Source organism: Mesorhizobium sp. M7A.F.Ca.CA.001.04.2.1 (assembly GCF_003998485.1).
GTDB lineage: Bacteria > Pseudomonadota > Alphaproteobacteria > Rhizobiales > Rhizobiaceae > Mesorhizobium > Mesorhizobium ciceri.
The window spans coordinates 1-57128 of the sequence record NZ_RZQT01000025.1; the positions used below are offsets into that span (position 1 = coordinate 1).

Here is a 57128-nt window from a genome sequence, read left to right on the forward strand (position 1 = left end):
GTCTGGATCAAGAAGCACTTTGCCTACTGGGACGACATCGCCGTCATTCATGACGGCGTGCGCACGGTCTCGTCAGGGCACGGTTTCTGCGGCATCGGCCGCAAGCGGCTGCTGGTCCTGCTGCAGCGCCGGGCGCGTGAACTCGGCGTCAAGCTGATGTTCGAGACCGACATTGCAGATCCCAAGCCCTACATGGCGACGCACGATCTGGTCGTCGCTGCCGACGGCCTGAACTCAAGGGCGCGCAACAGCTTCGTCGACATCTTCAAGCCCGACATCGACACCCGCAAATGCAAGTTCGTCTGGCTCGGCACCAACCAGAAATTCGACGACGCCTTCACCTTCATCTTCGAGAAAACCGAGCATGGCTGGGTGTGGGCCCACGCCTACCAGTTCGACAGCGACACCGCGACCTTCATCGTCGAGTGCAGCGAGCAGACCTGGGCTGCCTTCGGCTTCGGTGCGATGTCGCAGCAGGAATCGATCGCCGTTTGTGAGCGGATCTTCGAAAAACATCTCGGCGGCCACGCCTTGATGACGAATGCCAACCATATCCGCGGTTCGGCCTGGATCAATTTCCCGCGCGTGCTGTGCGAGCGCTGGTCTTACAAGAATCTCGCGCTGATGGGCGATGCAGCGGCATCGGCGCATTTCTCGATCGGCTCCGGCACCAAGCTGGCACTGGAAAGTGCTGTGGCGCTGGCCGAATATGTCGAAACCGAGCCGGACTTGGATGCCGCCTTCCGCAGATATGAGGATGCCCGCCGCACCGAGGTGCTCAAGCTGCAATCGGCGGCGCGCAATTCGCTGGAATGGTTCGAGGAGGTCGAGCGCTATCTCGGCCTCGATCCGGTGCAGTTCAACTATTCGCTTTTGACCCGCTCGCAGCGTATCAGCCACGAGAATCTGCGACTGCGCGATGCCGAATGGCTTGAAAGCGCGGAAGAATGGTTCCAGCGCCAGGCGGGCGCCGGCGGCAACAGCCTGCGCCGCGCGCCGATGTTCGCGCCGTTCAAGCTGCGCGACATGAGGCTGCAGAACCGCGTCGTCGTTTCGCCGATGGCGCAGTACAAGGCTGTCGACGGCTGTCCGACCGACTGGCATTTCACCCACTACGCCGAGCGCGCCAAGGGCGGCGCCGGCCTCATCTATATCGAGATGACCTGCGTCAGCCCGGAAGGGCGCATCACGCCCGGCTGTCCCGGCTTCTACGCGCCCGAGCATGAGGTGGCGTGGAAGCGGCTGGTCGATTTCGTCCACACCGAGACCGAGGCCAAGATCTGCGCCCAGATCGGCCACTCCGGCGCCAAGGGCTCGACCCGGCTCGGCTGGGAGGGCACTGACGTGCCGTTGGTCTCAGGCAACTGGCCGGTGATGGCGGCTTCGGCCGTTGCGTGGTCGCCGCAGAATCAGGTTCCGAAGGCGATGAACCGCGCCGACATGGACCGCGTGCGCGACGAATTCGTGGCGTCCACCGAGATGGCCGATCGTTGCGGCTTCGACATGCTCGAAATCCACGCCGCGCATGGCTATCTCTTGTCGTCCTTCATCACGCCGGTCACCAACCGGCGCACGGATGAATATGGCGGTTCGCTGGACAATCGCATGCGCTATCCCCTCGAAATCTTCCGCGCGGTGCGCGCCGCCTGGCCGGCGGAGAAGCCGATCTCGATGCGCATTTCGGCCAATGACTGGGTCGGCATCGAGGGCGTGACGCCGGCCGACGCGGTCGAGATCGCGCGGCTGCTGCATGAGGCCGGCGTCGACATCTGCGATGTCTCGGCAGGCCAGACCTCGGCACTGGCCAAGCCTGTCTATGGCCGCATGTTCCAGACGCCGTTTTCCGACCGCATCCGCAACGAGGTCGGCATGGCGACGATGGCGGTCGGCAACATCTACGAGCCGGACCATGTCAATTCGATCCTGATGGCCGGCCGCGCCGACCTGGTGGCGCTGGCGCGGCCGCATCTCGCCGATCCCTACTGGACGCTGCATGCCGCCGTCACGCTCGGCGACCGCGGTGTCAAATGGCCTGATCCCTATCTGCCCGGACGCGACCAGCTCTACCGTCTGGCCGAGCGCGACGCCGCAGCGGGGCTGAAAGTATGACGGCCGCCGCGACGATACCCGGCAAGCATGCGCTGGTCACTGGCGGCGGCTCCGGCGTCGGGCGGGCCATCGCGCTGGCGCTGGCTGCTGCCGGCATCGGCGTCACCATCTGCGGCCGCCGGGAAGCAGAGCTCGCCGAGGTGGCCGGCGAAAACGACCGCATCTCTGGCATCGCCGCCGATGTCACCGACGAGGCGGCAATGGCGGCGCTCTACGAGAGGGCGCAAGCCGCGCGCGGCCCGTTCGACATCGTCGTCGCCAATGCCGGCATGGCCGGCAGCGCGCCGGCGCACAAAACCGCGCTCAGCGACTGGCAGCGGACGCTCGACGTCAATCTGACCGGCGCCTTCCTGACGGTGAAGCCCGCGCTGGCCGGCATGGCCGCGCGGAAAACGGGACGAATTGTTTTCATCGCCTCGACCGCCGGCCTGAAAGGCTACGCCTATGTCGCGTCTTACGTCGCCGCCAAGCATGGCGTCATCGGCCTGATGCGGGCGCTTGCCGCCGAAACAGTGAAATCCGGCGTCACCGTCAACGCGGTGTGCCCAGGCTTTGTGGAAACCGAAATGCTGGAAGAGTCCATCCGGCGCATCATCGAGAAGACCGGCCGCTCGGTCGAGCAAGCGCGGTCAAGCCTCGCCTCGACCAACCCGCAAGGCCGCTTCATCCAGCCGGATGAGGTCGCCGCCGCCGTGCTGTGGCTGTGCGGCGACGCCGCCCAATCGATCACCGGACAGGCGATTTCCATCTCAGGAGGCGAAACATGGTAGCCGGCCCCCTGCCCGCGCCGTCGGGACCCGGCAAGGACCGCTTGCGTCTGTGGATCAGGCTGCTGCGCGCCTCGCGCACGATCGAGGCCGAGCTGCGCGAGCGGCTGAAGAAGGACTTCAACACCACGCTGCCGCGCTTCGACGTGATGGCAGCGCTTTATCGCGCGCCGGAAGGCATGCTGATGAGCGACCTGTCGCGTTTCCTGCTGGTCTCTAACGGCAATGTCACGGGCATCGTCGACCGGCTGGTTTCGGAAGGACTTGTCGCCCGCGCGCGGCGCAATGGCGACCGCCGCACCTCGATGGTGCGGCTGACCGAGGAAGGCACGCAGGCCTTTGCCGCGATCGCCGCGGCGCATGAAGGCTGGATCGGCGAATTGCTGGGCAAGGTCAGTGAGGACGACGCGCGCCGGCTGACCGGCATGCTGACCTCGTTCCGCAGCAACTGGGAGGGACGCGAATGACCGCAATGGCCGGGCGCAAGCCGAAGCATTTCCTCTGGGAGGTCGAGGGCAGGATCGCCAAGGTCCGGCTCGATCGGCCGGAGCGCAAGAACCCGCTGACCTTCGACAGCTATGCGGAACTCCGCGACACGTTCCGCGACCTCGTCTATGCCGACGATGTCGACGCCGTGGTGTTCCTTTCCAATGGCGGCAATTTCTGCTCCGGCGGCGATGTCCACGACATTATCGGCCCGCTGGTCAAAATGGACATGAAGGAGCTCCTGGTCTTCACCCGCATGACCGGCGATTTCGTCAAGGCGATGCTGAATTGCGGCAAGCCGATCATTGCGGCGGTCGACGGCGTCGCGGTCGGCGCCGGCGCCATCATTGCGATGAGCTCCGACATCCGCATCGCCACGCCGGAAGCCAAGACCGCGTTCCTGTTCACCCGCGTCGGCCTCGCCGGCTGCGACATGGGCGCCTGCGCGATCCTGCCGCGCATCATCGGCCAGGGCCGCGCCGCCGAACTGCTCTACACCGGCCGCACCATGACGGCTGATGAAGGCGAACGCTGGGGTTTCTACAACCGGCTGGTCGATGCCGCCGCGCTTGAAGCCGACGCGCTCGACATGGCGGCGCGCATCGTCTCCGGCCCGACCTTCGCGCACGGCATCACCAAGACCCAGCTCAACCAGGAATGGTCGATGGGCCTCGACCAGGCGATCGAGGCGGAAGCGCAGGCGCAAGCGATCTGCATGCAGACCCGCGACTTCGAACGCGCCTACAAGGCGTTCGTGGCCAAGGAAAAGCCGGTGTTCGAGGGGGATTGAGGATGATGCTTTGCGTGGAGACGTTGGCGGGAGGGGGGCGCCGTAGTGCGCAAGGCCTCAATAGCGGGGCCACCAATGCCTGATCGTTCCTTCCTCTCCTGGCCGTTCTTCGAAGACCGCCATCGCGAACTAGCCGAGCACCTCGAGGCATGGTGCACGACCAACCTCCCAGTCGATCATCATGATGTCGACGCGGCCTGCCGCGAGCTGGTGACCAAGCTTGGCCAAGACGGCTGGCTGAAGCCGACGGCGCTCGACACCGACAATCCGGGGCCACTCGACGTGCGCACTTTGTGCATCACGCGCGAGACGCTCGCTCGCCATGACGGGTTGGCCGACTTCGCCTTCGCCATGCAGGGGCTGGGCACCGGCGCGCTCAGCCTGTTCGGCACGCCGGAGCAGCAGGAATGGCTTTCGAGGACACGCGCCGGCAAAGCGATTTCGGCCTTCGCCCTGTCGGAGCCGCGCTCTGGCTCGGACGTCGCCAACACCGAGATGACGGCGACCCGCGATGGCGACAGCTTCGTTCTTACAGGCGAAAAAACCTGGATTTCCAATGGCGGCATCGCCGACCTCTATGTCGTCTTTGCCCGCACCGGCGAGGCGCCGGGCGCCAAGGGGCTCTCGGCCTTCCTCGTGCCTGGCGACGCCAAGGGCCTTGGCATCGCCGAACGGCTCGAAGTGATCGCGCCGCATCCGCTGGCGCGGCTGTCTTTCGAGCGGGTCCGCCTGCCGGCCACCGCACTGATCGGCAGGCCAGGCGACGGCTTCCGCATCGCCATGTCGGTGCTCGATGTGTTCCGCTCGACCGTCGGTGCGGCGGCACTCGGCTTTGCCCGCCGCGCACTGGATGAAAGCATCAAACGCGTGGCCGAGCGCAAACTGTTCGGCGCGCCGATGGCCGAATTGCAAATGGTGCAGGGGCACATCGCCGACATGGCGCTCGATGTCGATGCGGCGGCGCTGCTGGTCTACCGTGCCGCCTGGACCAAGGACATGGGCGCTGCCCGCGTCACCCGCGAGGCGGCGATGGCCAAGCTGTTTGCCACCGACAAGGCGCAAGAGGTGATCGACAAGGCCGTGCAACTGCACGGCGGCGACGGCGTCCGCAAAGGCCACATCGTCGAAAGCCTGTATCGCGAGATCCGCGCGCTGCGCATCTATGAGGGTGCCTCCGACGTGCAGAAAGTGGTGATTGCGCGGCAAGTGATGGGCGCGGCCTGACGGCGGCAAATTGACGAGCGTTCGATTTTGAAAATTGGGTTTTGGAATACCGGGAGGTTTTGAATGCACACGATTCTGCAGCCGGAAGGCTGGGCAAAACCTGTCGGCTACGCCAATGGCGTCGCGGCGCGCGGGCAGCTCGTCTTCGTCGGCGGACAGGTCGGCTGGAACGGGCAATGCCAGTTCGAGACCGACGATTTTGTTGGCCAGGTGCGGCAAACGCTTCAGAACATCGTCGCGGTGCTGGCGGAAGCCGGCGCGGGGCCGCAGCACATCACCTCGATGACCTGGTACTTCACCGACAAGGCCGAATACCTTGCCAATCTCAGGGGTATCGGCGAGGCCTATCGCGAGGTCATCGGCCGGCATTTTCCGGCGATGGCCGCCATGCAGGTGGTGGCGCTGGTAGAGGACCGGGCCAAGGTGGAGATCCAGGCTACGGCAGTTATTCCGGAATAAATTATTGGCTGCCTCAGGAATAAATTATTCGCGAAGCCCCGCCTGCCTCAAGATCGGCAGCACGTGATCGCAGAAATAGGGCAGTTCTTGCGTGTAGTTGACGAAGGACAGCGCGATGCCCTGATAGCCGTGCCCGGCAATGGCGACCATGTCGGCGGCGATCGTTTCCGGCGTTCCGATCAGCGGGTAGGTGCCGGCGCCGCCGGCGAAACGCTGCCGGTAGCGGTCATAGGCGTGCGGGTCGTGCGATTGCGAGAATTCCTTCTTGCCGGCCATGTGGGCATCGACGGCGTCATGGTCGGCCATATCGACGGCGTAGCGCGTGTAGTAGGCCTGCGCCTCTTCCATCGTCGGGCGGCAGACGACATGCGCCACGGTGTAGACGCCGACATCGCGGCCTGCCTTATCGGCCCGCTCGCTGATGTCGGCGACATGCTTGCCGGCATCGCTCATTTCCGAAAATGTCGTGAACAGATAATCGCACCGGGCGGCAGCGAAATCGCGGCCCGGCCCGCCGAAGGCGGCGTTCATGGTCACGGGGCGCGGAACCTGCAGACTGGCCGGCCGGCTGACAGCCTCCTTGAGGCGATAATAAGTGCCTTCGTAATCGAGCGGTTCGGCCGAGGCATAAAGCTTTTCCAGGATCTCGATCCATTCCGCCGCCTGGTCATAGCCCTTCTCGACCAGCGGCGTGCCGAACATGCCGAATTCCTTCGGGTTCCAGCCGCAGACGATGTTCAAGCCCGCGCGGCCCTGGCTGATATGGTCGACCGTCGCCAGCGCCTTGGCGGCATAGAGCGGATGCACCAGCGGCACATGCACGGTCATGAACAGGCCGATCTGCTCGGTGGCCATGGCGAGTGCCGCCGCCCAGGTGAAGGTCTCGAACGACCATTCGCGCACCTTGTTGCGGCCGCCGAAGCCGCGCCAACGCGCGATCGGCAGCATGAACTCCAGCCCGGCGCGGTCGGCGATCTGGGCTGCGGTCACATTGTCCTGCCAGCTCGCCGCCCAGCGCTCCGGCACATCGGTGATGGCAAGCCCGCCATCGGCATTGGTCGAAAAGACGCCAAGCTTCAGTCTGTTCGGGCCGTGCAAAGGGTGTGGTTTGTTCACGTCGCTGCCTCCCGGCGAAGATCGCACGCTAGGCCCGCGCAGAAATATTTCAAGCCTGAAATAGCTTGGCGTCACCATCGCTCGCGGGTATCGGTTCCAGCGGGCCGCACCATGTCCACCACGCAACGGACACCGCAGCTTTTTAAGCTTAAAACTTTCGCCTTGAAAAGCGCCGCACTTTGGATAAGCATTCCGGAGTCGATGGCGATTGCCGTGCCGGACGGGCTTGCCGGCCAGTCCATCGAGCAGACCAGTCCATCGTGCCGGCCAGTCCATCGTGGGTGCTCCGGGTGGGAGTCTCAGTTCTTGTCGTTCATACTGCCCCAGTCATCATCCAACACGCGCCATGCCTTCGATGACGTGCGCGCGGATTCGCGGTCTGCAACACACAACATCGCCATCCGTGACCGCATGGTCGCTGCCATGAATTGACGCCCTGCGTGAAGCGGGGCGGCAAAAAACCGTGCGGGAGCAACCCGCCCGATCAACAACAGAGGGAACAAAAATGAGCTTCACGCGTCGCAAATTGCTTCTTCTCGCCGCCGCCATCGGCATCGCCGCCGGCCCCGCCACCGCTTATGCCGCGGATGTGCTGAATGTCGGCGCCTACCCGACCAACCCGCCCTTCGAATTTAAGAACGAGAGCGGCACTTTCGAAGGCTTCGAGGTCGACATCGTCAACGAAGCCGCCAAGCGCATCGGCATGACGACCGACATCGCCGATCTCGGTTTCCAGGCGCTGTTTGCCGCCACCACCTCGAAGCGCATCGACGTCGCCATCTCGTCGATCACCATCACGGCGGAGCGGCTGAAGTCACAGTCGTTCACGCAGCCCTATTATGATTCCGATATGGGCATCGCCACCAAGGCCGACAGCCCGATCAAGGCCGAGGCCGACCTCAAGGGCAAGATCATCGGCGTGCTGTCCGGTTCGACCGGCGAAACCTGGGTCAAGGCGCATCAGGAAGCCGACGGCTTCAGCGACGTGAAGGGCTACGACACGCAGCAGAACCTGCTGCTCGACCTCAGCGCCGGCCGCGTCGATGCGGCAGTCAGCGACATTCCGGGCATGGAATATTCCTTCACCAAGATGAAGGACCTGGTGGTCAAGGAGCGCATCAAGACCGGTGAGCAATACGGCCTGATGATGACCAAGGACCACCCGCTGCTCGGCAAGCTGAACGATGCGCTGAGCGCGATGAAGAAGGACGGCACGCTGGCCGCCATCCACAAGAAGTGGTTCGGCAGCGACGCGCCCGCCGACTCTTCGACCATGAAGGAAATGCCGCTGCCGAAGGCCTGAGCTGAAAGCTGCGGTAACATCGTGCCGGCTTTCCAGGCCGGCACGATTCTTTCACGCCTGGCCGCCGGCTTCTGCCGCAGATCTCCTGCCCTCGGCGGGGCCAATCGATTTTAACGTGAGCATTCTTTGCTCTGGGGTTCGGGAACGCTCCCATGTCGCTGATCGACACCTTCTTCAACCCCGACGTCATTATGTCCAGCCTGCCGGCGCTGCTGCGCGGCTTCCTGAACACGCTGCTGCTCGGCATTTTGAGCATCGGCATCGGCATCCCCATCGGCCTGGGGATCAGCCTGGTGCGGCTCTATGCGCCGAAGCCGCTGCGCTGGCTCGCGGTCGGCTACACCGACATCTTCCGCGCCCTGCCGGTGCTGGTCGTGCTGATCCTGATCTACTATGCGCTGCCCTTCCTCGGCATACGCCTGTCGTCCTGGGCATCGGCGGTGACGGCCTTCGCCTTCATCATGTCGGCCTACTCGGCCGAGGTGTTCCGCTCCGGCATCGAGAGCATTCCGCGTGGCCAGTTCGAGGCGTCGCAGGCGCTTGGCCTGCCGTTCCTCCTGACCTTGCGCAAGGTGGTGCTGCCGCAAGCGATCCGCGTCGTCATCCCGCCGATGACCAGCAACTGCGTCTCGATGTTCAAGGACACCTCGCTCGCCTCCACCGTGGCGCTGCCGGAACTCTTGAAGGAAGCGACCAACGCGCAGTCGCTCTACGCCAACCCATCGCCGCTGATCGGCGCCGCCCTTGTCTATCTCATCTTCCTCTGGCCGATGGTCCGCCTCGTCAGCCTGCTTGAAGAGCGCTTCAAGACCGAAAAGAAGCGCTGACCTCGCCAACCGATCCCACCCCGTCCAAGCCCTCCGCAGGAGCCTACCCGTGAATAAGCATCAAACCGACAATGCGAATGCCAGCGCGTTCCCCGTCGACACCATCCGCGCCATGTTTCCAGCCTTGCAGCGGGCCGGCGATTTCATCTTTTTGGACAACGCCGCCGGCGCGCAGATCCCGCAGAGCGTGCTCGACGCGGTGACCAATCATCTGGTTTCGCACAATGTGCAGCGTGGCGGCCGCTATGGCCGCAGCGTCACCGTCGACCAATCGGTCGCCGATGCCCGGACAAGCGTCGCTCTGCTCATCAACGCCTACAGCCCGGCGGAAATCTGCTTCGGCATGAATGCCACCTCGTTCATCCGCCTGGTCAGCCTCGGCATCGGCCAGATGCTGCAAGAGCGCGACGAGATCGTCGTCACCGACATGGACCATGACGCCAACATCGCGACTTGGCTGGCGCTGGAGTCGGCCGGTGCGAAATTCAAATGGTGGCGGATGCGTGAGGACGGCAATCTGCATGTCGACGATCTGCGTCCGCTGGCTTCGGACCGCACCCGCCTGATCGCCTGCACGGTCACGGCGCACTCGATCGGCTCGATCGTCGATGTCGCTTCGGTGGCTGAGATCGCGCATTCGGCCGGCGCCGAAGTGTTCCTCGACTGCGTGCATTACGGGCCGCATGGACTGATCGACGTGCAGGCCTGGGACTGCGACTATCTCGTCTGCTCCGGCTACAAGAATTTCTCGCCGCATATGGGCTTCCTGTGGGGCCGTTTCGAGACGCTGAAGCGGCTGCCGACCTTCCGCGAGGATTTCATCCCCGACGAGCCGCCCTACAAGGTCGAGGCCGGCACCTTCATCTACGAGAACGTCTCCGGCATGGATGCCGCCGTGCAATACCTGGAACTGATAGGCCGCAATCTGGCGCCGTCCAACAACCGTTCGCGGCGCGACAACATTGTTGCCGGCATGGGCGCCATCCGCGACTACGAGCTGGTGCTGGCGCGTGAGATGCTGGCCGTGCTGAAAGGTTGCGGCGCGACCATCTACGGCGTCGCCGACGAGGCCCGCATCACCGAGCGCGTGCCGACCTTCTGCTTCAACATCGGCAAACTATCGCCGCAGCGGGTCGTCGAGGAAATGGCCGAGATGCAGATCGGCATCCGCGACGGCCACATGTACGCGCCACGGCTGATGAAGCGTCTCAACCTCTCGATGGACAGCGGCGCCATCCGTGCCTCGCTGGTCCACTACAACACGGTCGAGGAAGTCCGGCGCTTCGGCGAGGCGCTGCGCGCCATCATCGCCAAGCTGTCGTGAGAGGCTAGCGACACAGTGCAGACCCGAGGATGACGAAGAGACGTTAAGCCGCTTTCTTCTTCGCCAGCCTCGCCTTGATCGACGCGACGTCGGCGCGCGGTGTCGCCGCGAACAGCGTCCGGGTGTAGCTGTGCTTGGGATCGGCAAAGACCTCGTCGCGCGAGCCGTATTCGACCGCTTCGCCGAAATACATCACCATCACATCGTCGGCGATGTAACGCACCACGGACAGATCGTGGCTGATGAAGACATAGGTCAGCTGGAACTCATCCTGCAGGTCGGCAAGCAGGTTGAGCACCTGCGCCTGCACCGACAGATCGAGCGCCGAGACCGGCTCGTCGAGCACCAGCAGGCTCGGGTTCAGCATCAGCGCGCGGGCAATGGCGATGCGCTGACGCTGGCCGCCGGAAAACATATGCGGATAGCGATTGTAGTGCTCGTGGCCGAGGCCAACCTTCTTCAGCATCTTCATCGCAAGGTCGCGCCGCTCGGACGCCGGCTTGTCGGTGTTGATCAAAAGCGGCTCGCCCAGCACGTCGCCGATCTTCTGGCGCGGATTGAGCGATCCGTAGGGGTTCTGGAAGACGATCTGCACCTTGCGGCGCATCTCCTTGGTCAATCCGCCCTTGGCGATGTCGACCTTGTTGCCGTCGATGAACAATTCGCCCGATGTCGCCGGATCGATCAGCGTGATGATGCGGGCAAGCGTTGACTTGCCGCAGCCGCTTTCGCCGACAATGGCCAGCGTCTTGCCCTTGTCGACCTTGAACGAGACGCCCTTGACCGCGTGCACGGTGCGCGGCCCGGTGAACAGGCCGCCGCCGATGTGGTAGTCGCGGACGATGTTCTTGCCTTCGAGAACCGTGGTGCTCATCAGGTGGCTCCCGCAGCAGAAGGCGCCGGCTCGAACATCATGTCGGAAACGGTCGGCAGCCGGTCGCCGACGGCGTTTTCCGGCAAGGCCGACAACAGCGCCCGCGTGTAATTGCTCTTTGGCGATTCAAACAGCGACAGCACGTCGGCCTCTTCCATCTTGCGGCCCTTGTACTGGACGATGACGCGGTCAGCGGTCTCGGCCACCACGCCCATATTGTGGGTGATCATGATCAGGCCCATGCCGTATTTGGCCTGCAGCGAAACCAGCAGATCGAGGATCTGCTTCTGGATGGTGACGTCGAGCGCCGTGGTCGGCTCGTCGGCGATCAGCAGTTTCGGATTGCAGGCAATGGCGATGGCGATCATGACGCGCTGGCACTGGCCGCCCGACATCTGGTGCGGGAACGAACTCAGCCGCTCTTCAGGGTCGGCGATGCCGACCAGCTTCATCAGTTCGATGGCACGCGCCCGGCGCTGGGCGCGGTCCATGCCCATGTGGAAGCGCAACACCTCCTCGATCTGGAACCCGACGGTGAAGCACGGATTGAGGCTGGCGATCGGCTCCTGGAAGATCATCGAGATGTCCTTGCCGACGATCTTGCGGCGTTCGGACGGGCTGAGCTTCAGCAGATCGACGCCGTCGAAGGCCATGCGGTCGGCCTTGACCGTTGCCGTGTTGGGCAACAGCCCCATCACCGCCAGCATCGACACCGACTTGCCGGAGCCGGACTCGCCGACGATCGCCAGCACTTCGCGCGGCTCGATCGACAGGTCGATACCTTGCACGGCCATGAACGGTCCGGCCGCGGTGTCGAAGGAAACGGTGAGGTTCTTGATCTCGAGCAGAGGCATGCTCACGACCTCTTCAGCTTGGGGTCGAGCGCGTCGCGCAGACCGTCGCCGATCAGGTTGATGGCAAAGACGGTGATCAGGATGGCGAGGCCGGGGAAGGTCACCACCCACCAGGCGCGCAGGATGAACTCGCGCGCTTCGGCCAGCATGGTGCCCCATTCCGGCGTCGGCGGCTGCGCGCCCATGCCGAGGAAGCCAAGGGCCGCCGCCTCGAGGATGGCGTTGGAGAAGGACAGCGTCGCCTGCACGATCAACGGCGCGATGCAGTTTGGCAGGATGGTGACCAGCATCAGCCTGAGATGGCTGGCGCCGGCGACCTTGGCCGAGACGACATATTCGCGGGTCTTTTCGGCCATCACGGCGGCGCGGGTGAGCCGGGCGAAATGCGGCTGCAGCACGAAGGCGATGGCGATCATGGCGTTGACGAGGCCGGGGCCAAGCACCGCGACCAGCACCAGGGCCAAGAGCAGCGACGGGAAGGCCAGGATGATGTCCATGATGCGCATGATCAGCGTGTCGACCCAGCCGCGGCAGTAGCCGGCGAGCAGGCCGAGGATGACGCCTGAAATCAGCGCTGACGTGACAACGACGAAGCCGATGGCGAGCGAGAAGCGCGAGCCGTAGATCAGGCGCGACAGCATATCGCGGCCGACGGCGTCGGTGCCGAGCAGGAACTGCGCATTGCCGCCCTCCTGCCAGGCCGGCGGCGTCAGGAAGAAGTCGCGGAACTGATCGTCCGGCGAATGCGGCGCCAGCAGCGGCGCGAAAATGGCGATCAGGATCAGCAGCGCGAAGACGAAGAGCCCGATCACCGCGCCCTTGTTGACGGAGAAGTAATGCCAGAACTCGCCGAACATCTGCAACCTGGCGTCCTGCGGCTTGACGACGGTCGCGGCTTCGATGGTGGCGGGGCCTTCATTGCTCATGTCAGTTGGCCCGGATGCGTGGGTTGATGACGGCGTAGAGCACGTCGACGATGAGGTTCACCGACATGACGATCAACGCGATCAAAAGCAACCCGCCCTGCACGGTGAAATAGTCGCGCTTGGAAATGGCGTCGATCATCCATTTGCCGATGCCGGGCCAGGAGAAGATGCTCTCGGTCAGGATGGCGCCGGTGAGCAGCGTGCCGACCTGCAGGCCGATGGTGGTGACGACCGGGATCAGCGCGTTGCGGAAGGCGTGCAGGCCGATGACCCTACGCGGCGCCAGGCCCTTGGCGCGCGCGGTGCGGACATAGTCCTCACCCAGCACCTCGAGCATCGCCGAGCGCGTCTGCCTCGCGATGACGGCGAGCGGAATGGTGCCGAGCACGATGGTCGGCAAGATCAGGTGCGACAGCGCCGAACGGAAGGCGCCCTTCTGGCCCGAGATCAGGGAATCGATGGTCATGAAGCCGGTCACCGGCTTGAAGAAGTAGAGGAGGTCGATGCGGCCTGAAACCGGCGTCCAGTGCAGCATGCCGGAGAACACGATGATCAGCAGCAGACCCCACCAGAAGATCGGCATGGAATAGCCGGCCAGCGCCGTGCCCATGGTCAGTTGGTCGAACCAGGAGCCGCGGTGGATGGCAGCGAAAATGCCGGCGGCCACACCCAGGATGACGGCAAAGATCATGGCGAAGATGGCGAGCTCGACCGTTGCCGGGAAGCGCACCAGGAAATCCTTGAGCACCGGTGTCTTGGTGGAAAACGAGGTGCCGAAATCACCGCCGAGGATGTTCGTCAGATAGGTCAGATATTGTTGCCAGATCGGCAGGTCGAAACCGAACTGGTGCATCAGCGCCGTGTGGCGTTCGGGCGACAGGCCGCGTTCGCCCGCAAGCACCAGCACCGGATCACCGGGCAGGATGCGCACGAAGCCAAAGGCGAGGATGGTTATCCCGATGAAGGTCGGGATGATGAGGGCGAGCTTGCCGAGGATATAACGCAGCATGGCGGGCGAGTGGGGGCGTCACCACATGGTGGCGCCCCCGTTTCGCAACCTTATTCGGCGATATCGACGCCGTCGAAGCGGTGGATACCGAGCGGATCCATCGCAAAGCCGGTGACGGTCTTCTGCATCGGCATGAACACCTTGGAGTGAGCGAGCGTCGCCCAGGGTGCCTGTTCCTTGAAGATGACCTGTGCCTGTTCATAGAGCTTGGTGCGCTCGGCCTGGTCCGAAACGGTCTTGGCCTTGTTGATGAGCGCATCGAAGTCCTTGTTGCACCATTCCGCGCGGTTGTTCGAACCGACGGAAGCGCAGCTCAGGAGCACGCCGAGGAAGTTGTCCGGATCGCCATTGTCGCCGGTCCAGCCGACGATGACGGCGCCGTCGTGATCTACCGCGGAAGCGCGCTTGAGGTATTCACCCCAATCGTAGCTGACAATCTCGACGGTGACGCCGACCTTGGCGAAGTCCGCCTGGATCAATTCGGCGGTGCGGCGCGCGTTCGGCATGTAGGGGCGCGACACCGGCATGGCCCAGACGTTCATCTTGAGGTCCTTGACGCCGGCCTCTTCAAGCAGCTTCTTGGCTGCATCCGGATCGTACGGATCGTCCTTCACTTCCTTGTTGTAGGACCACATGGTCGGCGGGATCGGGTTGACCGCCACCTGGCCGGCACCCTGGAAGACCGCGTCGATGATGGCCTTCTTGTTGATGGCCATGTTGAGCGCCTTGCGCACGCGCACGTCGTCGAACGGCTTCTGCTGGGTGTTGTACATCAGCGCGCCGACATTGAGGCCTTCCTGCTCCTCGACCTTCAGGCTCGCATCGGCCTGCAGGCCGGCGATGTCGGCCGGTGCCGGGTACGACATGATGTTGCATTCGCCGGCCTTGAGCTTCTGTGCGCGCACGGCCGGATCGGTGGTGATGGCGAAGACCAGATCGTCGATCTTCTGCTTGCCGCCCCAATAGTCCGGGTTGGCCTTGTAGCGGATGGCGGCGTCGGTCTGGTAGTCGACGAAGATGAACGGGCCAGTGCCGATCGGCTTCTGGTTGAACAGCTCAGGCGTCTTGTCGGCCTGCAGCTTGTCGGCATATTCCTTGGAGACGACGGAGGCAAAATCCATGCCCAGCGTCGGAATGAAGGTGATCGCCGGCTCCTTGAGGGTGAACTTCACCGTCAGGTCATCGACCTTCTCGACCTTGGTGATGTTGTCGCCGAACTGGTCATTGTAATACTGGTAGGCAATGCCCGGAATGTACTGGAACCAGGGACCGTTCTTGTCGACCTGACGTTCGAACGAGAACACCACGTCGTCGGCGTTGAAGTCGCGCGTCGGGGTGAAATAGTCGGTGGCGGCGAACTTGACGCCCTTGCGCAGCTTGAAGACATATTCCTTCCCATCGTCGGAGATCGTCCAGCTTTCGGCCAGGCCCGGCGAGGTCGTCGTCTTGCCGTGATCGAATTCAACGAGGCGGTTGAAGACGGTGCGCGAGGACGCGTCGAACGTCTGGCCTGCGGTATACGGCGCCGGATCGAAACCTTCCGGCGAAGCTTCCGCGCAGTAGACCAGAGTTTTCGCATTGGCCATGCCGCCCAGGACGCTTGCAGCCAGCAACGCGGCTGCAAAAGTCAGCTTCTTATTCATTGAGCACTCCCTGATGTTCTTCCAAGCCCCTCTATCAGGCTCGCGAAGCGCGCATATAAGCACCGTTTTTCCGGCTTTGGAACACCCCGTTTGCTTACCCCGCGGGAAGCAGGAAAAAAATCCGCAACTTTGCCAAATTGCAGAAAAAATTAGCCGTTTCTTCCGTTCACGAGATTATTAACAGCCGAATTTTTTTATTGATCGCCAGGCTGACGATATAAATGTTCCCGGCGCTTCCGAGCGGCCGTGGGATGCGCCAGGACACCGCCTGGAGCGCTGGCGGCGGCAAAGACTTTCGACGGCAAATCTTTCGCCGCGTTGCCGCAAGGGCAAGACTTGCACGCTCACCAAGGGAGGCAATACATAGGGTGTAGCGGCCGCAGCGGAGGGCGCCCTTGCCAACTCAGGGGCGAGTGCGGCACGGATGAACAAGACTTGTCCAGGGAGGAACGGTTGGCAAAAGCATCAAGGACGACGGCGCCGGTGAAAGCGGGAGCCAAGGCGCCGTCGAAAGCAGCCGGTACTGCCAAGCCGAAAGCACCCGTTGCCAAAGCCGCCAAGCCGAAGGCGGCCGCGGCACCTGTAAGGGCAAGCACAAAGCCGGCGGTGAAAGCCCCGGCCAAGGCTGCGGCCGGAAAGACGGCGCCGGGGCGTAAAGCGGGTGCGGCAAAGCCCGCTGCCAGGCCGGCCTCGAAGGCCGCGGCGGCAAAGCCGGCCGACGCCACCGCCAACCGATTGCCGAAAGCGCTGACGGCGCTGGCCGCCGGCTTGCCGGAAAAGCCGTGGCTCAAGAGCTATCCGAAAAACGTGCAGGCGGAGATCGGCGCCCTGCCCTACAGCTCGATCGGCGATTTCCTCGTCGCCGCCTGCAAGCAGTTTTCCGCGCAGCCGGCCTTCACCTGCATGGACAAGTCCATCAGCTACACCGATGTCGAGCGGCTGTCGGCGGCCTTCGGCGCCTACCTGCAATCGAAGGGCCTGCAGAAAGGCGCGCGCGTCGCGCTGATGATGCCGAACGTGCTGCAATATCCGGTGGCGATGATGGCGATCTTGCGAGCGGGTTATGTCGTGGTGAACATCAATCCGCTCTACACGCCACGCGAGCTCGAACACCAGCTGAAGGATTCCGGGGCGCAAGCCATCGTCATCCTGGAGAACTTCGCCAACACCTTGCAGGCGGTGATCGCCAGGACCGCAGTCAAGCATGTGGTGGTGGCCGCGATGGGCGACATGCTCGGCGGGCTGAAGGGCACAATCGTCAATTTCGTCGTGCGCCGCGTTAAGAAAATGGTGCCGGCATGGTCGCTGCCCGGCCATGTCAAGTTCAATGCCGCCATGAAGGCCGGCGCCGGTTTGGGCTTCAGGCCGGCCAAGGTGGAAGCCGACGATGTCGCCTTCCTGCAATATACGGGCGGCACCACGGGCGTCTCGAAGGGCGCCACGCTGCTGCACAGCAACGTGCTCGCCAACGTCGCGCAGAACGCGCAGTGGATGGAGGACGCCTACACGATCAAGCCGAAACCCGCGCACCCCAACTTTATCTGCGCGCTGCCGCTCTATCATATCTTCGCGCTGACGGTGAACGCGCTGATGGGCATGCAGCAGGGCGCCCGCAATGTGCTCATTCCCAATCCGCGCGACATCCCAGGCTTCGTCAAGGAATTGCAGAAATATCCGGTGCACATCTTTCCCGGCCTCAACACGCTGTTCAACGCGCTGCTCAACAATGAGGATTTCCGCAAGCTCGACTTCAAGCCGCTGGTGCTGACGCTGGGCGGCGGCATGGCGGTGCAGAAGGGCGTCGCCGAACGCTGGAAGGCGCTGACCGGATGTTCGGTCACCGAAGGCTACGGCCTCTCGGAAACCTCGCCGGTGGCCACCGCCAACAAGTTCACCGCCGGCGACTTCACCGGCACCATCGGCTTGCCGCTGCCCTCGACGGAGATCGCCATCCGCGACGAAGACGGCAACAATTTGCCGCTCGGCGAGGTCGGCGAAGTCTGCATCCGGGGGCCGCAAGTGATGGCGGGCTACTGGAACCGGCCGGATGAGACCGCCAAGGTGATGACCAAGGACGGCTACTTCAAATCCGGCGACATGGGCTTCATGGACGAGCGCGGCTACACCAAGATCGTCGACCGCAAGAAGGACATGATCCTGGTCTCGGGCTTCAACGTCTATCCCAACGAGCTCGAGGAAGTCGTGGCGATGCATCCGGGTGTGCTCGAAGTGGCGGCGATCGGCGTGCCGGACGAGCATTCGGGCGAGGTGCCGAAACTGTTCGTGGTCAGGAAGGATCCGGCGCTGACCGCCGAGGCACTGACCGCCTTTTGCCGCGAGAACCTGACCGGCTACAAGCGGCCCAGATACATCGAATTCCGCACCGAACTGCCGAAGACGCCGGTCGGCAAGATCCTGCGGCGAGCGCTGCGCGAATGATTGCAGCCGTCGGCGCGGATGCCGTAGATGCACCTTGCCGTCCTGACCCGGCAGAGTTCATCAGGACGAACATGCGCCTCGCCCCGGTGCCGTCGGTGCCTGAGATCCAGCTTTTTACACCGCACCCGGCCAGTGGCCTGAGACGGCTTACCGATACGCACCAAAGCGCTGACGACGATGACGACACGATCGAGGCGGACAACAATGGACCTGAGCCGCAGCCGCCTTACTGGGCTTACGTGTGGGCCGGCGGCGCGGTGCTTGCGCGCCATATACTGGATCATCCGCAAACGGTAGCCGGTCGCCGCGTGCTCGACCTTGGTGCCGGCTCCGGCCTTGTCGGCATCGCCGCAGCCAAGGCCGGTTCGCGCGAAGTGATCGCCGCCGAGATCGACCGTAACGGCGTTGCCGCGATCGGCCTCAATGCCGCGGCCAACGGCGTCGAGATCGCCATTGTCGACAAGGACATTACCACGGGTCCCCCGCCGGCGGTCGAGCTCGTGCTTGCCGGCGACGTGTTCTACGGCCCTGAGGTTGCTCTGCGGGTTATCCCGTTCCTCGACCGCTGCCTGGCGGCCGGCATCGAGGTGCTGGTCGGAGATCCCCGCCGCAACGACCTGCCGCTGTCCCGGCTGCGGTTGGTCGCCGAATACCGGGTGCCGGATTTCGGCGACGCGAAGGGGGCTGCGACGAGGCTTAGCGGCGTCTTTTCGTTTGAGGAGGGAGCGCGCTGACGCCACAGAGCAAGCCTAAATTCTACTCATTGTGGACAAACATCGAGGGCAGAAAATAGATTCGACTGGCCGTTGGTCGGAGAAGTCGAGCGGCGTGGATTAAAGTTGTTCAACGTATCGGTTTCACAGTTTGCCCAAAATGCGAAAATCGGGGCTTCGATCTTCAGCCAGGCGAAGACATCGACAGCGCAAAGCGCCAAGATCAGGTGCGGCAAATGCGGGTACGTTTGTTCTGCTGATGAGTGGCCCATTGTGTCCGAAAACAAACCAGAAGCTCGATAGTTTCCATGGACTGCTCCCCCATCTCGGCCATTGGCAGAAAATCCCGAGGTGAATCGAGTTTGACCTAGCCTTTCCCGTCAGATCGTCTCCCTGACCCGCGCCGAGAGAAAATCCGGCAGGTCGGCGACCGAATCCAGGACAACGTCGGCAATGCCGGCCAGCGATTCGCGGGTCCCAGTGCCGGAGAGCACGCCGACCGCCAGCCCGCAGCCGCCGGCTCGTGCCATTTCGAGGTCGTGCCTGTTGTCGCCGACCATGGCGATTTCCACCGGTTTGAGGCCGGTGAGATCGCTGAAGGCCTGGATGGTGTCGGGGGCGGGCTTCGGATTGGCCACCGCGTCGTAGCCATAGGCCGCGTCGAACAATTGAGCGACGCCGAGCGTGACCAGCGTCTTTTCCGCGCCGCTGGTCGAATCGTTGGTGGCGACGCCAAGCCGGTAGGATTTCCTGTGCAGTGCCGTCAGCGTATCGACGATGCCCGGCAGCGCCACAGCCATCGCCGAGCCCTGTACGGAGGTGATCTCGTTGAAGCGGGCAACCGCAAGCATCTGATCCTCGTTGGACAGGCGTGGGAACCACAATTCGACGACGTCGAGATTGGTGCCGGAGGCAAAGATGGAGTCCGGCTTGAAACGCTTGTTGGCGAAATCGAAGCCGGCAGCGGCCAGCAGCCTGTCGGCTTTCCAGCGATCGCCTTCCGACGCATCCATGGCCATGAAGTCGGCAACGCCGAGCCAGGTGGCGTTGAAGTCGACAAGCGTGCCGTCCTTGTCGAACAATATTCCCTTGATGTCTGCCAAGCTTTTCACTCCGAGCCACGCAAATGCTGGATGAATCCCACAAGGCCAGCGGTCGATGCATCCCGATTGGCGGCACTTTCCTTGCCCTCCACGACAGGCAACAGGCCGGTGGCCAGTTCCTTGCCGAGTTCGACGCCCCATTGGTCGAAGGAGTTGATGTTGAACAGCGTGCCCTCGACGAAGACGCGGTGCTCGTAGAGCGCGATCAGCCGGCCGAAGGTGCGCGGGTCGAGCTTTCTGTAGAGGATGGTGATCGAGGGACGGTTACCCGAGAAGACGCGGTGCGGCGCGATCTTGTCGACCTCGGCCGGCTTCATGCCCTTGGCCAGCATCTGGGCGCGCGCCTCCTCCAGCGTGCGGCCCTTCATCAGCGCTTCCGACTGCGCCAGGCAGTTGGCGAGCAGCAGACCATGCTGGTGCTTGAGATCGGGCTCGTGACCGATGGCCGCGGCAAGGAACTCGACCGGAATGAAATCGGTGCCCTGGTGCAGCAGCTGGAAGAAGGCATGCTGGCCGTTGGTGCCGGGCTCACCCCAGACCAGCGGTCCGGTCGGCGTCGTCACGGCCGTGCCTTCGAGGGTGACGCTCTTGCCGTTCGATTCCATGTCAAGCTGCTGCAAATAGGCCGGCAGCCTGGACAGGCGCTGGTCGTAAGGGATGACGGCGCGCGCCGGGTAACCGCAGATCACGCGATGCCACCAGCCGACCAGTCCCAGCAGCACCGGCAGGTTCTCCTGCACCGGCGCGGTGCGGAAATGCTCGTCCATCTCATGCGCGCCATCAAGGAAGGCGCGAAAATTCCGCGGGCCGACAGCGATCATCACCGGCAGGCCGATGGCGCCCCAGAGCGAATAGCGGCCACCGACCCAGTCCCAGAAGCCGAAGACGCGATCGGGCGCGATGCCGAACTTGGCCACCAGGTCGAGCGCGGTCGAGACGGCGGCGAAATGCTTGCCGACCGCTTCCTTGCCGAGCGCCTTCTGCACCCAGTCGCGCGCCGTCTGCGCATTGGTCATCGTCTCGACGGTGGTGAAGGTCTTGGAAGCGATGATGAAAAGCGTGGTCTCGGCGGAGAGGCCTTTCAGCGTGTCGTGGATATGGGCGCCGTCTATGTTGGAGACGTAATGCGCGCGCGGCCCGTGATGATAGGGCGCCAGCGCCAGCGTCGCCATGGCCGGGCCGAGATCGGAACCGCCGATGCCGATGTTGACGATGTCGGTGATCTTCTTGCCGGTGGCGCCGGCCGCCTTGCCCGAGCGCACGGCATCGGCAAAGGCGCCCATGGCGTCGAGCACGGCGATGACGTCCGCCTTGACGTCCTGGCCATCGACGGTGACGCCCTTGCCGGTCAGGTTGCGCAGCGCCGTGTGCAGCACGGCACGGTCCTCGGTGACGTTGATCTTCTTGCCGGCGAACATGGCGGCGCGGCGGCCTTCGAGATCGGCGGCCTGGGCGACCTTTTCCAGCAGCTCCATGGTGGTCGCGTCGACCGCGCATTTCGACCAGTCGAGCAGCAGATCGCCGTCGGTGGCGGAGAATTCCACGAACCGCTTGGGATCGGCGGCGAACGCCTGGCGCATGCTGGCGGGCGCCGCCGCGCGGTGGTCGCGCAAGGCGGCGAGCTGTTTTTGAAAGGACGATTGATCCACTGCCAAACTCCGAGACCTCGAGCCATCATTACGGACCGGATGTTTCCGGCGCGTGTCGTCGCGACAATCTATCGGGCCGAACTCCACCCGTATCAATGCGCAGCGATGACGCACACCCTCATGCCGCCACGACGCACGATGTCATCGCCGGGATGAAGCGCCGCGTCAGCCCACGATGCCGCAACGCGGCATCAAAAGGACGTGAAGGATCACTGGCATAAATCCCAACGATCAGAAAAATTGATTGGCGCAACCCCTTGTGCCACGGTTACGTTCGGCTGGTCCAGCCAAACGAAAAAGGCTGGCCATCGAGGAAATCTCCCATGCCACAGCGAAACGACACGGCGATATGGTCCGGCCTGTTCCGGATTTCGGCCGAATCCGGCCAAACCCTGCAGGCGCAGATCCGCCAGGCCATCGTAGCCGCCATTCTCGACCGCCAGATCGCCGCTTCGATGCCGCTCCCTTCCTGCCGCATCCTGGCCGAAAAACTCGGCGTGGCGCGCGGAACCGTGGTGCTGGCGTTCCAGCAGCTCGTCGACCAGGGTTTCCTGGTGGCGCGCGAACGGCGTGGCCATTTCGTCAATCCCGATGTGCTGGCGACACCGGCCAAGCCGCACCAGAAGGCGCCCGACCAGGCCAATGAGATCGACTGGAAGGCACGCCGCAAGATCGCCGCAAGCGACATGCCGCCGCCGGCCAAGCACGAGAACTGGATCAAGTCGTCCTATCCTTTCGTCTACGGGCAGTTCGACCCGGCGCTGTTCCCGACCGCTGAATGGCGCGAGTGCAACCGCATGGCGCTTGCCGTGCTGGAAATCCGCAACTGGGCATCCGACATGGTCGACCGTGACGATCCGCTGCTGATCGAGCAGATCCAGGCGCGGCTCCTGCCCCGGCGCGGCATCTTCGCCAATCCCGACGAGATCATCGTCACGCTGGGCGCCCAGAACGCGCTCTACATGCTGGCGACGCTGCTGATGTCCAAGGGCTCCAAGGTGGCGATGGAGGACCCCGGTTACCCCGACGCGCGCTCGATCTTCCGCCTTGCGGGCGCAGAGATACAGCCGGTGCCGGTCGACCAGTCCGGCATCGTAACTGCTTCTATTCCCAATGATTCCGGCTTCGTCTTCGTCACGCCCAGCCATCATTGCCCGACCATGGTGCCGTTGTCGGCGGAACGGCGGCAGGATCTTCTGGCGCGCGCCAACCGCTACAACCAGATCATCATCGAGGACGGCTATGACAGCCAGCTTCTCGACGAGGCACCGCAGCAAGCGCTGAAGAGCCTCGATCGTTCCGGCCGCGTGGTCTATGTCGGCTCTATGTCCAAGACGCTGGCTCCCGGCCTGCGGCTCGGCTACATCGTGGCGTCCGCCGGACTGATCGCGGAGCTCCGGGCGCTGCGCCGCTTCATGCTGCGTCATCCGCCGGCCAACAATCAGCGCGCCGTCGCACTGTTCCTGTCGCTCGGCCACCACGAGGCGCTGGTGCGGCGGCTGTCGTCAGCCTTCGACGAGCGGCGCAAGCGGCTGGTCCATGCGATTTCCGCCTTCCTGCCGGAATGGCGTTCGACCGATTCGGCCGGCGGTACGTCGCTGTGGCTCGAAGGGCCGCGCGGCACCGATTCGCGCGGGCTTGCCGAGGCAGCGGCCTCGCGCAGCGTCATCATCGAGCCAGGCGACCGCTTCTTCGATCGCACTGAAAAGCCTTCGCGTTTCATGCGGCTGGGCATCTCGTCGATCGCGCTACAGCACATCGAGCCAGGCATCCGCGAACTGGCCACGGCCGCCGGACGCAGACCCGCGGCCGCCTGATCCATCATCGACCTCTCGTGACCGGAGCCGCTCGCAGCGGCTCCGGTATTTTAGTTCTGGCACATGGAACTGAGCCAGCTGGCCCATAGGATGGGCCAGTGCCGGCGGCATAGTCGGCGTCATCAGGGGAAGAAGCAGGCCGATGGTGGACCAACCGCCACGAGTTCCTGCCGACGAAGTTGGAGTGCTCCATGCCAGTGGCTGTCGAACAGCAGGACACGCCGGCGAACCGTCGTCCACAACGCTCCGGTCTTCGCGAAACAGGACATGCCATGCGATCATCTCCCCTGGTGGAGGATACCAGACCACAGCACAAGGCCATCGAGGGCGGCGGCTACGGGCCGCTTCGCGGGGATGACCGCGAGCGTATCCACGAAGGCGTGCTGACGCTTCTGGAGACAGTGGGTTTCGCCAACGCCATTCCTTCCTGCATAAAGGTACTGACCAAGGTGGGGGCGATCCATGGCGACGATGGCCGGGTCCGCTTTCCGCGCGCGCTCGTGCTCGACACCATCAAGCGGGCGGCACGACATTTCACGCTTCATGGCCAGGACCCCAGGCACGACATGGTGGTCCAGGGCAAGCGCGTGCACTACGGCACGGCAGGCATCGCCGTGCACCTGGTGGATCTGGAGAAGCGTGAGTACCGCGAATCCAAGCTGCAGGATATTTATGATGCCGCCCGCATCGTCGACGGGCTGGACAACATTCATTTCTTCCAGCGGCCGATGGTGGCGCGCGACATCGCCGATCCGCTCGAGATGGATTTCAACACGCTTTATGCCTGTGTGATGGGAACATCGAAGCACGTCGGAACATCCTTCACGGTGCGTGAGAACGTGAAGCCTGCACTTGAAATGCTGTACGCCATCGCCGGAGGCGAGGAGAATTTCCGCGCCCGGCCATTCGTTTCCAACTCCAATTCATTCGTCGTGCCGCCGATGAGGTTCGCCGAGGATGCCTGCGGCGTGCTCGAGGCCTGCGTCGAAGGCGGCATCCCGATCCTGCTGCTGTCGACCGGCCAGTCGGGCACGACGGCACCCGCGGCGATGGCCGGCGCCGTCGTGCAGGCAGTGGCCGAAGTGCTGGCCGGCCTGGTCTATGTCAACGCGCTCAAGCCCGGCCATCCGGCGATCTTCGGCGCATGGCCGTTCATGTCCGACCTGCGCACCGGCGCCATGGCCGGCGGGTCGGCCGAGCAGTCGGTGGCAACGGCGGCCTGTGCCCAGATGGCGCAATTCTACGACCTGCCCGGTGGCTCCGCCGCCGGCATGACGGATTCGAAATTGCCCGATATTCAGTCCGGCTACGAAAAGGGCATCACCAATGTGATGGCCGGCCTCTCCGGCCTCAACCTGGTCTATGAGGCGGCCGGCATGCATGCCTCGCTGCTCGGCTTCTGCCTGGAGAGCCTGGTCATCGACAACGACATGCTCGGTCATTGCCTGGGCTGCGCGCGTGGCATCGACGTGACTGACGAAGCCCTGTCGATCGACAGCATCGCGGAGGTCTGCCTCAAGGGTCCGGGCCACTATCTCGACAACGAACAAACGCTCAAGCTGATGCAGACCGAGCACTTCTATCCTGCCCTCGGCGATCGTTCCTCGCCGAAGGAATGGAACGAAAAAGGCCGGCCTGATATATTGCTGCGTGCGATCACCGAGAAGAAGCGCATTCTTGCCGAACGATTTCCGCGCCATGTGCCAAAACAGGTCGACGACAGATTGCGTGCCCGTTTCGGCAACCTGATCCACCTGCCGCGCACGCATATGGGCGGCTGACCGGAGACAAGTCTCGTGCAGCCATACAGCCATACACGACCAACCATCGGGCAGAACGACAAATGAGTGTGCATCCTATCCAGCAAGCCCCCACCGACGGCGACGCGATCGATCGGCTGGTGGCATCTCATCGGCCAGGCCACGGCCTGGTGCGTGCCTTCTATCATGACCCGGCGATCTTCGAACGCGACATGGAACGGGTCTTTCGCCGCCACTGGCATTGCCTGGCCCACGCCAGCGTTATCCCGAACCCCGGCGATTTCGAGCTGTTCAAACTAGGCGACGAGGCGGTCATCCTGACACGCGGCATGGATGGCACCGTGCATGCCATGCTCAACGTCTGTCGCCACCGCGGCGCCGAGGTCTGCACCAAGCAGAAGGGCAACGCGAAGATGTTCGTGTGCCCCTACCACGCCTGGACCTATTCCAATGACGGATCGTTGCGCGCTGCCCGCCTGATGCCGAAGGATTTCGACCGCACGGCGCACGGGCTGAAGAAGCTTCATGTCCGCGTCGCATCCGGTCTGGTCTTCATTTCCTTCGCCGAGACGCCGCTCGATTTCGATCCGATCGAACAGTCGCTGCGAACGAGCTGCGGCCAGTATGGCTGGGGCGACGCCAAGGTTGCGTATCGTCAGTCCTACCCGCTCGACGCCAACTGGAAGCTCGCCGTCGAGAACTATGTCGAATGTTACCATTGCGGGCCGGCGCATCCGGAATATTCGCAGACGCATGCGCTGGAAAAGCCGGCAGAAATGATCGAGCAGCTCAATGCGGCGATGGAGCAACGCACCTGCGCGCTCGGCATCGAGATCGGCAGCGCCAACCGCTGGCAGAACTCGGCGGCCGGTCAGGAAGCAATCCACACCTTCCGCTATGCGCTCTATGACGGCGTTTCGAGCGGCAGCCAGGATGGATCGCCGGTGGCCCCGCTGATGGGACGCTTCTCCGACTATGACGGTGGCGTCACTTCCATCCATCTCGGCGGCACGACCTTCCTCGTATGCTATCCCGATCACGGCATGATCTACCGCTTCATCCCGAAAACGGCTGGCACCTGCGAGATGGAACTGATCTGGCTGGTGCGCGGCGACACGGTCGAGGGCCAGGATTACGATCTGGAGAAGCTGACCTGGCTGTGGAAGATCACCACCGAAGAGGACAAGAAGATCATCGAGCACACTGCGCGCGGCGTGCGCTCGCACTATTTCGTGCCCGGACCTATCGCGCCGATGGAATATAACGAACTGCGCTACATCGGCTGGTATCTCGAGGAGATCAGCCGGGCCTGAACGGCTCGGCTGCCTTAGAGCATTCACCGTTTCACGGAAACGGCGATCTGCTCTAACTCTTTGTTTTGACGCAATTCTAGACGGAAAACCGCTCACACTTTTCCTAGAATTGCTCTAGGAGAATCAGGCAGATCTTGCCTTTCGCGTCATTCCGCGCTGAGCCCGTATCGGTCGACGACTTCGGGGTTGATGAGCTTGGCATGCAGCGTCATCAGCACGATCTGCGCGTCGAGGCTGTCACCGGCTTCAAGCGCCGCCTCGATGCGGCGCTCGGCTCCCAGCGTCCGCTCATGGCCATTGGCTTGCTCGAAGGTTTCGGGACCCGCGATGCAATAGCTGCATAATTGTGCCACCGACGCATAGGTGCCCGGTGGCGGCTCGTCGGGCCAGCGATCCTTCATGAGATTGACGAGGGTAAGCTTCACGCCCTCCGGCACAAGGGCTGGATGCAGATCGGCGCCGCGCAATGCATCGTCGAGCTGCCTCAAGTCGCCCGAACGGCCGAACATTCCGAGAAAGCCGAGGGAAGATCGCCGTCCGGCCATGATGTTTCCTTCCATTTCCAGCCCACTTAGGTGGTGGGCAAGCGGATTGCAAAGGCGGTGCTGTCTAACCAGCCGCCGCCAGCAAGATCCCTGCAAGGGCGGATAGCGCGAGTGTCGGCAGCATGCCGACTTTCAGCTTCAGGATGGCGACCATGGCGGCCACGGAAAGCAAGGCCGCGCGCCAGTCGATCGACGAAAGCACCGGCACGTTCATGCCAAGGCCCGTCGCGCGCACCTCACGGAAGATGACGTGCAAGGCAAACCATAGGGCCAGATTCATAATTACCCCGACAACGGCGGCGGTGATCGCGCCCAGTGCGGCCGACAGTGCCTTGTTGCCGCGCAAGGCCTCGATGTAGGGCGCACCGAGGAATATCCAGAAGAAGCAAGGCGTGAACGTCACCCACAGAGTGAGCAAAGCCCCCAGCGATCCGGCAACCAACGGGTCCAGCGAGCCGGAATGGCGGAACGCGGCGATGAAGCCGACGAACTGCAGCACCAGGATGAGCGGCCCTGGCGTCGTTTCGGCGAGCCCAAGGCCATCGACCATTTCACCCGGCGCCAGCCAGCCGAAGGACTGGACGGCTGCCTGTGCGACATAAGCGAGGACCGCATAGGCGCCACCGAAGGTGACGACAGCCATGAGACTGAAGAACCGGCCTATCTCGGTCCAGACGCTTGCAGAGCCGGTGAACCACCAGATCAAAAGAACAGGCCCGAGCCAGAGCGGCAGCCAGATGGCGACGGTGCGCGGTGCATGCCATCTGGTCGGTTTGACATGGGCCAGTTCGCCACGCTCGAACATCAGGTCGACCGCTCCCTTGAAGTCGGCAACATCGTCCTTGCCATGGGCCGAGCCGGAAAACAGGGCGGGAGCAATGCGATCCCCCAGCCATCCCGTCAGGCCGGCTAGCAGGACGATGAGCGGAAAGGGCACATTCAACGCATAGATGGCGATGAACGCCGCGACCGCGATCGACACCATGACCCGGTTCTTGAGGGCACGCCGGCTGATCCGGACCACCGCCTCGACGACAATGGCAAGCACAGCCGCCTTGACCCCGAAAAACAGCGCCGCGACAAGCGGCACGTCGCCATAGAGGACGTAGAGGCTGCTCAAGGCGAGCATGACGAGCGCGCCCGGCAAGACGAACAGGATGCCGGCGACAAGGCCGCCGGCCGTCCTGTGCAGCAGCCAACCGATGTAGATGGCGAGTTGCTGGGCTTCCGGGCCAGGCAGCAACATGCAGTAGTTCAGCGCGTGCAGGAAACGCCGCTCACCGATCCAGCGCCGCTCCTCGACCAGTTCCTTGTGCATCAGCGCGATCTGCCCGGCCGGACCGCCAAAGCTGAGCAATCCGATTTTCGCCCAGACCTTCACGGCCTCGGTGAAGGTCGGTGCAGCCGGCACCGGGACGGTTCCCGCCTTATTGTCCGGGACAAGAGCGGTCACGACGGCTTACCCGCAGCCGGCCAGTTGTGCGTTTCTTCGGTGGCGTCGCGACACCAGCGGAAGAACGCGTCGTAGAGCAGCATGCCTGCTTCCAGTTGTTCCAGATCGTCGCGGTACATACGCGACAGACCAAGCGAGGCAACCAGAAAGCCGGCCGCCTGAGGCACCAGGTCAAGGCTTGCAGTGTCGGCCGCCCGCACGATTGCAGCGAGGCGATCGAGCGCCGCGGATTCCAGCCCGAACTCCTCGATCATCGTGTCGAAGGTGCAGCGCTCGCCGCGATGGCTCCAGAACACATTGTCGATGTCGAACGGCACGGCCTGAAAGCGGTCGGCAACAGCCAACACTTCAGCGGGTTCGACGAACAGGAACACCGCGTCGGGGTCGACGAAACGCCGGATCAGCCACGGGCAAGCGATGCGGTCGACCTTCGGGCGCGATCGCGTCACCCAGACGGTGGCGCCCTTTTCATTGCGTGGCGGCATCTTGGCGGTGCGGGCCAGAAGCCCGCCGGCATCGCGCCAGGCTTCAAAGCCGCCTTCGAGAGATTCAGCTGATATCCCCTCATGGCGCAGCCATGCGGCCACGCCTTGCGAGAGCTTTTGCCCCCTCTGGCAAACGACGGCCACTGGCTTGCCGGCGAACGTGGCCGCCCAGCTTGAAACGGTTTTGAAATCGCGACGGCACGACGCCGGCAACAGCCGCGGATCGGCGTCGAAATCTTCATCTATGCGAACATCGACAATGACTGGGGCGCCCGGCAGACCTATGAGCCGGGACAATTGCGGTACGGTGATAGCGGTTGTTGACGGCATGGCGTCCACCTCCTGAAAAGAGAAGCTTGGACGCGAACGTTGGGCTGACGCCTCACGGGGTCGTCGCGATGCACCCCTTGTCATGATGGTGGATTTGTTGGGCGCGCTTGTCAAGGACGGTGGCCGTTCTCGACCTACCCGGCAGCGATGCAACACGCTGACCGGAAAACCGACGGCGGCCTGATTTGATCAAGCCGCCATCCGTCGATCCAGAATCAATGATTGTCCCTGGGGACACCGCTGGTGTGCGCGACATCCTGGTATTTCACCGCCGGCTTCAGCACCATTCCCTCCGAAAACTGCGCGACCATACCGCGCTGGATCTCCTGCCAGGGCGTCTGGTGCTCGGGATAGTGGAAGCCGCCATTGTTCTGCAGTTCGGCGCGGCGCCGGGTGATCTCGTCGTCGGTGACGAGGATGTCGGCCGTGCCCTTGCGCAAGTCGATGCGGACCCGGTCGCCCGTCTTGAGCAGCGCCAGTCCGCCGCCGATCGCCGCTTCCGGCGAGGCGTTGAGGATCGACGGCGAACCCGACGTGCCCGACTGGCGGCCGTCCCCGATGCAGGCGAGCGCGTGGATGCCCTTCTTGATGAGATAGGCCGGCGGCTGCATGTTGACGACCTCGGCACCGCCGGGATAGCCGACCGGGCCGGCGCCGCGCATGAACAGGATGGTGTGTTCGTCGATGCCTTGCGCCGGGTCGTCGATGCGGGCGTGGTAATCCTCCGGCCCGTCGAAAACCATGGCGTTGCCTTCGAAAGCCTCGGGATCCCTAGGATTGGACAGATAGCGTTCGCGAAACTCGGGCGAGATGCCGCTGGTCTTCATGATCGCCGAATCGAACAGATTGCCCCTGAGATTGATGAAGCCGGCATTGGCCTTCAGCGGCTTGGCGACAGAGCGGATGACGTCGGGGTTTTCGTTGGCGACGCCCTCGCTATTCTCGCCGATCGACTTGCCGTTGACGGTGCGTGCGCCGGGATGCGGCAACAGGTCGCCCTTCATCAGTTCGGCAATGACCGCCGGCACGCCGCCGGCATGATGGTAGTCCTCGCCAAGATATTCGCCCGTCGGCTGCAAATTGACCAGCAGCGGCACATTGAGGCCGACCGTCTGCCAGTCGTCATTGTCGAGCTTGACACCAAGGTGGCGGGCGATGGCATTGAGGTGGATCGGCGCGTTGGTTGAGCCGCCAATGGCCGAATTGACGACGATGGCGTTCTCGAAAGCCTCTCTCGTCATGATGTCGGACGGCTTCAGATCCTCATGCACCATCTCGACGATGCGTTTTCCGGTCTCATAGGAAATCTGGCCACGCTCGCGGTAGGGCGCGGGAATGGCGGCCGAGCCCGGCAACTGCATGCCAAGCGCCTCGGCCAGCGAGTTCATCGTGGTGGCGGTGCCCATGGTGTTGCAATAGCCGGTGGACGGCGCCGACGAGGCGACGATGTCCATGAACTCGTCATAATCGATCTCGCCGGCCGACAGGCGCTGGCGTGATTCCCAGACGATGGTACCGGAGCCGGTGCGCTTGCCCTTGTGCCAGCCATTGAGCATCGGCCCGACCGACAGCGCGATCGCCGGAATGTTGACGGTGGCCGCTGCCATCAGCAGCGCCGGCGTCGTCTTGTCGCAACCGATGGTCAGCACGACGCCATCGAGCGGGTAGCCGTAAAGCACCTCGACCAGGCTGAGGTAGGCAAGGTTGCGGTCGAGCGCTGCGGTCGGCCGCTTGCCGGTCTCCTGGATCGGATGGCAGGGGAACTCGAACGGAATACCGCCCATCGAGACGATGCCTTCGCGCACACGCTTGGCCAGTTCGATATGATGACGGTTGCAGGGCGACAGATCCGAGCCGGTCTGGGCGATGCCGATCAGCGGCTTGCCGGACATCAGTTCGGCGCGCGTCAGGCCGTAATTGAGATAGCGCTCGAGATAGAGAGCCGTCATGCCCGGATTGTCGGGATTGTCGAACCACTCCTGCGAGCGAAATTTTTTCTTATGGGTGGGGGCGCCTGCCATCATGGTCTCCGTATTTGTAAGACAAATCGATATGGCAACGCGCGGGAGCAGGCAAGAGGGCGTGCGGTCGCAACCGGACTTTGGTGCGATAGACACGCCCCAAGCCGTGCGTTACGGGTTCGGACAGTCTTGTCCGGGAGGTTTTCATGGCTTTGGTGATCGAAGGCGAGGAGCGCATTGCCGCACCGCTGCAAAAAGTGTGGGAAGCGCTGAACGATCCCGAGGTCTTGAAGGCGACCATTCCCGGTTGCCAGAGCCTGGAGATGAAGTCGCCGACCGAGATGGCGGCAACCGTGGTGGTGAAGATCGGACCGATCAAGGCGACGTTCAACGGCGAAGTGACGCTGAAGAACCTGAAGCCGCCGCACTCCTACACCATCCAGGGCGAAGGCAAGGGCGGCATTGCAGGCTTCGCCAAGGGTGGCGCCGACGTGACGCTGACGGCAGATGGACCCGACGCCACGATATTGAACTACGCGGCCAAGGCCGATGTCGGCGGCAAGATCGCCCAGCTCGGCAGCCGGCTGATCGAATCGACCTCGAAGAAACTGGCCGGACAGTTTTTTTCCAGCTTCGGCGAGAAGGTCGGCGCGGCCTAGGCTGCAGAGCGGCGGCGGCTGCCGAACAAGCTACTCGAAAACAATACTCGGCACCGCCGCTGCCGCAGCACCACGCTCTTCGTTAACCCGGTCCCAGACCTTCGAGGCGATGTCGCGGTAGATTTTCGCCTCGGCGCCGTCGGGCTTGGAGACGACAACCGGCGTGCCGGCATCCGAGCTTTCGCGAATGCCCATCTCGAGCGGCACCTCGCCGAGGAAGGTGACGCCAAGGCGCTCGGCCTCGCGCCGCGCCCCGCCATGACCGAAGATGTCGTAGCGCTTGCCGGTGTCCGGGGCGATGAAATAGCTCATGTTCTCGACGATGCCGAGCAGCGGCACGTCGACCTTCTTGAACATGTTGAGGCCTTTTCGCGCGTCGATCAGGGCCAGGTCCTGCGGCGTCGAGACGATGACGGCGCCAGCCAGCGGCACCTGTTGGGCCATGGTCAGTTGCGCGTCGCCGGTGCCGGGCGGCATGTCGACGACGAGCACGTCGAGCCGACCCCATTCGACTTCACGCAGCATCTGCGTCAGTGCCGACATCACCATCGGGCCACGCCAGATCATCGGCGTTTCCTCGTCGACGAGGAAACCCATCGACATCACCTTCAGGCCGTAATTCTCCATCGGTTTCAGGATCTTGCCGTCGACGGTCTGCGGCCGGCCGTGGATGTTGAGCAGCCTTGGCATGGACGGGCCGTAGATGTCGGCATCGAGCACGCCGACGCGCAGGCCGTTGGCGGCGAGGCCGAGCGCGATGTTGACGGCGGTGGTCGACTTGCCGACGCCGCCTTTGCCGGAAGCAACGGCAATGATCGCTTCGATACCGGGCACGCCACGCTTGCCCGAGCTGTGCGAGGCCGGCGCGTGCGGAGCCACACGCGGCGCGGCGGCAGCGGGCGCAGCCGGCGGAACGGGCCTGGGTGCGGGGCGCGATGGAACCGGCGCCTCCATGCCGCCGCCCTTCTTCTCCGCCGTCAGCGCGACGACGGCGCCGGCGACACCGGGGATCGCCTTGACGACACTCTCGGCAGCGGCGCGCAGCGGCTCCATTTCCTGGGCGCGGGCGGCGGGAACGGTAATCGAGAAGAAGACCTTCCCGTCGGCGATGAAAATTTCCGAAACCATGCCGAGGTCGACGATGTTGCCGGTGAAATCCGGCCCGTTGACCGTCTTCAGACGCTCGGTGACGATTTCCTTGGTGACGGACATGGCAGTTTTTCCTTACGCAGCTTGCGCCTGAGATGCAGCTTGCACCTGAGATAATGCAGTTTCCGGACAGAACCAAGCCGTGGAGCAATGGCTGTCTTGGCGTGCCTGAAAAACCGGCGGGTCCTGCCGGATTTCATCCGCGCCAAACGTCCTCCAGATAAGCGAGCGCCGATGCGGCCAGCAATCAATCCAGCCGACAGTCGCCAAACGATCGCAGCGACCTATTTCAACGACCAGCACGGGACCGACAAGCCGAGAAGGAGGCGATTATGCTCGCAAACAGCAACGCAACGGCAAATCTGGCGGTAAGCGATCTGGCAAAGGCCAAGGCTTTCTACGAAGGAACGCTTGGCCTGAAACAGGTGCAGGATGAGGGGGGCGAACTGATCGTGTACAAAAGCGGCGATACCACCCTCAACGTCTATCATTCCCAATTTGCCGGAACCAACAAGGCGACAGCGGTGACCTGGATGGTTGGCGACGAGATCGGCAACATCGTCAAGGAGCTGAAGTCGAAGGGCGTCGCCTTCGAGCACTATCAGATGCCGGGCTTGACGCTGGAGGGCGATCTCCACGTCGGTTACGGAATGAAGGTTGCCTGTTCAAGGATCCAGACGGCAACATCCTGAACCTTGTGGACAGGTAGATTTCTTCACCTCACCTCGCCAGGCCAACCGCGAGGTAGGTGAGCGCCGAAATCAAAGCGGTGGCCGGCAAGGTAACGATCCAGGCGATGACGATGTTGCCGGCAATGCCCCAGCGCACGGCCGAGACGCGGCGGGCGGCGCCGACGCCGATGATGGCGCCGGTGATGGTGTGGGTGGTCGATACGGGAACGCCGAGCCAGGTCGCCGCAAACAGCGTGATCGCCCCACCGGTTTCGGCGCAAAAACCCTGCATCGGGTTCAGCCGGGTGATCTTCGAGCCCATGGTGTGGACGATGCGCCAGCCGCCGAACAGGGTGCCGAGCGCCAGTGCCGACTGGCAAGTGAGGACCACCCACAGCGGCACGTAGAAAGTCGCGCCGAGCATGCCTTGCGAATAGAGCAGCACGGCGATGATGCCCATGGTCTTCTGGGCGTCATTGCCGCCGTGCCCGAGGGAATAGAGCGAGGCGGAAAAGAACTGCATGACGCGGAAGGTGCTGTCGACCGCAAACGGCGTCTGGCGCACGAAGAGCCACGAGACGACGAGAACCAGGACGAGCGCCAGGATAAAGCCGGTCGCCGGCGACAAGACGATTGCCGCAACCGTCTTGCCAAGCCCGGTCCAGACGATGGCGCCCACGCCTGCCTTCGCAACACCGGCGCCGACCAAGCCGCCGATCAGCGCATGCGAGCTGCTCGAAGGGATGCCGGCGATCCAGGTGACGATGTTCCAGACGATGGCGCCGACCAGGGCTGCAAAGATCACCGCCGGGGTGACGATGCTGACGTCGACGATGCCTTTGCCTACGGTCTCGGCAACGTGGAGGCCGAAGAACATGAAGGCGATGAAATTGAAGAATGCCGCCCACAGCACCGCATATTGCGGCCGCAGCACGCGGGTGGAAACGATGGTGGCGATGGAATTGGCGGCGTCGTGCAGGCCGTTGAGAAAGTCGAAGAACAGTGCGACGGCGACGAGGCCGGCCAGCACGGGAAAGGCAATGGTTGCTTCCATCACCTAGACATTCTCAATGACGATGCCGCTGATCTCGTTGGCGACGTCCTCGAAGCGGTCGACCACCTTTTCCAGTTGGCCATAAATCTCGCTTCCGATCATATAGGCCATCGGATCGCTGCTGCCGTGCTTCCTGAAGAGATCCTTCAGCCCTTGCTCGTGCAGGTCGTCGGCCCGGCTTTCGACGCGCATCACCTCTTCGGCGATGGCGTTGAGGCGCACAGTATGCGTTGCGACCTTGTTGAGCAGCGGGATCGCCTCGGCCACCAGCTTGGCGGCGGCGACGATGACGCCACCCATTTCCTGCATCAGCGGATCGAACTCCTTGCGCTCGAACAGCTTCACCGTCTTGACCGTCTTGTGCATCATATCGATGGCGTCATCCATCGACTGGATCAGGTCCTTGATGTCGCCGCGATCGAAAGGCGTGATGAAGGAGCGCCGTACAGCCAGCAGGACTTCCGCGGTGATGTGGTCGGCCTCATCTTCGAGATCGATGATTTTCTGGCACCAGAGATCGATATCCCTGCCCTGTAGAAGCTGCTCCAGCGCCTCGGCGCCGCCGACCACGGTGCGGGAATGTCGTTCGAACAGGTCGAAGAAGCGATCTTCGCGCGGCAAAAGCTTGCGGAACCAGCCCAGCATGGTCGATCTCCCAGTTTCATCCACATAGCGCCGCATTCAGCCGCGGGAAACAGGTAGCCGGCTTAAAGGTGTGGATGCAGGGCAATTGTGCGTGGCGCTTGCGGTAGAGCACAATTTCCCCGACCTTGCAGCGAACGACCGGAAAGATCACATGATCGACAAGCTGGAATTCTTCATCGCGCTCGCCAGGGAGGAGCATTTCGGCCGGGCGGCGGAGGTGTGCGGCGTCACGCAGCCGACGCTGTCGGCCGGCATCAAGCAGTTGGAAGGCCAGCTTGGCGTCATGCTGGTTCTGCGTGGCTCACGCTTCCAGGGGCTGACGCCGGAGGGAAAACAGGTGCTGGTGTGGGCACGCCGCATCGTCGGCGACACCAGGACCATGCGCGAGGAAATGCGCGCGGCGCGCCACGGACTTTCGGGCCGTATCCGCATCGCCGCCATCCCGACGGCGCTCGCCATGCTGCCGCGGCTGACGACGCCATTTCGCGAAAAGCATCCCGGCGTCACCTTTTCGGTGCTGTCGCGGACTTCGATCGAGGTGCTGTCGCTGCTCGGCAATTTCGACATCGATGCCGGCATCACCTATCTCGACAACGAGCCGCTGGGGCGGGTGACCAGCGTGCCGCTCTATGACGAGCGCTACCAACTGATCACCGCGATGGGAAATCCCTATTCCGACCGCGACAAAGTGACATGGGCGGAGCTCTCAAGCCTGCCGCTGTGCCTGTTGACGCCGGACATGCAGAACCGCCGCATCATCGACCAGCATCTGGCCGAAGCCGGCGTGCAGGTGCGACCGACGCTGGAATCCAATTCGATGATCGTGCTGTTTTCGCACATCCGCACCGGCAAATGGTCGTCGATCATGCCGCTCAACCTTGCGGAAACATTCGGCTTTTCCGAACCGATCCGGGCCATTCCAATCATCGAACCAGACGCCAGCCACACGGTCGGCCTGGTGGCGACACCGCGCGAACCGCACACACCTTTGGTCTCGGCGCTGCTGGACGAGGCAATGGCGCTGGCGGACGATTTCCATGCCAACCGTTCCACTAGACAGGGTTAGTCAAACGGAACGATAGAAGATTTCTATCGTACAACGAAACCGCTTTATTGATTTCAGAGGTTTTCTCTGGTTTCTTAAGCACTTAGCGATAAAGCGGCACGCGCATGTCGTTGTTCCAAAACAGCTTGATGCTTTTGGCCGATATGCGTGGGTCGCTACGATAGGGAGGGCGCTGCATGACAATGCAGCCTGCAAGTACCGAGATTACGTCGCGCACGGCCGCGATCATCCAGGAGATGAAGGGGCTCGAAGGCCCTTTGCTGCCGATCCTCCACGGCATCCAGGAAGAGTTCGGCCATGTGCCCAAGGATGCGCTGCCGGTCATCGCCGAGGCGCTGAACATTTCCAGGGCCGAGGTGCACGGCGTCGTCAGCTTCTATCACGATTACCGAAGCCATCCGGCAGGCCGGCATGTGTTGAAGCTCTGCCAGGCGGAATCCTGCCAGTCCATGGGGTCGGATGCCATCGCCGCCAAGCTGAAGCAACTGCTGGGCATCGGCTTTCATGAAACGACCCGCGACGGTTCGGTGACGCTGGAGCCGGTCTACTGTCTTGGCCTGTGCGCCTGTTCGCCCGCCGCCATGCTCGATGGCGAGGTGATCGGACGGCTCGATGACGAGAAGCTCGACGAGATCGTTGCAGAGGTGCTCTCATGATCCCGCGTATCTACATTCCCGGCGATTCCGGTGCGCTGGCGCTTGGCGCCGAAAAGGTCGCCAAGGCGATCGCCGGCGAACTCGCCGAGCGCGGCATCGAAGCCAAGATCGTGCGCAATGGTTCGCGCGGCGCCTATTTCCTCGAACCGATGGTCGAAGTCGCTACAGCCAACGGCCGCATCGCCTACGGGCCGGTCAAACCGTCCGACGTCAAAAGCCTGTTCGACAGCGGCTTCCTTACCGGCGGCCATCATAAACGCTGGCTGGGCGCGCCGGACAAGATCCCGTTCCTGGCCAAGCAGACACGGCTGACCTTCGCGCGCTGCGGCGTCACGGATCCGCTGTCGCTCGAATCCTACAAAAAACATGGCGGGTTGAATGGACTGATGAACGCGCTGGCGCTGACGCCTGCCGCCATCGTCGCAGAGGTGACCGAATCCGGCCTGCGCGGGCGCGGCGGCGCCGGCTTCCCGACCGGCATCAAATGGAAGACGGTGCTCGATACAGCAGGCGACCGCAAATACATCGTCTGCAACGCCGATGAAGGCGACTCCGGCACCTTCGCCGACCGCATGATCATGGAGGGCGATCCCTTCGTGCTGATCGAAGGCATGACGATCGCCGGTATAGCCACGGGCGCGACCAAGGGCTTCGTCTATGTCCGCTCGGAATATCCGCATGCGGTGGCGGCGATGAACAAGGCCGTCGAGATCGCCCGCAAGGCCGGCGTTCTTGGCGCCAGCGTGCTGGGTTCCCCTCACGCGTTCGACATGGAGATCCGGGTCGGCGCCGGCGCCTATGTCTGCGGCGAAGAGACGGCGCTGCTCGATTCGCTCGAGGGCAAGCGCGGCATGGTGCGGGCAAAGCCGCCTCTGCCTGCGCATAAGGGGCTGTTCGGCAAGCCGACGGTGATCAACAACGTCATCAGCCTAGCCTCTGTGCCCGTCATCATGGACAAGGGTGCGGCCTTCTACAAGGATTTCGGCATGGGCCGCTCGCGCGGCACGATCCCGGTCCAGATCGCCGGCAATGTCAAATTTGCAGGGCTGTTCGAAGCCGCTTTCGGCATGACGCTTGGCGAGATCGTCGACGAGATCGGCGGCGGCACGGCCACCGGCCGGCCGGTCAAGGCAGTGCAGGTCGGCGGACCGCTCGGCGCCTATTTCCCGCGCGCGCTGTTCGACACGCCATTCGACTATGAAGCCTTCGCGGCCAAGGACGGGCTGATCGGCCATGCCGGTATCGTGGTGTTCGACGACACCGCCGACATGCTGAAACAGGCGCGCTTCGCCATGGAATTCTGCGCCATCGAAAGCTGCGGCAAGTGCACGCCCTGCCGCATCGGCTCGACGCGCGGTGTCGAGACCATCGACAAACTCGCCGCGGGCATCGAGCCGGAGAAGAACCTCGCTCTGGTCACCGACCTCTGCAACACGATGAAATTCGGCTCGCTCTGCGCGCTGGGCGGCTTCACGCCCTACCCTGTGATGAGCTCGATCACCCATTTCCCTGACGACTTCAAGCCCGCGCCCGTGCGCGTGGCTGCCGAATAGGAGCTGGCAGATGAACATCAAGGCCGACTTCCCATCCCTCGTCGAAGAGATCGACTACGGAACCCCGCAATCGAAGGCGCAGAAGCAGGTCACGCTGAACGTCGACGGGCGCAGCATCACCGTGCCGGAAGGCACCTCGATCATGCGTGCCGCGATGGAGGGCGGGGTCGAAATCCCGAAGCTCTGCGCCACCGACATGCTGGACTCCTTCGGTTCGTGCCGTGTCTGCCTTGTGGAGATCGAAGGACGCGGCGGCACGCCGGCATCCTGCACGACGCCTGTCGGCGAAGGCATGATCGTGCGCACGCAGACCGAGCGGCTCGATGCCATTCGCCGTGGCGTCATGGAGCTCTATGTCTCCGACCATCCGACCGGCTGGAACGAACAGGCCGGAACCGGCGCCAGCGAGTTCGACGCGGTGGCGAAGTCGATCGGCCTGACCGAGAACCGCTACGGCATCGAGGGCCGCAACCACGTCAAGCCGGAAGGTGGCGTGGCGCCCGGCCATGGCTCGCTGGCAGTCGATTACATCGCCCGCGACGAATCCAACCCCTATTTCACCTATGATGCCTCGCAATGCATCGTCTGCTCGCGCTGCGTGCGGGCGTGCGAAGAAGTGCAGGGCACGTTTGCGCTGACCATCGAGGGACGCGGCTTCGAATCCCGGGTTTCGGCCGGAATGCACGAGGCGTTCATCGATTCGGAATGCGTGTCCTGCGGCGCTTGCGTCCAGGCCTGCCCGACCGATGCGCTGCGTGAGAAGACGGTGCTTGCCAAGGGCCTGCCGGAGCGCTCGGCCGTCACCACCTGCGCCTATTGCGGCGTCGGCTGCTCGTTCAAGGCCGAGGTGAAGGGTGACGAAGTCGTTCGCATGATGCCCTACAAGGAGGGCAAGGCGAACCACGGCCATTCCTGCGTGAAGGGCCGTTTCGCCTATGGCTACGCCACCCACAAGGACCGCATCCTGTCGCCGATGATCCGCGAAAAGGTCACCGATCCGTGGCGCGAAGTAAGCTGGGAAGAGGCGATCGCCCATACCGCCAAGGAATTCCGCCGCATCCAATACCAGTACGGACGCACCGCGATCGGCGGCATCACCTCGTCGCGCTGCACCAATGAGGAAACCTACCTCGTCCAGAAGATGGTGCGGCAGGGTTTCCGCAACAACAATGTCGACACCTGCGCACGCGTCTGCCATTCGCCGACGGGCTACGGGCTCGGCCAGACATATGGCACGTCTGCCGGCACGCAGGATTTCGATTCCGTCGACTTCACCGACGTCGCCGTCATCATCGGCGCCAATCCGGCTTCCGCTCACCCGGTGTTCGCCTCGCGGCTCAAGAAGCGGCTGCGCCAGGGCGCCAAGCTGATCGTGCTCGATCCGCGCCGCACCGAGATGGTCAAGTCGGCTCATATCGAAGCGGATTACCACCTGCCGCTGAAGCCCGGCACCAATGTGGCCGTGCTGACGGCGCTGGCGCATGTGATCGTCACCGAGGGCTTGTTCGACGAAGCCTTCATCCGCGAACGTTGCGACTGGACGGAGTTCCAGGATTGGGCATCGTTCGTCGCCTTGCCGGAAAACAGCCCCGAAACCGTCGGCAAATTGTCCGGCGTCGATCCCGAGCTGATCCGCGGTGCTGCGCGTCTCTACGCCACCGGCGGCAACGGCGCGATCTATTACGGCCTGGGCGTGACGGAACACAGCCAAGGTTCGACCACTGTGATGGCAATCGCCAATCTCGCCATGGCCACCGGCAATATCGGCCGGCCCGGCGTCGGCGTGAACCCGCTGCGCGGCCAGAACAACGTGCAGGGCTCCTGCGACATGGGTTCCTTCCCGCACGAACTGCCGGGCTATCGCCACATCTCCGGCGAAGCCGTGCGCGATATCTACGAGACCTTGTGGGGCGTAAAGCTGGACGACGAACCCGGCCTGCGCATCCCCAACATGCTGGACGCCGCCGTCGACGGCAGCTTCAAGGGCATCTACATCCAGGGCGAAGACATTCTGCAGTCCGATCCCGACACCAAGCATGTCGCAGCCGGCCTTGCCGCGATGGAATGCGTCGTCGTGCACGACCTCTTCCTCAACGAGACGGCGAACTACGCGCATGTCTTCCTGCCGGGCTCGACCTTCCTGGAGAAGGACGGCACCTTCACCAACGCCGAGCGCCGCATCAACATGGTGCGCAAGGTTCTTGAGCCGAAGGCGCGCTACGCCGATTGGGAGGCGACGCAGGAGCTTGCCCGCGCGATCGGGCTGGACTGGAACTATAAGCATCCCTCCGAAATCATGGACGAGATCGCGATGACCACGCCGAGCTTCGCCGGCGTCTCCTTCGAGCTGCTCGACCGTGTCGGGTCCGTGCAATGGCCCTGCAACGAGAAGGCGCCGCTCGGCACCCCGATCATGCATATCGACGGGTTCGTGCGCGGCAAGGGCAAGTTCATCCGTACCGAATATGTGGCGACGGACGAAAGGACGGGGCCGCGCTTCCCGCTGCTGCTCACCACCGGCCGCATCCTGTCGCAGTACAATGTCGGCGCGCAGACCAGGCGCACCGACAACAGCATGTGGCACTCGGAGGACCGGCTGGAGATTCATCCGCACGACGCCGAGAACCGCGGCTTGCGCGACGGCGACTGGGTCCGGCTGACCAGCCGCTCGGGCGAGACGACGCTGCGCGCGCTGATCACCGACCGGGTGTCGCCCGGCGTGGTCTACACGACGTTCCACCATCCGGACACGCAGGCCAACGTGATCACCACCGACTTCTCCGACTGGGCGACCAACTGCCCGGAATACAAGGTGACGGCGGTGCAGGTCGGCGCCTCCAATGGGCCGTCGGAATGGCAGCGCGACTATGACGAGCAAGCCAAGCAGAGCCGGCGCATCGCGTCTTTGCAGGCGGCGGAGTAGTCTTGAGCGCGCGGCGCAAAGCCACGACGCAGGTATCGCGGCTGGCGCACCGCGCCAGCGGCACTGCTACGGCGAACCGCATGGTGCCGGAAGAGACGCCGGTGGCGTTCTCCTTTGCCGGCACCACGCATGCGGTGATGATGGCAAGCCCGGCCGATTTCGAGGATTTCGCGCTTGGCTTCTCGCTGACCGAGGGCATTGTAGCTGCGCCGGAGGAGATCGAAACCATCGAGGTCGAGGACCATGGCGCCGGCATCGACATCCAGATCCGGCTGAAGGACCGAGCCAACACGCGCTTCGAAGCGCGGCGGCGAAGGCTCGCGGGTCCGGTCGGCTGCGGGCTCTGCGGCATCGAATCGATCGAGGAAGCGATGCGTTCGGTCGATGCGGTTGGTGTGTCAAAGCTTACGCTTGATGCCAACGATATTGTCCGTTCGGTCAAGCTTTTGTCGAAAGTGCAGCCGCTGCACACCGAGACCGGAGCCGTGCACGCCGCCGGCTTCTATGTGCCCGGCAAGGGCATCGTCATGGCGCGCGAAGATGTCGGCCGTCACAATGCGCTCGACAAGCTGGCGGGTGCGCTGGCCAAAGCCGGCATCGAGGGCGCATCCGGTGCTGTCGTGGTGACATCCAGGGTTTCGGTCGAAATGGTGCAGAAGACGGCTTCTATCGGTTCGGCCTTCATCATCGCCGTCTCGGCGCCGACCGCCCTTGCCATCCGCACGGCGCAAGAGTCCGGCATGACGCTGGTGGCGCTGGTTCGCGGCGACGATTTTGATATTTTCACCCACCCCGACCGGGTGATTTGCGGAGTTGCCAAGCATGTCGCATGACGAAGAACACATTATGAGCACTGCCGAGAAGCTGGTGCGCATGGCAAACCAGATCGCCGACTTCTTCCATTCCAAGCCGCGCGAGGAAGGCATTGCCGGCGTCGCCGAGCACATCAACAAGTTCTGGGAGCCGAGGATGCGGCGGCAGTTCTTCGAAATGCTGGACGACGGCACCGGGAACTTCAACGAGTTGGTGGTGGCCGCCTCCGCCAGGATCAAGCGACCGATCACGCCGGCTGCGGCCGACCTCAAACTCGGGCTCAAGCCCTCCCCTGCCGACGTCGCCGCCTCGCAGGAATAGCCGCCAAGCCGCGCCAACTTACATTCACAATCGCTAAAGTTTAAGCTGCCGCAATCTGCGCTGTTCTGCTATGGTTTGACGACCAGAAATCGTCAGGCCGGGGTGGAAATCTCGTGAGGCCGATCGAGACGCGATACGCCTGTAGCGGCGATGTGCGGATCGCCTATCAGGTGGTCGGGCAGGGATCGTTCGATCTCGTCTTCGTGCCGGGCTTCATTTCCAACCTCGACCTGCACTGGGAAGACGAGGGCTACACCAGGCTCTTGAAGCGGCTTTCGGCGTTCTCTCGGCTGATCCTGTTCGACAAGCGCGGCACCGGCCTGTCCGACCGTGTCGACGCGCATAACCTGCCCAGTCTCGAGACGCGGATAGACGATGTGCGCGCGGTAATGGACGCCGCTGGCAGCGGCCGTGCGGCGCTGCTCGGCTCCTCCGAAGGCGCGCCGATGGCAATGCTGTTCGCCGCCACCTATCCGGAGCGGACACGGGCGCTGGCGCTCTATGGCGGCTATGCGCATTTCCACAAATGGGTGATGTCGCCCGAACGCCTCGACGCTTTCATCGAGATGGCGGAGACAGCCTGGGGCACTGGCGCCACGCTGCCCCATTTCGCGCCGAGCCGGGTCGACGACGCGCATTTCGCCCAGTGGTGGGCACGTTTCGAACGATTGTCGGCGAGCCCGACGGCGGCGGCGGCGCTGGCGCGCATGAACGCCGACGTCGACATCCGCCATATCCTGAGCGTGATCAGCGCGCCGACGCTTGTAATCCATCGCCGCAACGATGCGCGGGTCGACCCCGACGCCAGCCGCTTCCTTGCACAGAAGATCCCCGGCGCCCGACTGGTCGAGATTCCCGGACGCGACCATCCGATCTGGACCGGCGATGTCGATGGGGTGGCCGACCTGATCGAGGAATTCCTGACCGGCGAACGCGCCGTGGGCGAAGTAGACCGCGTGCTGGCCGCACTGCTGGTGACACGCATCTACGACACGGCACGGCTCGGCGACCGGATGTGGAGCGAACGCAGCCAACGCTTCCAGGAAACCTGGCGGCTGCTGGTCGGGCGCCATGGCGGGCGCTCTGTGGGCCTGCATGGCGAGTTGATGATTTCGCGCTTCGACGGCCCGGCACGCGCCATACGCTGCGCGGCAGCGCTGCGCGAGGCGGCGCAGGAAATCGGCGTGGCAAGCGCACAAGGGGCGCATGTCGGCGAGATCGAAGTGCGCGGTCCACCCGTTGGGACGACGGCGCGGGTGGCAATGCAACTGGCCGCCCATGCCGGCCGCGGCGACATTATCGCGTCGCGTCTGATCGCCGATCTGGCGGCTGGGTCGGGCCTGCATTTCACCGACGCCGGGCGCATCAGTGTCGACGAGCTGGAGCAGCCGCTGGCGCTGGTCCATGCGACGTCCGAACAGCATCTGGAACCCGCCTGCCGGCCCAAACCCAAGACCGCCGAGCCGGCCGCATTGACGGCGCGCGAAAGCGAGGTGGTGAGCCTCGTCGCCGACGGCAAGAGCAATGCCGCGATCGCCGCCGAATTGCGGCTGAGCGAACACACGGTCAAGCGCCATGTCGCCAACATACTGCTCAAGCTGGATCTGCCGTCGCGGGCGGCGGCGGCGGCGTTTTCGGCCAGGCACCCTGGCCCGCACGGGCCATGAGAGCCATGGCGCTTTCGGGCGAAGCGGCCATGGGCGGGTAAGCGCTATCAATTCTCTCCACGCAGGCTAGGCGGATGTCGCTGGAAAAGGCGCTGCGAACGGAGGAGGAAATGCTGAAGTCGAACCGGACACTCAAATTGCTTGTGATCGCTGCAAGCGTTGGCGCGTTGTTCGCCATCTCTCCCGCAAAGGCCGAGGACGCGTCCGCGGCGGCCGCCTACAAGGACATCGAGGCAACGCTCGGCTCGGTGCCGGACATGTTCAAGACCCTGCCGGATGTGGCCGTCGCCGGCGCCTGGGCCGAGATTAAGGGCGTGCAGCTCAACCCGAAGACGGCGCTTGACGGCAAGACCAAGGAACTTTTGGGCCTCGCCGTCGCGGCGCAGATCCCATGCCAGTACTGCATCTATTTCCACACCGAGGCGGCCAAGCTCAACGGCGCCAGCGACGAGGAGATCAAGGAGGCGGTGGCGATGTCCGCCATCGTGCGCCATTGGTCGACGATGCTCAACGGCAGCCAGGTCGATCTGACGACCTTCAAGAAGCAGACCGACGACGTATTCGCGGCCGTCAAGGCGAAGTCGCAGTAAGAACCACTGCCCGGCGATGAGCGCCGGACGGCACATCGACCATCAACCGCCCGGTCGGAAGACGGGCCAATGGAGGATGAAATGCTGACCAAGACCCAAACAGTGGACGGCGCCGCGATCAAGAAGGCGATCGAAACCCGTGACGGCAAGATGCTGTCGAGCTTCTATGCCGAAGACGCGCTGGTGCGGGTGATCGACCGCAACAACCCGCCGAGCAAGCCGCGTGAAATCCGCGGGCGCGCGGCGATCACCACATTCTGGGACGACATCTGCAGCCGGGCGATGACCCACAAGGTCGACACCACCATCGCCGACGGCGACAGCCTCGCCTTCACCCAGGCCTGCGCCTATCCGGACGGCACCAAGGTGTTCTGCGCAGCGATGCTGGAGCTGAAGAACGGTCGGATCGCAAGACAGACCGTCGTGCAGGCCTGGGACGAGTAGATCAACAACCGTGGATCAACCGCGGCCTGGGCCGCAACCTGGAGGAGAAGACGATGTTCAGCGCCAGATGGCAGATCGACGCCAAGTTCGGACACAAGCAGACCGTGCTCGACCTGTTGAAGAAATGGGAACGCGAGATCGGGTCACAGGTCGGCCTCGACGAGCTGGAATTCCAGATCATGACCGGTTCGATCGGCGCGCGGGAGGCGACGGTCGAGTCCCATCACCAGGTCGAAAGCCTGGCCCAGTTGGAGGCGTTCTTCGCCAAGATCGGCAAGATCGACGCGCACGCGAAATGGGGCAAGGAGATCGAGCCCTATGTCGTGTCTGGCACCAGCCTGTGGAATATCTATCGCATCGTGGAGTAGTGGTCTGCGGTCTTACCTCTCCTCTTGTGGGAGAGGTCGGATTGCCCCGATTTGTCCTTCACAAATCGGTTGGCAACCCGGGTGAGGGGTAAGCTGGCGTCAAGCTGGAACACCCCTCATCCGTCTCGGCGCTACGCGCCGATCCACCTTCTCCCACAAGGGGACAAGGCAAAACTAGCCATGCGCAACCATCACATGCCGCACGGCGGTGTAATCCTCCAGTGCGTAGAGCGACATGTCCTTGCCGTAGCCGGACTGCTTCAACCCGCCATGCGGCATCTCGTTGGTCAGCATGAAGTGGGTGTTGATCCAGGTGCAGCCATATTGCAGGCGGGCGGCCGTCGCCATGGCGCGCGAGACATCCTTGGTCCATACGGATGACGCCAGGCCGTAGTCGCTGTCATTGGCCCAGTTCACCGCCTCGTCGACTTCCGAAAAACGAGTAACCGAGACGACCGGGCCGAACACTTCGCGGCGCACGATCTCATCTTCCTGCAGCGCGCCGGCGACGACGGTCGGCTGGTAATAGAAGCCGGAGCCCTCGCCCGGCTTGCCGCCGGTGGTGATCTCGATGTGTTTCAGTTCCGAGGCGCGCTCGACGAAGCTCGAGACGCGGTCGCGCTGGCGGCGCGAGATCAGCGGGCCGATTTCGTTTTCGGTATCGTCGGGGCGGTCGTACTTGATGGTCGAGACGGCCGAGGAGAGATCGGCGACGAGCTTGTCGTAGATCTTCTTGCCGGCGTAGATGCGGCAGGCGGCGGTGCAGTCCTGGCCGGCATTGTAATAGCCGAAGGCACGCAGGCCGTTGACCACGGCGCCGAGGTCGGCGTCGTCGAAGACGATGACCGGCGCCTTGCCGCCGAGCTCGAGATGCGTGCGCTTGACCGACTTGGCGGCCGCCTGCAGCACCTTCTTGCCGGTGGCGACATCGCCGGTGATCGAGATCATGTTGACCTTGGGATGATTGATCAGCGTGTTGCCGACGCTGTCGCCGCGGCCGAGCACGACATTGACGACGCCTTCGGGCAGGATGTCCGCAAGGATTTTTGCCAGCTTCAGCGCCGTCAGCGGTGTCTGCTCGGACGGTTTGAAGACGACGGTGTTGCCGCCGGCGATCGCCGGCGCCAGCTTCCAGGCCATCATCATCAGCGGATAGTTCCACGGCGCGATGGAAGCGACGATGCCAATGGCATCGCGACGGACCATCGAGGTGTGGCCGGGAATGTATTCGCCAGCGACGACGCCCGGCATCGAACGGACGGCGCCGGCGAAGAAGCGGTAGCAATCGACGATCGCCGGGATTTCGTCATTGAGCACGGCGTTGATCGGCTTGCCGCAGTTGAGCGCCTCGAGCGTGGCGAACTCCTTCGCGTCGGCTTCGATGCGGTCGGCGATCTTCAGCAAATAGCCGGAGCGCTGCGCCGGCGTGGTGCGCGACCACAAGACGAACGCCTGTTCGGCAGCAGTGACCGCCGCCTCGATCTGCGCCTGGCTGGCCTCGGGCAGGTTGAGGATGGTCGCCCCGGTCTTTGGATTGAGGATCGGCTCCTCGGTCTCGGTGCCCTTCTCGAATTTCGAGCCGATCAGCATCTGGGTGTCCATAAGGTTTCTCCCTTTACAGAAGCGAGTAGCGAGTAGCTGAAAGCGAGTAGGGTTTGACCGTCGATCCCTATTCGCTACTCCCTATTCGCTGTTTTTCATTTCCCGCTTCCAGCGATCTGGTCGCCGTCACGGGTGAGGTAATAAGCGGCAAGGATCGGCAGCAACGTCACCAGCATGACGACCATGGCAACGACATTGGTGACCGGGCGCTGGCGCGGACGGATCAGTTCTTCCAGCATCCAGATCGGCAGCGTCTGCTGCTGGCCGGCGGTGAAGGTGGTGACGATGACCTCGTCGAAGGACAGCGCGAAGGCCAGCATGCCGCCGGCAAGCAGCGCCGTGGCGATGTTGGGCAGCACGACATGGCGGAAGGTCTGAAAACCGTCGGCGCCGAGATCCATCGAGGCCTCGATCATCGAACCGGAAGTGCGGCGGAAACGGGCGACGGCGTTGTTGTAGACGACGACCACGCAGAAGGTGGCGTGGCCAAGCACGATCGTCCAGAACGAGAACGGGATGTCGGCCAGCGAAAAGGCCGAGCGCAGCGCAATGCCGGTGATGATGCCGGGCAGCGCAATCGGCAGGATGACCAGCAGCGAGATGGTTTCACGGCCGAAGAATCTTGTCCGCGACACCGCCGCCGAACAGAGCGTGCCGAGGATGAGCGCGATCGCCGTCGAAATCGCGGCCACCCTGACCGACAGCGACAGCGCCTGCCAGACATCTGGCCGGTTCCAGGTCACGGCGAACCACTGCGTCGTCAGCCCTGGCGGCGGCCAAACGAAACTCTTCTCTTCGGTGGTGAAGGCATAGACGAAGATCAGCAGGATCGGCAGGTGCAGGAACAGCAGCCCGCAGGCGGCGGCAATCTTCAGGCCGAGCGGAGCCGACTGGGAACCATCAGAGCGCATCGAAGGCCCCCATGCGCTTGGCGCCCCAGAGATAGAAGCCCATGATGACGATCGGCACCACGGTGAAGGCGGCGGCGAGCGGGATGTTGCCGGCGGTGCCTTGCTGCGAATAGACCGCCTGGCCGATGAACAGACGCGAGGTGCCGATGATCTGCGGGATGATGTAATCGCCGAGCGTCAGCGAGAAGGTGAAGATCGAACCGGCGACGATGCCCGGCAGCGCCAGCGGAAACAGCACGTTGCGGAAGGTCTGTCCCGGTGAAGCGCCGAGGTCGGACGAGGCCTCGACCAGATTGCCGGGCACGCGCTCGAGCGCCGCCTGAACGGGGAGGATCATGAACGGCAGCCAGACATAGACGAAGACGATGAAGGTGCCGGTGAACGATACCGACAGGGAATTGCCGCCGACGATCGGCAGCGACAGCCAAGCGTCGAGAACCCACAACAAATGCAGCTTGGCGAGCAGCCAGGTGAGGATGCCTTCCTTGGCCAGGATCAGCTTCCAGGCGTAGATCTTGACCAGATAGCTGGACCACAGCGGCAGCATGATGCCGAGATAGAACAAGGCCTTCCAGCGGCCGCGCGCATAGCGCGCCGCGTAGTAGGCGATGGGGAAGGCGATGACGGCCGAGGCCAGCGTGACCAGAGCCGCCATCGTCACCGTGCGCAGGATGATGTCGAGATTGGCAGCCTGGAACAGATCGCCATAGGTCTTGAGCGTGAACTCGCGGTTGATGAGGCCGGAAAACTCGTCGATGGAGAAAAAGCTCTGCGCCAGCAGCGCAAACAGCGAGCCGATATAGACGATGCCCAGCCACAAAACCGGAGGCAACAGCATGAGCAGCAACAGGACCTTCGGCTTGCGCCAGAAAAGGTCCGACAGAGCGCCGCGCAGACCGCCGCTACCCGGCAGGATGGCGGGAGCGGTTGCACGCACCATGGCGGCGTCGAGGCTCATGCCGGCTCGTCCATCAGATGCAGGTGCTCGCGGTTGAAGGTCAGCACAACCGCCTCGCCTTCTGCCGGCAAGGCGATGCCGGCCGGCACGATGGCGTGCAGCCGCAGCCCGTCGGCGTCGAGCGCCAGCTTTGTCGTGGCGCCGAGATAATTGGTCGAGACGAGGCGGGCCGACACGCCTTCACCACTTGTGACCCCCTTGGCCGCGCGGCCGACGCGAATGGATTCGGGGCGGAGACTCCCCCAGCGATGCTGGCCGGAATAGCGCTGCACGAAATCCGGCGGCAGCACGTTGGAGGAGCCGACGAAATCGGCGACGAAGCGGGTCCTCGGCCGCTGGTAGATATCTTCCGGAGTGCCGATCTGCATGATCTTGCCATCGTTGAAGACGGCGACGCGGTCGGCCATCGACAGCGCTTCGCCCTGGTCGTGAGTGACGAAGACGAAGGTGATGCCGAGCGCCTTCTGCAGCGACTTCAACTCCTCCTGCATGTTCTCGCGCAATTTGAGGTCGAGCGCGCCGAGCGGCTCGTCGAGCAGCAGCACCTTTGGCTGGTTGACCAGCGCGCGAGCGAGTGCCACGCGCTGGCGCTGGCCACCGGAAAGCTGGCCGGGCCGGCGGGCGCCATAGCCGGGCAGCCGCACCAGTGACAGCGCCTCTTCCGCCGCCTTGTGCCGCTCAGCCTTGCCGACGCCCTTGACCATCAGCCCGTAGGCAACGTTGTCGAGCACGTTCAGATGCGGGAACAGCGCATAGTCCTGGAACACGGTGTTGACGTTGCGGCGATAGGGCGGAACGCCCTCGGCGCGGTCGCCGAAGATCGAGATCGAGCCCGATGTCGGCTGCTCGAAGCCGGCGATGAGGCGCAGGCAAGTGGTCTTGCCGGAACCGGACGGCCCGAGCATGGCGAAGAATTCCCCCGGCGCGATGTCGAGATCGACCGCGTCGACCGCGCGCACGCTGCCGAAATGGCGCGAGGCTTTCTGGAAGGAGACGGCGGAGGTCATGAGATGTCAGTCCGTTGCCGGTTTGATGTGTTGATGTCGCGCGACGTCCCACCTCCCCCTTGGGGAGGTCGCGACGAAGCCGCGGGTGGGGGTGTCTCGAAAAACCCCGAGCAGACCCCGCCCCGACGCTATGCGTCGACCCTCCCCACAAGGGGGAGGGTAAGGATGCTCATCGTCCGCCGATGACGCCGATATAGTCCGACACCCAGCGGTAGTAGGGCACGCACTGATCGTTCTGGGTGGCGCATTTCGACACCGGCGTCTTCCAGAACTTGATCTTGTCGAAGTTCTCGTAGCCGTTGGTCTTGCAACCCTCGTCGGTCAAAAGCTCATTGCCCTTGCAGGCGGCGGGCACGACGGGCAGTGAGCCGAACCAGGCTGAGACATCGCCCTGCACCTTCGGCGACAGCGAATGTTCCATCCACATATAGGCACAGTTGGGGTTGGCGGCGTCGGCCTCCATCATGGTGGTGTCGGCCCAACCAGTGGCGCCCTCCTCCGGGATGGTGGAAGCGACCGGCTTCTTGGCGGCGACCAGCGTGTTGACCTGATACGGCCACGAGCCGGAAGCGACGACGCCTTCGTTTTGGAAATCGTCGACCTGGATGGCGGCGTCGTGCCAATAGCGGCCAACCAGTGTGCGTTGGACGCGCAGCAATTCGAGCGCCGCCTTGTACTGGTCCTCGTTCAGTTCATAGGGATCCTTGATGCCGAGTTCCGGTTTGTGGAACATCAGATAGTTGGCCGCATCCGCAATGTGGATCGGCCCGTCATAGGCCTGGACGCGGCCCTTGTTGGACTTGCCGTCCGGCAGCTTCATTTCCTCAAAGACGATGTTCCAGCTCTTGGGAGCGTCCTTGAACACGTCGGTGTTGTACATCAGGACGTTGGGACCCCACTGGTAGGGAACGCCGTAGTGGGCGCCGCCAACGGTGAACCACGGCGCGTCCTTGAGGCGCTCGTCGACCGTCTTCCAGCTCGGGATGAGATCGGTGTTGATCGGCTGCACGCGCTTGCCGGCAACGAGGCGCAACGAGGCATCGCCCGAAGCGGTGACGAGGTCGAAGCCGCCCTCATTCATCAGCGAGACCATCTCGTCGGAGGTGTTGGCGGTCTTGACGTTGACCTTGCAGCCGGTTTCCTTCTCGAAGGAGGTCACCCAGTCATAGCCCTTGTCGGTTTCGCCGCGCTCGATGTAGCCCGGCCAGGCAACGATGTTGACCTGGCCTTCGCCCTTGCCAAGTTCCTTGACCTGGGCGACGGCCTGACCGGAAAAGGTCAGCGCGACCGTCAGAGCAGTGCATGACTTCAGGAATGAATTCATTGTCGATCTCCCATTTAGGCGCCTGACCCTGAAAGCCGGTTTCGGTCTTCGTTAGGGGTCACGCGCGGACTGAAAACTGTCAGTTCGTCCGTTGGGCTTGATGCCGCTCTGATGGCGGCTTTGGTCCCTGAACCGAAAGTGCTTTGAAAATTCCGGTTTCGCAAATTCATTTATCAGAAGGGCGATATCGGTTTTTCCGATAGATGTGCAGCCGGCCTCTCAGGGACGCTGGCGGACCGTCCGTTGCGACTGGGCAAGACCGATGAAATCGCGCGCGGCCTGCGGCAGACCGGAGCCGCGCCGCCAGACCATGCCGACCTGGACCACCGGCAAGGAGCCGGAAATATCGCGCGATTCGATGCGGTCGCCTTCCAGCGACCAGGGCCGGTAGACGAGATCGGGCAGCAGCGCCACGCCGGCACCGGTGGCGACCAGACTGCGCACGGCCTCCACGGAACGGGTGCGGAAGGCGACATGCGGCTTGGCGCCGATCGCCGTCAGCAGCTTGCCGGTATTCTCCTCGATCTCGTCGACGGTCAGCATGATCAGCGTTTCGGAGGCAATGTCGCCAATGCTGATGATGTCGGCGCCGACGAGCGGATGACCGAGCGGCAGCCACAGCCGATAGGCCGAGACTTCGAGGATTTCCGACTGCAACGCGGTGCGGTCGCGCAAATTGGAGGTGACCATGACGGCAATGTCGAGCTTGCCGCCGATCAGGAGGTGTTCGAGATAATCGCCATTGTCCTCGATGGCAGAGACCTCGACGCCCGGATAGGCACGGCGGTAGCGGGCGAGCAGATCCGACAGCACATAGCCGGCGACCAGCGAGGTGACGCCGAGCTGCAGCCGGCCGGCCGCCACCGCCTGCTCGCCGGAGAAAGAGCGGCGCGCGTCGGAAACATCGGCGAGGATTTTCGTCGCATGGCGCAGGAACTGGTGACCCTTGTGGGTGATGTTGAGGCCGCGCGGGTGGCGTTCGAACAGTTCGACGCCGAGATCGCTTTCGAGTTCCTTGATCGCTTCGGTGACCGACGATTGCGAGATGGAGAGGTTCTGGGCGGCGCCCGAGACCGTGCCTTGCTCGGCAACGGCGATGAAGAACTGCAGCTGGCGGATGGTGAAAGCCATGGTCCGGACTAAACACCGGCGGCCGAACGAAGGAAAGCCGACTGCAGAGCTTATCCCATGACCTGAGAGCTGGCGCTCAACCGAGCGCCAACTTGATGCGCCGCCGGCATGCGGGGCCATAGCGCAGCGCAAGCATGAATGCCGTCTCCAGAGCCACGACGATGACAATGATGCGCAGGCCCACCGTGAAGGAGTCCCGGCCGCTGCCGCGCAGCAGATAGCCGGTGGTGAGAAAGCCCGCGTTCCAGAACGTGGCGCCGAGCAGCGTCGCGGCCGCGAAGGGCAAAGCGGGCAGGCAGAGTGCGCCGGCGGCGATCGGCAGGTAATTGCGCACAGTCGGGATGAACTGCGCCAGCAAGGACACCCGGACGTGATTGCGCCGATAGGCCTGGCCGAGCCTGCGGTAGGTCGCGTGGCGCAGGAACACGTACTTGCCGAAACGCTCGACCAGCCTGTCGGCACGGTCAGGTCCAACCCGGCGGCCGACCGCATACCAGACAAGGCAGCCGCTGGCGGACGCAAGCGTCGTCACCATCAGCAGGATCGCCAGCGTCGAAGCATCCGGCGCCGCCGTCATGCCGAGGAACAGCAGCAGCACATGCGAGGGCGGAATTGGCAGGATCTTTTCGGTGAAGGCGAGGCAGAAAACGCCCAACAGACCGAAGCCGAGGATGGCTGCCAGCGGCCCCGTCATGCGAAGCGACATGGTGACGCCGACACCAAACGGTGCCACGGTCCATCTCTGGAGAAAAGACAAAGCATCAGGCAACCTTCATCCTGGATCCAACGCTTCGATCGGTCGGCGTGGCGTTTGCTGCAGTCAGCGTCGGACCCGAAATCCGTTGCATATGTCGGGTCCGACGCCTTGGCGCCGGCATACGAGGCGAATCGCGCACCGACTGGTTCTGTTTGCCGCGAATGGATTGCGTGGACATTGCGCCTCGGCGCGGACGAGACGTGTTTGACATCGACACCAATCGTAACTAACTAAGTTACATGAAGCGCAACAGCCGACTGTCCTCTACCCTGCACATTCTCGTCCACATGGCCGAGAAGCCCGAACAGGCGCTGACCTCCGAGCAGCTTGCCACCTTCATCCACACCAATCCGGTGGTGGTCCGCCGCACCATCGCAGGCTTGCGCGACGCCGGCATCGTCACCTCGTCGCGCGGGCACGGTGGCGGCTGGCTGCTCGGGCGGGCGCCCGAGAAAATATCCCTGGCCGAGATCAGCGTCGCCCTTGGCGAGACGCTGCTGCCGTTCAGCACCGAGCCGGAAAGCCCCGGCTGCCTCGTCGAGCAGGCGGTGATCGCCGTGCTCGACGATTTTCGCATCGCCGCCGAAAGGCTGCTGGCGGAGAAGCTGAGCCGCATCACGCTGGCTGACCTGACCGCCGATTTCCGCCGCCGTTTTGACCTCATTGGAGTCTCCAGCCATGCAGTATGATCTTGCCGTCATCGGCGGCAGCTTTGCCGGCCTGTCCGCCGCCATCCAAGTGGCGCGGGCAGGACGCAAGGTGCTGGTGATCGACGCCGGGCGGCCGCGCAACCGCTTTGCCGAGCATTCGCACGGCTTCCTCGGACATGACGGGCGCGCGCCCGGCGCAATCCTGGATGACGCAAGGCGCCAACTACTGGCCTATCCGACAGCCAGGGTTGTCGACGGGCGCGCCGACAAGGCCCTTGCCGCTGGCAGCAGCGAGTTCGAAATCACCACCGAGGGTGGCGAGACATTCGGCGCGGCACGGCTGGTACTGGCCACTGGGGTGCGCGATATCCTGCCGGAGGTTGCCGGGCTTGCCGAGCTCTGGGGAAAGAGCGTGCTGCACTGCCCCTATTGCCACGGCTACGAAGTTTCCGGCGGGCCGCTCGGCGTGCTCGCAACCGGTCCGATGTCCATGCATCAGGCACAGCTGATCACCGATTGGGGCGATGTCACGCTGTTCGGCAATGGCCTGTTCGAACCTGACACAGAGCAGATGCGCGCGCTGGAGAGCCGAAAGGTGCGGTTTGAGCCCACCAGCGTTGCCGAGCTAGAGGAAGACGGCTCCGGCGGATTGATCGTCCACCTCGACGACGGCAGAAAGGCCGGCGTCAGGGCGATGTTCACCGCTCCGCGCAATATCATGGCCAGCCCGCTGGCCGAACAGCTCGGCTGCGGCTTCACCGAAGGCCTCCTCGGCACGGTGATATCAGTCGACGACAGGCAGCAGACGACCGTGCCCGGCGTCTACGCCGCCGGCGACGCGGCACGTTCGATGCACAACATCGCCTTTGCAGTATCGGGTGGCACCTTTGCGGGCGTCTGCGCCCACCAATCGCTGGTCTTCGGCTAGAACCCGGCTTCCGCGCCGGCGATGCTGAGCCGGGCGCCGGCCTGCGCAAGGGCGGCGGCCAGGTCGTGCGGCGGCGAGCGGTCGGTGGCGAGTTCGGAAAAGCTGTCGAAGCCGCAGACCTGGACCAGACCAAGACGGCCGAATTTCGAGTGATCGGTGATGACGAGGGACCGCTGGCCGCGCGACAGCACCATGCGGGCGAACTCGGCCTCATCCAGATCAAAATCCATGACGCCCATCACCGCGTCGACGCCCCCGGTGGAAATGATGGCGTGACTGACCGAGAAGCGACTGACAAAATCGATCGCCGAGGCGCCGAAAGCAGCGCCGGAATCGCTGCGCAGCTCGCCGCCGGCCATATAGACCTTGTTGCCGTTGATGGTGGCCAGCGTGCGGGCGATGTCCGAGGAATTGGTGACGACCGTCAGGCGCCGGTGGCCGAGCAGTTCACGCGCAAGGAACGAGGTCGTCGTTCCGGTGTCGAGCATGATGGATTCCCCGTCGCGGATGGTGGCGGCAACCATGCGGGCAATGACGCGCTTGGCGTCGGCGTTCTCACGCATGCGCCGCTCGAACGGCGCTTCGCCGATCATTGACGGCAGGCCGATGGCGCCATGCATCTTGAGGACAGAGCCATCACCGGTCAGCGGCTTGACGTCGCGGCGCACCGTCTCGAGCGACACGCCCAGCCGGTCGGCCAGACTGGCGATGGTGACGGTGCCCTCTTCCTGCAGGAGCCGCAGGATCTCGCCGTGTCGTTTGGACTGGGCCATCTGGTTTCCCGAACTGATGCTCTTGACCGATTCTAAGGTAATTCAATTGCTTTTAAAGCAACTACCTTATGCTTTCAGGCAAAATACCCAAAAAAAGTCACAGCTTTTCATTGACAAGCGGGAAACCCTGGCGTGAAATCAAAGACATCAACAGGCTCCAGATCTGCGACTGGGGGCAGAGCCGCAACTCAGCGATCAGGCCGTTTGGAACGTGCCTGTACAAGGAATTTTCAGATCCGCGGGGGCGGATGCCGGGCTCAAAAACCTGGCCAAGGGGCTCGTCGGTGCGGTGCGGGATACCGATCCTGGCGTCCCGCACCGACGAGATTATTTACGTTTCTCCCCGCCGTCGTTGCGCTGTTCACGGCGCCTTGTCGAAGCCCAGCAAACCAGGGATGATTCCGTGACCGCCGAAGATCGCATCCGCGCCCTGCCCTGCTGGACCGGTGGCATCGAGATCGCACCGCTGCCCGGCGGTCTGAGCAACGCGAATTATGTGGTCACGGACGCGGCGGGACGACATGTCGTGCGCTTCGGCAAGGACTATCCGTTCCACCATGTCTTTCGCGAGCGCGAGGTGATGACGGCGCGGGCGGCGCATGCCGCCGGTTTCGCGCCGGCCGTCCGCCATGCCGAACCGGGCATCATGGTCACAGAGTTTCTCGGCGCCAAGACCTATCTCGCCGAGGACGTACGCGCCAATCTTGGCCGCATCGCAGCCCTGATGCGCGCCTTTCACCGGGAGATGCCCAGTCACGTCTCCGGCGCCGGCTTCATGTTCTGGGTGTTCCATGTCATTCGCGACTATGCGCGCACGCTTGAAGAAGGCGGCAGCCGCAAGCGCAGCGACCTGCCGCGCCTGCTGACGCTGGCCGACGAACTGGAGCGCGCGCAGAAACTGCTGCCGATCGTCTTTGGCCACAATGATCTGTTGCCGGCCAACATTCTCGACGACGGCAACAGGCTGTGGCTGATCGACTTCGAATATGCCGGCTTCAACACGGCGATGTTCGACCTCGCAGGCGCCGCCTCCAACGCCGGCATGAGCGACGAGGAATCCTTCGCCTTTCTGACCGCCTATTTCATGAAAGAACCGGACGAAGCGATCCGCCGTTCGCACGCGGCCATGCAATGCGCCTCGCTGCTGCGCGAGGCGATGTGGAGCATGGTGTCCGAGCTCTATCTCGACGCGCCCGGTATCGACTACGTCGCCTACACCGAGGAAAACC

52 protein-coding genes and 1 pseudogene (1 of these 53 running past the window's edge) are annotated in these 57128 nt (G+C 63.5%); 30 read left to right on the top strand and 23 right to left on the bottom strand.

Annotation, left to right across the window (positions count from 1 at the left end; translation table 11 throughout):
• The 6 genes from EN955_RS10605 to EN955_RS10630 form a co-directional block, all read left to right on the top strand.
• Nucleotides 1–2109 (top strand): bifunctional salicylyl-CoA 5-hydroxylase/oxidoreductase (locus EN955_RS10605; protein WP_127223416.1); only part of this gene is annotated, 2109 nt, incomplete at its 5' end.
• Nucleotides 2106–2879 (top strand): SDR family NAD(P)-dependent oxidoreductase, encoded by a 774-nt coding sequence (locus EN955_RS10610; RefSeq protein WP_024503397.1) that lies wholly within the window; start codon nt 2106–2108, stop codon nt 2877–2879. The genes EN955_RS10605 and EN955_RS10610, both read left to right, overlap by 4 nt.
• Nucleotides 2873–3343, top strand: coding sequence for a MarR family transcriptional regulator (locus EN955_RS10615; RefSeq protein WP_013527979.1), 471 nt, complete (start codon nt 2873–2875; stop codon nt 3341–3343). The genes EN955_RS10610 and EN955_RS10615 overlap by 7 nt, the downstream gene beginning before the upstream one ends.
• Entirely contained in the window at nt 3340–4152 is an 813-nt protein-coding gene (locus tag EN955_RS10620) for an enoyl-CoA hydratase family protein (protein WP_024503396.1), read from the top strand. Before EN955_RS10615 ends, EN955_RS10620 begins: the two co-directional genes overlap by 4 nt.
• Before the next feature lie 75 nt (nt 4153–4227).
• Nucleotides 4228–5376, top strand: a complete 1149-nt coding sequence (locus EN955_RS10625; protein WP_024503395.1) for an acyl-CoA dehydrogenase family protein — start codon at nt 4228–4230, stop codon at nt 5374–5376.
• Nucleotides 5377–5439: 63 nt separating this feature from the next.
• Nucleotides 5440–5835: a RidA family protein gene (locus EN955_RS10630; protein WP_024503394.1), complete on the top strand. Its 396-nt coding sequence runs from the start codon at nt 5440–5442 to the stop codon at nt 5833–5835.
• Nucleotides 5836–5859: 24 nt separating this feature from the next.
• Here EN955_RS10630 and EN955_RS10635 read toward each other — a convergent pair whose 3' ends face one another.
• Entirely contained in the window at nt 5860–6951 is a 1092-nt protein-coding gene (locus tag EN955_RS10635; protein WP_024503393.1) for an LLM class flavin-dependent oxidoreductase, read from the bottom strand.
• A 111-nt stretch (nt 6952–7062) separates the two neighbouring features.
• Between EN955_RS10635 and EN955_RS10640 the strand changes: the two genes are divergently transcribed.
• From EN955_RS10640 to EN955_RS10655, 4 genes are all read left to right on the top strand, one after another.
• On the top strand, nt 7063–7383 hold the full coding sequence (locus tag EN955_RS10640; RefSeq protein ID WP_127218908.1) for a hypothetical protein: 321 nt from the start codon (nt 7063–7065) through the stop codon (nt 7381–7383).
• Between the two features lie 73 nt (nt 7384–7456).
• Nucleotides 7457–8254, top strand: a complete 798-nt coding sequence (locus EN955_RS10645) for an ABC transporter substrate-binding protein (protein WP_024503391.1) — start codon at nt 7457–7459, stop codon at nt 8252–8254.
• 152 nt (nt 8255–8406) lie between these two features.
• Nucleotides 8407–9081, top strand: a complete 675-nt coding sequence (locus EN955_RS10650; RefSeq protein ID WP_013527987.1) for an amino acid ABC transporter permease — start codon at nt 8407–8409, stop codon at nt 9079–9081.
• A 49-nt stretch (nt 9082–9130) separates the two neighbouring features.
• Nucleotides 9131–10405 (top strand): cysteine desulfurase-like protein, encoded by a 1275-nt coding sequence (locus EN955_RS10655; protein ID WP_024503390.1) that lies wholly within the window; start codon nt 9131–9133, stop codon nt 10403–10405.
• A 43-nt stretch (nt 10406–10448) separates the two neighbouring features.
• Here EN955_RS10655 and EN955_RS10660 read toward each other — a convergent pair whose 3' ends face one another.
• From EN955_RS10660 to EN955_RS10680, 5 genes are all read right to left on the bottom strand, one after another.
• Nucleotides 10449–11279 carry a dipeptide ABC transporter ATP-binding protein gene (locus EN955_RS10660; protein WP_013527989.1) on the bottom strand — a complete coding sequence of 277 codons (831 nt, stop codon included), beginning with the start codon at nt 11277–11279 and terminating at the stop codon, nt 10449–10451.
• Complete coding sequence (locus EN955_RS10665) at nt 11279–12133, bottom strand: ABC transporter ATP-binding protein (protein ID WP_024503389.1); 855 nt, start codon at nt 12131–12133, stop codon at nt 11279–11281. Before EN955_RS10665 ends, EN955_RS10660 begins: the two co-directional genes overlap by 1 nt.
• Before the next feature lie 2 nt (nt 12134–12135).
• Nucleotides 12136–12990: an ABC transporter permease subunit gene (locus EN955_RS10670; protein WP_224618710.1), complete on the bottom strand. Its 855-nt coding sequence runs from the start codon at nt 12988–12990 to the stop codon at nt 12136–12138.
• Between the two features lie 70 nt (nt 12991–13060).
• Nucleotides 13061–14068, bottom strand: coding sequence for an ABC transporter permease subunit (locus tag EN955_RS10675; protein WP_024503388.1), 1008 nt, complete (start codon nt 14066–14068; stop codon nt 13061–13063).
• Between the two features lie 50 nt (nt 14069–14118).
• A complete protein-coding gene (locus EN955_RS10680) occupies nt 14119–15711 on the bottom strand; it encodes an ABC transporter substrate-binding protein (protein WP_024503387.1) in 1593 nt (530 codons plus the stop codon).
• A 453-nt stretch (nt 15712–16164) separates the two neighbouring features.
• Between EN955_RS10680 and EN955_RS10685 the strand changes: the two genes are divergently transcribed.
• The gene (locus tag EN955_RS10685; RefSeq protein WP_024503386.1) at nt 16165–18150 is read left to right on the top strand and encodes a long-chain fatty acid--CoA ligase; all 1986 of its coding nucleotides are present in this window, start codon (nt 16165–16167) and stop codon (nt 18148–18150) included.
• On the top strand, nt 18147–18884 hold the full coding sequence (locus EN955_RS10690) for a methyltransferase (protein ID WP_024503385.1): 738 nt from the start codon (nt 18147–18149) through the stop codon (nt 18882–18884). The genes EN955_RS10685 and EN955_RS10690 overlap by 4 nt, the downstream gene beginning before the upstream one ends.
• Nucleotides 18885–19243: 359 nt before the next feature.
• On the opposite strand, the gene EN955_RS10695 is transcribed toward EN955_RS10690, so the two are convergent.
• Both EN955_RS10695 and pgi read right to left on the bottom strand, forming a co-directional pair.
• On the bottom strand, nt 19244–19966 hold the full coding sequence (locus EN955_RS10695; protein ID WP_024503384.1) for an HAD family hydrolase: 723 nt from the start codon (nt 19964–19966) through the stop codon (nt 19244–19246).
• A 5-nt stretch (nt 19967–19971) separates the two neighbouring features.
• Complete coding sequence (pgi, locus tag EN955_RS10700; protein WP_081714290.1) at nt 19972–21615, bottom strand: glucose-6-phosphate isomerase; 1644 nt, start codon at nt 21613–21615, stop codon at nt 19972–19974.
• A gap of 323 nt (nt 21616–21938) precedes the next feature.
• Between pgi and EN955_RS10705 the strand changes: the two genes are divergently transcribed.
• The 3 genes from EN955_RS10705 to EN955_RS10715 all read left to right on the top strand — a co-directional run bounded on the left by EN955_RS10705 (nt 21939) and on the right by EN955_RS10715 (nt 26505).
• Nucleotides 21939–23432 carry a PLP-dependent aminotransferase family protein gene (locus EN955_RS10705; protein ID WP_024503382.1) on the top strand — a complete coding sequence of 498 codons (1494 nt, stop codon included), beginning with the start codon at nt 21939–21941 and terminating at the stop codon, nt 23430–23432.
• A gap of 191 nt (nt 23433–23623) precedes the next feature.
• Nucleotides 23624–25213 (top strand): trimethylamine methyltransferase family protein, encoded by a 1590-nt coding sequence (locus EN955_RS10710; RefSeq protein ID WP_024503381.1) that lies wholly within the window; start codon nt 23624–23626, stop codon nt 25211–25213.
• Between the two features lie 62 nt (nt 25214–25275).
• Nucleotides 25276–26505: an aromatic ring-hydroxylating dioxygenase subunit alpha gene (locus tag EN955_RS10715; protein ID WP_013528000.1), complete on the top strand. Its 1230-nt coding sequence runs from the start codon at nt 25276–25278 to the stop codon at nt 26503–26505.
• 146 nt (nt 26506–26651) lie between these two features.
• On the opposite strand, the gene EN955_RS10720 is transcribed toward EN955_RS10715, so the two are convergent.
• From EN955_RS10720 to EN955_RS10735, 4 genes are all read right to left on the bottom strand, one after another.
• Nucleotides 26652–27050: a hypothetical protein gene (locus tag EN955_RS10720; protein WP_024503380.1), complete on the bottom strand. Its 399-nt coding sequence runs from the start codon at nt 27048–27050 to the stop codon at nt 26652–26654.
• Nucleotides 27051–27114: 64 nt separating this feature from the next.
• Nucleotides 27115–28503, bottom strand: a complete 1389-nt coding sequence (gene chrA, locus EN955_RS10725; protein ID WP_024503379.1) for a chromate efflux transporter — start codon at nt 28501–28503, stop codon at nt 27115–27117.
• Nucleotides 28500–29318, bottom strand: coding sequence for a chromate resistance protein ChrB domain-containing protein (locus EN955_RS10730; protein WP_024503378.1), 819 nt, complete (start codon nt 29316–29318; stop codon nt 28500–28502). The genes chrA and EN955_RS10730 overlap by 4 nt, the downstream gene beginning before the upstream one ends.
• 215 nt (nt 29319–29533) lie before the next feature.
• Complete coding sequence (locus tag EN955_RS10735; protein WP_013528004.1) at nt 29534–31339, bottom strand: IlvD/Edd family dehydratase; 1806 nt, start codon at nt 31337–31339, stop codon at nt 29534–29536.
• Nucleotides 31340–31485: 146 nt separating this feature from the next.
• Here EN955_RS10735 and EN955_RS10740 point away from each other — a divergent pair, with 146 nt between their 5' ends.
• On the top strand, nt 31486–31938 hold the full coding sequence (locus EN955_RS10740) for a carbon monoxide dehydrogenase subunit G (protein WP_013528005.1): 453 nt from the start codon (nt 31486–31488) through the stop codon (nt 31936–31938).
• A 30-nt stretch (nt 31939–31968) separates the two neighbouring features.
• Here EN955_RS10740 and EN955_RS10745 read toward each other — a convergent pair whose 3' ends face one another.
• Complete coding sequence (locus EN955_RS10745) at nt 31969–33150, bottom strand: Mrp/NBP35 family ATP-binding protein (RefSeq protein ID WP_024503377.1); 1182 nt, start codon at nt 33148–33150, stop codon at nt 31969–31971.
• 269 nt (nt 33151–33419) lie between these two features.
• Here EN955_RS10745 and EN955_RS10750 point away from each other — a divergent pair.
• Nucleotides 33420–33796: pseudogene (locus EN955_RS10750) on the top strand (VOC family protein).
• Between the two features lie 11 nt (nt 33797–33807).
• Here EN955_RS10750 and EN955_RS10755 read toward each other — a convergent pair.
• Nucleotides 33808–34812 (bottom strand): inorganic phosphate transporter, encoded by a 1005-nt coding sequence (locus tag EN955_RS10755; RefSeq protein WP_013528008.1) that lies wholly within the window; start codon nt 34810–34812, stop codon nt 33808–33810.
• A 3-nt stretch (nt 34813–34815) separates the two neighbouring features.
• The gene (locus EN955_RS10760) at nt 34816–35457 is read right to left on the bottom strand and encodes a DUF47 domain-containing protein (RefSeq protein ID WP_013528009.1); all 642 of its coding nucleotides are present in this window, start codon (nt 35455–35457) and stop codon (nt 34816–34818) included.
• A gap of 151 nt (nt 35458–35608) precedes the next feature.
• Between EN955_RS10760 and EN955_RS10765 the strand changes: the two genes are divergently transcribed.
• The 10 genes from EN955_RS10765 to EN955_RS10810 all read left to right on the top strand — a co-directional run bounded on the left by EN955_RS10765 (nt 35609) and on the right by EN955_RS10810 (nt 45858).
• Complete coding sequence (locus EN955_RS10765) at nt 35609–36523, top strand: LysR family transcriptional regulator (protein WP_024503376.1); 915 nt, start codon at nt 35609–35611, stop codon at nt 36521–36523.
• Between the two features lie 176 nt (nt 36524–36699).
• Nucleotides 36700–37179 (top strand): formate dehydrogenase subunit gamma, encoded by a 480-nt coding sequence (locus EN955_RS10770; protein WP_013528011.1) that lies wholly within the window; start codon nt 36700–36702, stop codon nt 37177–37179.
• Entirely contained in the window at nt 37176–38732 is a 1557-nt protein-coding gene (locus EN955_RS10775) for an NADH-quinone oxidoreductase subunit NuoF (RefSeq protein ID WP_013528012.1), read from the top strand. The genes EN955_RS10770 and EN955_RS10775 overlap by 4 nt, the downstream gene beginning before the upstream one ends.
• A 10-nt stretch (nt 38733–38742) precedes the next feature.
• Nucleotides 38743–41655, top strand: a complete 2913-nt coding sequence (gene fdhF, locus EN955_RS10780) for a formate dehydrogenase subunit alpha (protein WP_024503375.1) — start codon at nt 38743–38745, stop codon at nt 41653–41655.
• A gap of 2 nt (nt 41656–41657) precedes the next feature.
• The gene (gene fdhD, locus EN955_RS10785) at nt 41658–42488 is read left to right on the top strand and encodes a formate dehydrogenase accessory sulfurtransferase FdhD (RefSeq protein WP_024503374.1); all 831 of its coding nucleotides are present in this window, start codon (nt 41658–41660) and stop codon (nt 42486–42488) included.
• Entirely contained in the window at nt 42478–42789 is a 312-nt protein-coding gene (locus EN955_RS10790) for a formate dehydrogenase subunit delta (RefSeq protein WP_013528015.1), read from the top strand. Before fdhD ends, EN955_RS10790 begins: the two co-directional genes overlap by 11 nt.
• A gap of 113 nt (nt 42790–42902) precedes the next feature.
• Nucleotides 42903–44456, top strand: coding sequence for an alpha/beta fold hydrolase (locus tag EN955_RS10795; RefSeq protein ID WP_024503373.1), 1554 nt, complete (start codon nt 42903–42905; stop codon nt 44454–44456).
• 110 nt (nt 44457–44566) lie between these two features.
• Nucleotides 44567–45046 carry a carboxymuconolactone decarboxylase family protein gene (locus tag EN955_RS10800; protein ID WP_013528017.1) on the top strand — a complete coding sequence of 160 codons (480 nt, stop codon included), beginning with the start codon at nt 44567–44569 and terminating at the stop codon, nt 45044–45046.
• 81 nt (nt 45047–45127) lie between these two features.
• The gene (locus tag EN955_RS10805) at nt 45128–45490 is read left to right on the top strand and encodes a nuclear transport factor 2 family protein (protein WP_024503372.1); all 363 of its coding nucleotides are present in this window, start codon (nt 45128–45130) and stop codon (nt 45488–45490) included.
• Nucleotides 45491–45543: 53 nt separating this feature from the next.
• Nucleotides 45544–45858, top strand: a complete 315-nt coding sequence (locus tag EN955_RS10810) for a hypothetical protein (RefSeq protein ID WP_013528019.1) — start codon at nt 45544–45546, stop codon at nt 45856–45858.
• A gap of 174 nt (nt 45859–46032) precedes the next feature.
• Here the strand turns inward: EN955_RS10810 and EN955_RS10815 are convergent, their stop codons facing one another.
• The 7 genes from EN955_RS10815 to EN955_RS10845 all read right to left on the bottom strand — a co-directional run bounded on the left by EN955_RS10815 (nt 46033) and on the right by EN955_RS10845 (nt 53524).
• Nucleotides 46033–47460 carry a gamma-aminobutyraldehyde dehydrogenase gene (locus tag EN955_RS10815; RefSeq protein WP_013528020.1) on the bottom strand — a complete coding sequence of 476 codons (1428 nt, stop codon included), beginning with the start codon at nt 47458–47460 and terminating at the stop codon, nt 46033–46035.
• Between the two features lie 95 nt (nt 47461–47555).
• Nucleotides 47556–48371 carry an ABC transporter permease gene (locus tag EN955_RS10820; RefSeq protein WP_024503371.1) on the bottom strand — a complete coding sequence of 272 codons (816 nt, stop codon included), beginning with the start codon at nt 48369–48371 and terminating at the stop codon, nt 47556–47558.
• A complete protein-coding gene (locus EN955_RS10825) occupies nt 48361–49311 on the bottom strand; it encodes an ABC transporter permease (RefSeq protein WP_196815398.1) in 951 nt (316 codons plus the stop codon). The genes EN955_RS10820 and EN955_RS10825 overlap by 11 nt, the downstream gene beginning before the upstream one ends.
• A 14-nt stretch (nt 49312–49325) precedes the next feature.
• Nucleotides 49326–50336: an ABC transporter ATP-binding protein gene (locus EN955_RS10830; RefSeq protein ID WP_013528023.1), complete on the bottom strand. Its 1011-nt coding sequence runs from the start codon at nt 50334–50336 to the stop codon at nt 49326–49328.
• 169 nt (nt 50337–50505) lie between these two features.
• A complete protein-coding gene (locus tag EN955_RS10835; RefSeq protein ID WP_024503369.1) occupies nt 50506–51660 on the bottom strand; it encodes an ABC transporter substrate-binding protein in 1155 nt (384 codons plus the stop codon).
• Between the two features lie 219 nt (nt 51661–51879).
• The gene (locus tag EN955_RS10840; protein ID WP_013528025.1) at nt 51880–52791 is read right to left on the bottom strand and encodes a LysR substrate-binding domain-containing protein; all 912 of its coding nucleotides are present in this window, start codon (nt 52789–52791) and stop codon (nt 51880–51882) included.
• 76 nt (nt 52792–52867) lie between these two features.
• Complete coding sequence (locus tag EN955_RS10845) at nt 52868–53524, bottom strand: DedA family protein (RefSeq protein WP_081714289.1); 657 nt, start codon at nt 53522–53524, stop codon at nt 52868–52870.
• A 263-nt stretch (nt 53525–53787) separates the two neighbouring features.
• On the opposite strand from EN955_RS10845, the gene EN955_RS10850 reads away from it, so the two are divergent.
• The gene (locus EN955_RS10850) at nt 53788–54237 is read left to right on the top strand and encodes an Rrf2 family transcriptional regulator (RefSeq protein WP_024503367.1); all 450 of its coding nucleotides are present in this window, start codon (nt 53788–53790) and stop codon (nt 54235–54237) included.
• A complete protein-coding gene (locus tag EN955_RS10855; RefSeq protein WP_024503366.1) occupies nt 54227–55126 on the top strand; it encodes an NAD(P)/FAD-dependent oxidoreductase in 900 nt (299 codons plus the stop codon). Before EN955_RS10850 ends, EN955_RS10855 begins: the two co-directional genes overlap by 11 nt.
• Here the strand turns inward: EN955_RS10855 and EN955_RS10860 are convergent.
• Nucleotides 55123–55899 carry a DeoR/GlpR family DNA-binding transcription regulator gene (locus EN955_RS10860; RefSeq protein WP_013528029.1) on the bottom strand — a complete coding sequence of 259 codons (777 nt, stop codon included), beginning with the start codon at nt 55897–55899 and terminating at the stop codon, nt 55123–55125. The two genes, EN955_RS10855 and EN955_RS10860, sit on opposite strands and share 4 nt — an antisense overlap.
• Nucleotides 55900–56302: 403 nt before the next feature.
• Here EN955_RS10860 and EN955_RS10865 point away from each other — a divergent pair, with 403 nt between their 5' ends.
• On the top strand, nt 56303–57128 hold the 5' portion of the coding sequence (locus EN955_RS10865; RefSeq protein ID WP_024503364.1) for a phosphotransferase family protein. 62 nt of this gene lie beyond the right edge of the window; only the first 826 of its 888 coding nucleotides appear in the window; its start codon is at nt 56303–56305; its stop codon lies off the right edge, out of view.

What these genes read in the sequence shown, in the direction of transcription:
- EN955_RS10775 (WP_013528012.1), top strand. Translation starts at nt 37,176, where the DNA reads ATGATCCCGCGTATCTACATTCCCGGCGATTCCGGTGCGCTGGCGCTT.
- EN955_RS10825 (WP_196815398.1), bottom strand. Translation starts at nt 49,311, where the DNA reads ATGGTGCGTGCAACCGCTCCCGCCATCCTGCCGGGTAGCGGCGGTCTG.
- EN955_RS10720 (WP_024503380.1), bottom strand. Translation starts at nt 27,050, where the DNA reads ATGGCCGGACGGCGATCTTCCCTCGGCTTTCTCGGAATGTTCGGCCGT.
- EN955_RS10660 (WP_013527989.1), bottom strand. Translation starts at nt 11,279, where the DNA reads ATGAGCACCACGGTTCTCGAAGGCAAGAACATCGTCCGCGACTACCAC.
- EN955_RS10810 (WP_013528019.1), top strand. Translation starts at nt 45,544, where the DNA reads ATGTTCAGCGCCAGATGGCAGATCGACGCCAAGTTCGGACACAAGCAG.
- EN955_RS10645 (WP_024503391.1), top strand. Translation starts at nt 7,457, where the DNA reads ATGAGCTTCACGCGTCGCAAATTGCTTCTTCTCGCCGCCGCCATCGGC.
- EN955_RS10615 (WP_013527979.1), top strand. Translation starts at nt 2,873, where the DNA reads ATGGTAGCCGGCCCCCTGCCCGCGCCGTCGGGACCCGGCAAGGACCGC.
- EN955_RS10745 (WP_024503377.1), bottom strand. Translation starts at nt 33,150, where the DNA reads ATGTCCGTCACCAAGGAAATCGTCACCGAGCGTCTGAAGACGGTCAAC.
- EN955_RS10860 (WP_013528029.1), bottom strand. Translation starts at nt 55,899, where the DNA reads ATGGCCCAGTCCAAACGACACGGCGAGATCCTGCGGCTCCTGCAGGAA.
- EN955_RS10680 (WP_024503387.1), bottom strand. Translation starts at nt 15,711, where the DNA reads ATGAATAAGAAGCTGACTTTTGCAGCCGCGTTGCTGGCTGCAAGCGTC.
- EN955_RS10610 (WP_024503397.1), top strand. Translation starts at nt 2,106, where the DNA reads ATGACGGCCGCCGCGACGATACCCGGCAAGCATGCGCTGGTCACTGGC.
- EN955_RS10770 (WP_013528011.1), top strand. Translation starts at nt 36,700, where the DNA reads ATGACAATGCAGCCTGCAAGTACCGAGATTACGTCGCGCACGGCCGCG.
- EN955_RS10765 (WP_024503376.1), top strand. Translation starts at nt 35,609, where the DNA reads ATGATCGACAAGCTGGAATTCTTCATCGCGCTCGCCAGGGAGGAGCAT.
- EN955_RS10730 (WP_024503378.1), bottom strand. Translation starts at nt 29,318, where the DNA reads ATGCCGTCAACAACCGCTATCACCGTACCGCAATTGTCCCGGCTCATA.
- EN955_RS10760 (WP_013528009.1), bottom strand. Translation starts at nt 35,457, where the DNA reads ATGCTGGGCTGGTTCCGCAAGCTTTTGCCGCGCGAAGATCGCTTCTTC.
- EN955_RS10670 (WP_224618710.1), bottom strand. Translation starts at nt 12,990, where the DNA reads ATGTTCGGCGAGTTCTGGCATTACTTCTCCGTCAACAAGGGCGCGGTG.
- EN955_RS10755 (WP_013528008.1), bottom strand. Translation starts at nt 34,812, where the DNA reads ATGGAAGCAACCATTGCCTTTCCCGTGCTGGCCGGCCTCGTCGCCGTC.
- EN955_RS10620 (WP_024503396.1), top strand. Translation starts at nt 3,340, where the DNA reads ATGACCGCAATGGCCGGGCGCAAGCCGAAGCATTTCCTCTGGGAGGTC.
- EN955_RS10840 (WP_013528025.1), bottom strand. Translation starts at nt 52,791, where the DNA reads ATGGCTTTCACCATCCGCCAGCTGCAGTTCTTCATCGCCGTTGCCGAG.
- EN955_RS10820 (WP_024503371.1), bottom strand. Translation starts at nt 48,371, where the DNA reads ATGCGCTCTGATGGTTCCCAGTCGGCTCCGCTCGGCCTGAAGATTGCC.
- EN955_RS10735 (WP_013528004.1), bottom strand. Translation starts at nt 31,339, where the DNA reads ATGGCAGGCGCCCCCACCCATAAGAAAAAATTTCGCTCGCAGGAGTGG.
- EN955_RS10715 (WP_013528000.1), top strand. Translation starts at nt 25,276, where the DNA reads ATGAGTGTGCATCCTATCCAGCAAGCCCCCACCGACGGCGACGCGATC.
- EN955_RS10830 (WP_013528023.1), bottom strand. Translation starts at nt 50,336, where the DNA reads ATGACCTCCGCCGTCTCCTTCCAGAAAGCCTCGCGCCATTTCGGCAGC.
- EN955_RS10815 (WP_013528020.1), bottom strand. Translation starts at nt 47,460, where the DNA reads ATGGACACCCAGATGCTGATCGGCTCGAAATTCGAGAAGGGCACCGAG.
- EN955_RS10640 (WP_127218908.1), top strand. Translation starts at nt 7,063, where the DNA reads ATGTCCACCACGCAACGGACACCGCAGCTTTTTAAGCTTAAAACTTTC.
- EN955_RS10740 (WP_013528005.1), top strand. Translation starts at nt 31,486, where the DNA reads ATGGCTTTGGTGATCGAAGGCGAGGAGCGCATTGCCGCACCGCTGCAA.
- EN955_RS10625 (WP_024503395.1), top strand. Translation starts at nt 4,228, where the DNA reads ATGCCTGATCGTTCCTTCCTCTCCTGGCCGTTCTTCGAAGACCGCCAT.
- EN955_RS10665 (WP_024503389.1), bottom strand. Translation starts at nt 12,133, where the DNA reads ATGCCTCTGCTCGAGATCAAGAACCTCACCGTTTCCTTCGACACCGCG.
- EN955_RS10800 (WP_013528017.1), top strand. Translation starts at nt 44,567, where the DNA reads ATGCTGAAGTCGAACCGGACACTCAAATTGCTTGTGATCGCTGCAAGC.
- EN955_RS10710 (WP_024503381.1), top strand. Translation starts at nt 23,624, where the DNA reads ATGCCAGTGGCTGTCGAACAGCAGGACACGCCGGCGAACCGTCGTCCA.
- EN955_RS10805 (WP_024503372.1), top strand. Translation starts at nt 45,128, where the DNA reads ATGCTGACCAAGACCCAAACAGTGGACGGCGCCGCGATCAAGAAGGCG.
- fdhF (WP_024503375.1), top strand. Translation starts at nt 38,743, where the DNA reads ATGAACATCAAGGCCGACTTCCCATCCCTCGTCGAAGAGATCGACTAC.
- EN955_RS10650 (WP_013527987.1), top strand. Translation starts at nt 8,407, where the DNA reads ATGTCGCTGATCGACACCTTCTTCAACCCCGACGTCATTATGTCCAGC.
- EN955_RS10675 (WP_024503388.1), bottom strand. Translation starts at nt 14,068, where the DNA reads ATGCTGCGTTATATCCTCGGCAAGCTCGCCCTCATCATCCCGACCTTC.
- EN955_RS10855 (WP_024503366.1), top strand. Translation starts at nt 54,227, where the DNA reads ATGCAGTATGATCTTGCCGTCATCGGCGGCAGCTTTGCCGGCCTGTCC.
- EN955_RS10630 (WP_024503394.1), top strand. Translation starts at nt 5,440, where the DNA reads ATGCACACGATTCTGCAGCCGGAAGGCTGGGCAAAACCTGTCGGCTAC.
- EN955_RS10850 (WP_024503367.1), top strand. Translation starts at nt 53,788, where the DNA reads ATGAAGCGCAACAGCCGACTGTCCTCTACCCTGCACATTCTCGTCCAC.
- EN955_RS10835 (WP_024503369.1), bottom strand. Translation starts at nt 51,660, where the DNA reads ATGAATTCATTCCTGAAGTCATGCACTGCTCTGACGGTCGCGCTGACC.
- EN955_RS10690 (WP_024503385.1), top strand. Translation starts at nt 18,147, where the DNA reads ATGATTGCAGCCGTCGGCGCGGATGCCGTAGATGCACCTTGCCGTCCT.
- EN955_RS10790 (WP_013528015.1), top strand. Translation starts at nt 42,478, where the DNA reads ATGTCGCATGACGAAGAACACATTATGAGCACTGCCGAGAAGCTGGTG.
- EN955_RS10705 (WP_024503382.1), top strand. Translation starts at nt 21,939, where the DNA reads ATGCCACAGCGAAACGACACGGCGATATGGTCCGGCCTGTTCCGGATT.